Below are 56137 nucleotides of genomic sequence, written 5' to 3'. Positions count from 1 at the left end.
CCCACCTGTTCGACCCCAAACCCAAGGCTGTGGCGGGAATCCATCCCAGCGCCGTGGTGGCTGGGGACGCGCAGGTGGACGCCAGCGCCAGCATCGGGCCGTTCGCGGTGATCGAAAGCGGTGCGCGTATCGAGGCTGATGTCAGCATCGGCGCGCATTGCTTCATCGGTGCGCGTTGCGTTGTAGGTGAAGGCGGCTGGCTGGCGCCGCGGGTAACGTTGTATCACGACGTCAGCATCGGCAAGCGCGTGGTCATTCAGTCGGGTGCTGTGATCGGCGGCGAAGGCTTCGGCTTTGCCAATGAGAAGGGTATCTGGCGCAAGATCGCCCAGATCGGCGGCGTCACCATTGGTGATGACGTGGAAATCGGCGTCAATACTGCCGTCGACCGTGGTGCGCTGTCCGACACGCGGATCGGCGACGGGGTAAAGCTCGACAACCAGATCCAGATCGCCCACAACGTGCAGATCGGTGACCACACGGCGATGGCCGCTTGCGTGGGCATTTCCGGCAGTACGCGCATCGGCAAGCATTGCATGCTGGCCGGCGGCGTGGGCCTGGTAGGGCACATTGATATTTGCGATAACGTATTTGTTTCCGGGATGACAATGGTAACCCGTTCGATCACTGAACCTGGTTCCTATTCATCCGGCACAGCCATGCAGCCTTTGGCTGACTGGCGCAAGAGCGCTGCGCGTATCCGCCAGCTGGATGACATGGCCAAGCGCCTTCAGCAGCTGGAAAAACGCGTCGATACCGTGACCTCAGGTGGCCTGCCGACATCAGAAGGCTGATACCATTCCCTGAGCAAGAGTGAACAGTCGCTAGCTGGCTCCTCTTTGGATTGCTAAAGGAGCGTGTGGTCAGCACCTGCGCTCCCTATTCTTATTACAGGCTTCCCCCCGAAATGATGGACATCAACGAGATTCGCGAATACCTGCCTCACCGTTACCCGTTCCTGCTGGTGGACCGGGTGACGGATCTGGACTTCGAGGCCCAGAGCATTCGTGCCTACAAGAATGTCAGCATCAACGAGCCGTTCTTCAACGGCCATTTCCCGGCGCACCCGATCATGCCGGGCGTTTTGATCATTGAAGCCATGGCCCAGGCGGCCGGCATCCTCGGTTTCAAGATGCTCGATGCCAAGCCCGCTGATGGCACCCTGTACTACTTCGTCGGTTCCGACAAGTTGCGTTTCCGCCAGCCGGTACTGCCGGGTGACCAGTTGGTGCTGGAAGCCAAGTTCCTCAGCCGCAAGAGCATGATCTGGAAGTTTGAATGCCGCGCCCTGGTCGACGGCAAACCGGTTTGCTCGGCACAGATCACATGCGCGGAACGCTCCCTATGAATTCGATTGATCCTCGGGCCATTATCGACCCGTCGGCCAAGCTGGCCGATGGTGTCGAGGTCGGCCCTTGGTCGATCGTTGGCCCCGATGTGGAAATCGGGGAGGGTACCGTTATCGGCCCGCATGTTGTGCTCAAAGGGCCGACCCGCATCGGCAAGCACAACCGTATCTTTCAGTTCTCCTCCATTGGCGAAGATACCCCGGACCTCAAGTACAAGGGTGAGCCGACGCGCCTGGTGATCGGCGATCACAACGTGTTCCGCGAAGGGGTGACCATTCACCGCGGCACCGTTCAGGACCGTGCGGAAACCACCGTGGGCGACCACAACCTGATCATGGCCTATGCCCACATCGGCCACGACAGCGTCATCGGCAACCACTGCATCCTGGTCAACAACACGGCCCTGGCCGGCCATGTGCACGTGGGCGACTGGGCAATCCTGTCCGGCTACACCCTGGTGCATCAGTACTGCCATATCGGTGCCCACGCGTTTTCCGGCATGGGCACGGCGATCGGCAAGGACGTCCCGGCCTTCGTCACCGTGTTCGGCAGCCCGGCCGAAGCCCGCAGCATGAACTTCGAGGGCATGCGCCGCCGCGGTTTCAGCGACGAGGTGATCCACGTCCTGCGCCGTTGCTACAAGATTGTCTATCGTCAGGGCCTGACCGTCGAAGACGCGCTCAAGGAACTGGCCGAAATGGCCGCGAAGCACCCTGAAGTCGAACTGTTCCGTCAGTCGATCGTGAATTCCGCCCGCGGCATCACCCGCTGACATGGCCCCGCTTTGCGTAGCCTTGGTCGCAGGTGAGGCCAGCGGCGATATTCTTGGTTCAGGCTTGATGCGTGCCCTCAGGGCACGCCACCCTGACGTACGTTTCATTGGCGTTGGCGGCCCTTTGATGGAAGCCGAAGGCCTGCAATCGTACTTCCCCATGGAACGCCTGGCGGTCATGGGCCTGGTCGAAGTGCTGGGTCGCCTGCGTGAGCTGCTCAAACGCCGCAAGCTGCTGATCCAGACACTGATCGACGAAAAGCCGGATGTCTTCATTGGCATCGACGCCCCAGACTTCACCCTCAACATCGAACTTAAACTGCGTCAGGTCGGGATCAAGACCGTGCACTACGTCAGCCCGTCGGTCTGGGCCTGGCGGCAGAAGCGCGTGCTGAAGATTCGCGAAGGCTGCGACCTGATGCTGACCCTGCTGCCATTCGAGGCGCGGTTCTATGAAGAGCAGGGCGTGCCGGTGCGCTTTGTCGGTCACCCGCTGGCCGACACCATACCCCTTGAGGCCGACCGCCCGGCAGCACGTGCTGCGCTGGGCCTGGGCGAGGGGCCGGTGGTAGCACTGATGCCGGGCAGCCGGGGCGGCGAAGTAGGGCGCCTGGGGGCTTTGTTCCTGGAGGCCGCCGAGCGCCTGCAGCAGCAGGTGCCGGGCGTGCACTTCGTGCTGCCCTGCGCCAACGCCGCGCGGCGGGCCCAGGTCGAGCAGATGCTCGAAGGGCGCCAGCTGCCACTGACCCTGCTCGATGGCCAGTCGCACCAGGCCCTGGCGGCCTGTGATGCGGTACTGATCGCCTCGGGCACAGCCACCCTCGAAGCGCTGCTGTACAAGCGGCCAATGGTGGTGGCCTACCGCCTTGCACCCTTGACCTACTGGATTCTCAAGCGCCTGGTGAAGAGCCCTTACGTGTCCCTGCCAAACCTGCTCGCCCAGCGTGAACTGGTGCCCGAACTGTTGCAGGACGCCGCCACCAGCGAAGCCTTGGCCAACACCCTTGCGCCGCTGGTGCGCGATGGCAGCCAGCAGACCGAACGTTTCGACGAAATTCACCGCACCCTGCGCCGTGACGCCTCCAATCAGGCGGCCGAGGCGGTACTGGCCTTGCTCAAGGACCGCTGACATGCAATTTGGACTGGACTTCAACCTGGTCGAAGACCTGGTCGCCGGCGTCGACGAAGTGGGCCGTGGCCCGCTGTGCGGCGCGGTGGTGACGGCGGCGGTGATCCTTGATCCGGCGCGCCCGATCCTGGGCCTGAACGATTCGAAGAAACTCACCGAAGCCAAGCGCGAGGCGCTGTTCGACGAGATCTGTGAAAAGGCCCTGAGCTTCTGCATCGCCCGCGCCGAGGTCGAGGAAATCGACCGCCTGAACATCCTGCAAGCCACGATGCTGGCCATGCAGCGTGCGGTGGAAGGCCTGCACATTACGCCGAAGCTGGCCCTGATCGATGGCAACCGCTGCCCGAAGCTGGCCGTGCCGGCGTCGCCGGTGATCAAAGGCGATAGCCAGGTGCCAGCTATTGCGGCTGCCTCGATCTTGGCCAAGGTAACCCGTGACCGTGAGATGAGCGCGTTCGAGCTGATCTACCCGGGGTATGGCATGGGTGGGCACAAAGGTTACCCGACCCCGGTGCACCTTGAGGCGCTCGCGCGCCTGGGCCCTACGCCCATTCATCGGCGTTCCTTTGCCCCGGTGCGGGCGGCCTGGGAAGCACGCGAAGGCGTCACCGATTCCCTCATCTGACCTGCCAGGCCCCTTCGCGGGCACGCCCGCTCCCACAGGTGCAGCGCCGTTCCCGAGGATGATGATGTCTCTGTGGGAGCGGGCGTGCCCGCGAAGGGCTGCGAAGCAGCCCCAAATCCCATCCCCATTTAAGCTACAATCCCGCCCTTGTCGTTAAGCACTGCTACAGGATCTTCCATGTCGGTTCCCTTCGTTCACCTGCGCGTCCACTCCGAATTCTCGCTGGTCGACGGCCTGGTGCGGATCAAGCCGCTGGCCAAGGCGCTGGCCGGGATGAACATGCCGGCGGTGGCGATCACCGACCAGAGCAACATGTGCTCGCTGGTGAAGTTCTACAAGTCTGCCATGGGCGCGGGCATCAAGCCGATCTGTGGTGCCGACCTGTGGCTGGCCGGGGCAGACCCGGAAGCCCCGCTTTCGCGCATCTGCTTCCTGGCGACTGACCCCCAGGGTTACCGCAACCTCACCGAGCTGATCTCGCGCGGCTGGACCGATGGCCAGCGCAACGGCCTGGTTATCCTCCAGCGCGAATGGATCGCCCCCGCCAGCGAGGGCCTGATTGCCCTGTCAGCCGGCAAGGAGGGCGATATCGGTATGGCCTTGTTGTCCGGCCGGGACGAAGAAGCCCAGGCCCTGCTGCAAGACTGGATGGGCATGTTCCCCGAGCGCTTCTACGTTGAAGTGCAGCGCACCAATCGCCCCCGTGACGAAGAGTACGTGCATGCCGCAGTAGCGCTGGCCGACAAACTTGGCGCCCCATTGGTGGCCACCAACGACGTGCGTTTCGTCAAGCAGTCCGACTTCGACGCCCACGAAACCCGCGTTTGTATTGGCGAGGGCTGGACCCTTGACGACCCGCGCCGCCCGCGTGGCTACAGTGACCAGCAGTACCTGAAGTCGTCCGAGGAAATGGCCGAGCTGTTCAGCGACCTGCCCGACGCCATCGCCAACACCGTCGAGATTGCCAAGCGCTGCAACATTCAGGTGCAGCTGGGCAAGTACTTCCTGCCCGACTTCCCCACGCCCAACGGCATGGGTATCGACGATTACCTGCGTCACGTTTCCCACGAAGGCCTGGAAGAGCGCCTGGCGGTACTGTGGCCCAAAGAGACCACGCCCAATTACGAAGAGAAGCGCCAGGTTTACCTGGACCGCCTGAAGTTCGAGCTGGATATCATCATCCAGATGGGCTTCCCCGGTTACTTCCTGATCGTTATGGACTTCATCAAGTGGGCCAAGAACAACGACGTGCCGGTTGGCCCGGGCCGGGGTTCGGGTGCCGGCTCGCTGGTGGCCTACGTGCTGAAGATCACCGACCTCGACCCGCTGGCCTACGACCTGCTGTTCGAGCGCTTCCTCAACCCTGAACGTGTTTCCATGCCCGACTTCGACGTCGACTTCTGCATGGACGGCCGGGACCGGGTGATCGACTACGTGGCTGAGGCCTATGGCCGCAACGCGGTGAGCCAGATCATCACCTTCGGCACCATGGCCGCCAAGGCGGTGGTGCGTGACGTGGCGCGGGTGCAGGGCAAGTCCTACGGCCTGGCCGACCGCCTGTCGAAGATGATCCCGTTCGAAGTGGGCATGACCCTGGAGAAAGCGTACGAGCAGGAAGAAATCCTGCGCGACTTCCTCAAGGGCGACGAAGACGCCCGCGAAATCTGGGACATGGCGCTGAAGCTGGAAGGCGTCACCCGGGGTACCGGCAAGCACGCCGGTGGTGTGGTTATCGCGCCGACCAAACTGACCGACTTTTCGCCGATCGCCTGTGACGAAGAGGGTGGCGGCCTGGTAACCCAGTTCGACAAGGACGACGTCGAGGCCGCCGGCCTGGTCAAGTTCGACTTCCTCGGCCTGCGAACCCTGACCATCATCAAGTGGGCGATGGAGATCATCAACCGCGAGCAGGCCAAGAAGAACCTGCCCGATCTCAATATCGACTTCATCCCGCTGGATGACCGCAAGACTTTCGAGCTGTTGCAGAAGGCCGAAACCACCGCGGTATTCCAGCTTGAATCGCGTGGCATGAAGGAGCTGATCAAGAAGCTCAAGCCCGACTGCCTGGAAGACCTCATCGCACTGGTGGCACTGTTCCGCCCGGGCCCGCTGCAATCGGGCATGGTGGACGACTTCATCAACCGCAAACACGGCCGCGCCGAGCTGGCTTACCCGCACGCGGACTACCAGTACGAAGGCCTCAAGCCGGTACTGGCACCGACCTACGGCATTATCCTGTACCAGGAACAGGTGATGCAGATTGCCCAGGTCATGGCAGGCTATACCCTCGGCGGCGCAGACATGCTGCGCCGTGCGATGGGTAAGAAAAAGCCCGAGGAAATGGCCAAGCAGCGCGGTGGTTTCATCGAAGGCTGCGTGGCCAACAATATCGAAGCCGATCTGGCGGGTAACATCTTCGACCTGGTAGAGAAGTTTGCCGGCTACGGCTTCAACAAATCCCACTCGGCCGCCTATGGCCTGGTGTCCTACCAGACGGCCTGGCTGAAAACCCACTTCCCGGCGCCATTCATGGCCGCGGTGTTGTCGGCGGACATGCACAACACCGACAAGGTGGTGGTGCTGGTCGAGGAGGTGCGCAGCATGAAGCTGCGCCTCGACGCGCCGGATGTGAACTTCTCCGACTTCAAGTTCACCGTCAACAACGATGGCCGTATCGTCTATGGCCTGGGCGCCATCAAGGGTGTCGGTGAAGGCCCGGTGGAAGCGATCGTCGAGGCGCGAGCCCAAGGTGGCCCGTTCAAGGACCTGTTCGACTTCTGCGACCGTATCGATCTCAAGCGGGTCAACAAGCGCACCCTGGATGCGCTGGTGCGCAGTGGCGCACTGGACCGCCTGGGCCCGCACTTCCATGACGAAATCAAGGCCTATCAGGCCAACATCGACATCAACCGTGCAACCTTGCTCTCGGCGCTGGGTGAGGCCATCAAGGCTGCCGAGCAGGCGGCCCACACCGCCGACAGTGGTCATGTCGATCTGTTCGGCAGCATGTTCGACGAGGTGGAAGTCGACGTCTATGCCAACCACCGCAAGGCGCGCGAGCTGACCCTCAAGGAGCGCCTGAAGGGCGAGAAGGACACCCTTGGCTTGTACCTCACTGGCCACCCGATCGATGAGTACGAGAGCGAGATCCGCCGTTTCGCTCGCCAACGCATCATCGACCTCAAGCCGTCGCGCGAAACCCAGACTATCGCCGGCATGATCATTGCCCTGCGGGTAATGAAGAACAAGAAGGGCGACAAGATGGGCTTCGTCACCCTGGATGACCGCTCCGGGCGCATCGAAGCTTCGCTGTTCGCTGACTCATTCATGGCGGCACAGTCTTTGCTGCAGGCCGATGCCATGGTGGTGGTCGAAGGCGAGGTCAGCAACGACGACTTCTCCGGTGGCCTGCGCCTGCGGGTGAAGCAGGTGATGACCATGGAAGACGCGCGCACCAAGCTGGCCGAGAGCCTGCGCCTGAAGGTGGCACATGAGGCGCTCAAGGGCGACCGGCTGAAGTGGCTGGGCGAACTGATCACCCGCCATCGTGGTGCTTGCCCGATCACTCTGGAGTACACCGGCAGCGACGCCAAGGCGATGCTGCAGTTCGGTGAGCAGTGGTCGATCGACCCGGCCGATGGGCTGATTCAGGCGCTGCGTGACCAGTTCGGGCGTGAGAACGTCTTCCTGCAATATCGTTGAATCGACAAAAAATTTAATCTCGACCTGAATGCGCCTGATCCCTTAAGGTAGGGCGCCAAACGGATCAACCGGCCGGCCGCCTGGCCGTAGACCCAAGACGGATGACTATGAACCCGAATTTTCTCGATTTCGAACAGCCGATTGCCGACCTGCAAGCCAAGATCGAAGGCCTGCGCCTGGTAGGCAACGACAACTCGCTGAACATCAGCGATGAAATTGCCCGTCTGCAAGACAAGAGCAACACACTGACCGAAAGCATCTTCGGCAACCTGACCAGCTGGCAGATCGCCCGCCTGGCCCGTCACCCGCGTCGTCCTTACACCCTGGACTACCTGGAGCACATCTTCACCGAGTTCGAAGAGCTGCACGGTGACCGCCACTTCTCCGACGACGCCGCCATCGTGGGCGGTACCGCGCGCCTGGATGGCAAGCCGGTCATGGTCATCGGCCACCAGAAGGGCCGTGAAGTGCGCGAAAAGGTACGCCGCAACTTCGGCATGCCGCGCCCGGAAGGCTACCGCAAGGCTTGCCGCCTGATGGAAATGGCCGAACGCTTCAAGATGCCGATCCTGACCTTCATCGATACACCGGGTGCCTACCCGGGCATCGACGCCGAAGAGCGCAACCAGAGCGAGGCAATCGCCTGGAACCTGCGCGTGATGGCGCGCCTGAAAACCCCGATCATCGCTACCGTTATCGGTGAGGGTGGTTCTGGCGGTGCACTGGCCATCGGCGTGTGCGACCAGCTGAACATGCTGCAGTACTCCACCTACTCGGTGATCTCGCCGGAAGGCTGCGCCTCGATTCTGTGGAAGACTGCCGACAAGGCGGCTGACGCTGCCGAGGCCATGGGCATCACTGCCGAGCGCCTGAAGAGCCTGAACATCGTCGACAAGGTCATTCAGGAGCCGTTGGGCGGCGCCCATCGCGACCCGGCGAAAGTGTCGGAAAGCATCCGTGGACCTGATCCAGCAGCTGGACATGCTCGGCAAGTTCGACAGCGACGCGCTGCTGGCCCGCCGTTACGAGCGCCTGATGAGCTACGGCCTCTGATCGTGCAGTGAATGGCACCGGCTTCGCCGGTGTTCGCGGGCATGCCCGCTCCCACAGGCACTGCGCTGTCCTCGAGGCTTGCGCTGTGCATGTGGGAGCGGGCATGCCCGCGAATGCATTCTTGAATTGAGTGCTGGTTCGATGATCAACCTCACACCTTGGCTCAACGCCCCTACCTGGTACATCGCCTTCTCCGGCGGCCTCGACTCCACCGTCCTGCTGCACCTGCTGGCCGACCACGCCCGCAACCACGCTTCCCCCCCGCTGCGCGCCATCCATATCCACCACGGCCTGCAAGCCGCCGCCGACGCCTGGCCTGCCCATTGCCAAGCCATCTGCGACAACCTTGGCATCGAACTTCAGGTCATCCACGTCCAGGTTACTCCCGGCGCCAGCCTCGAACAGGCCGCCCGCGACGCCCGCTATGCTGCTTTCAAGAAAACCCTGGGCCCAGGCGACATCCTGTTCACCGGGCAGCACCGCGACGACCAGGCCGAAACCCTGCTCTTTCGCCTGTTGCGCGGCGCCGGCCTGCGTGGCCTGGCGGGTATGCCGGGGCAGCGGGCGCTAGGGCAGGGCAGGCTGGTCAGGCCGTTGCTGGCTTGTTCGCGCCAGCAACTGCAGGACTATGCCCGGGCGAATGGGCTTGCCTGGATTGAGGACCCGTCGAACGCCGACACACAATTTGCCCGCAACTACCTGCGCGGCGAAGTGTTCCCGCACTTGCAGCAACGTTGGCCACAGGCCAGCCAGAACCTCGCACGCGCTGCAGAGCACCTGGGTGAAGCCCTGGGGCTGCTGGATGAACTGGCCCAGGGCGACCTGGCGCTTGCGCAGGAGGGGGCACCCGTCGCCTGGTCGGGCCTGGACTCCCTTGACCTGGCCACGCTCATGGCGCTGTCGCCGGCCCGTCAGCGCAATGCCTTGCAATATTGGCTGAGCCGGCGCACCCGTTTGCCCGACACGCGGCATTGGGCGGGCTGGGCAGACCTGCGCGATGCTGCCGCCGATGCCCAGCCGGTCTGGCAGCTTGCCGATGGGCAGCTGCTGCGCAGCGATGGCCGCATCTGGTGGCTGAGCGGCGACTGGCTGCAGCAGCCTGTCGGAGAACTGGCTTGGCCGAATTCAGCGTTGCCTCTGGTTCTGCCAGGTAATGGCAGGGTGCGTCTTGATGTCGCCGTGCCAATGGCTGGCCTGCGCATTGCCTACCGCCAGGGCGGCGAAATGCTGGAGGTCCCCGGCCGCGGCCGTCGCGACCTCAAACGCTTGCTCAATGAGCAGCGGGTGCCGTATTTCCTGCGTCCGCGCCTTCCGTTGCTGTATCAGGGCGAACAGTTGGTGGCGGTGGCCAACCTGTCTGGGCTGGTGCGGGCGGATTGCCAGCTGCATTGGCAGTTACCGACGAGCGCGCAAGGTTTGAGATGAAGGGTACATTCCGGTAGACTACCCTCCCTTCTTGATACAACTTCTGTGGCTTCCGCGAAAACACAGGGGTTGCCGGTTACCAAGCAGTTTTTTGCTGGGCTGATTCTGAAAATGACGAGCGAGCTCCATGCCGGGGATACCCCTGGTCTGTACAGACGCGACAGTTTTTCGAGATGCACTGTGACTGACGCAGGTGATCGGGGGCTTCGGCCTTCCTTCGCTTTCTCCGGCGGCGCTGGCCGCCTTAACGCAGACTTCTAGGGTTTTTCATGACGCGCTACATATTCGTCACGGGCGGTGTTGTTTCTTCATTGGGGAAAGGCATTGCCTCGGCTTCCCTGGCGGCCATCCTGGAAGCGCGGGGCCTGAAGGTCACCATGCTCAAGCTGGATCCGTACATCAACGTCGATCCGGGCACCATGAGCCCGTTCCAGCACGGTGAAGTGTTCGTCACCCACGATGGCGCCGAGACTGACCTCGACCTGGGCCACTACGAGCGGTTCATCCGCACGACCATGACCCAGAACAACAACTTCACCACCGGTCGCATTTACGAGCACGTGCTGCGTAAAGAGCGTCGTGGTGACTACCTGGGCGCGACCATCCAGGTCATCCCGCACATCACCGACGAGATCAAGCGTCGCATCATCAAGGGCGCCGGCGATGCCGACGTGGCCCTGGTGGAAATCGGTGGTACCGTGGGTGACATCGAGTCGCAGCCGTTCCTCGAGGCCATTCGCCAGCTGCGCGTCGAAGTGGGCTCCAAGCGCGCCATGCTGATGCACCTGACCCTGGTCCCGTACATCGCCACCGCTGGCGAAACCAAGACCAAGCCGACCCAGCACTCGGTCAAGGAACTGCGCTCCATCGGCCTGCAGCCTGACGTGTTGATCTGCCGCTCCGACCATCCGGTCGATGCCTCGTCGCGTCGCAAGATCGCGCTGTTCACCAACGTTGAAGAGCGTGCGGTGATTTCGCTGGAAGACGTCGACACCATCTACAAGATCCCGGGCGTGCTGCACGCACAGGGCCTGGACGACTTCGTCGTCGAGCGTTTCGGCCTGCAGTGCAATGGCGCCGACCTGTCCGAGTGGGACAAAGTGGTCGATGCCAAGCTCAACCCTGAGCACGAAGTGACCATCGCCATGGTCGGCAAGTACATGGAGCTGCTGGATGCGTACAAGTCGCTGATCGAAGCGATGAGCCACGCCGGCATCACCAACCGCACCAAGGTCAACCTGCGCTACATCGACTCGGAAGACATCGAGAACCAGGGCACCAGCCTGCTCGAAGGCGCCGACGCCATTCTGGTGCCGGGCGGTTTCGGCCTGCGTGGCGTGGAAGGCAAGATCACCGCGGTGCAATACGCCCGCGAGAACAAGGTACCGTACCTGGGCATCTGCCTGGGCATGCAGGTGGCCGTGATCGAGTTCGCCCGTAACGTAGTGGGCTGGAAAGACGCCAACTCCACCGAGTTCGACCGCAACAGCGGCCACCCGGTAGTCGGCCTGATCACCGAGTGGGCTGATGCCACCGGTGCCGTCGAGACCCGTACCGAGGCTTCCGACCTGGGCGGCACCATGCGCCTGGGCGCACAGGACTGCCAGTTGGCCACCGGCTCCAAGGTGCACGACTGCTACAACAAGGACGTGATCACCGAGCGTCACCGTCACCGCTACGAAGTGAACAACAACCTGCTGCCGCAACTGGTCGATGCTGGCCTGGTGGTTTCCGGTCGTTCCGAAGACGGCGCGCTGGTGGAAGTGGTCGAGTCCAAGGACCACCCATGGTTCGTCGCCTGCCAGTTCCACCCGGAATTCACCTCCACCCCGCGTGACGGCCACCCGCTGTTCAGTGGTTTCGTCAAGGCAGCCCTGGCTCAGAAGAACAAGGCCTGATCAATGACCCAGAAGATCATTCGCGTCGGTAACATCGAGATCGCCAACGACAAGCCGTTCGTCCTATTCGGCGGCATGAACGTCCTGGAGTCCCGTGACCTGGCAATGAAGGTCTGCGAAGAGTACGTGCGGGTGACCGAGAAGCTCGGTATCCCGTACGTGTTCAAGGCCAGCTTCGACAAGGCCAACCGTTCGTCGGTGACGTCCTACCGTGGCCCGGGCATGGAAGAAGGGCTGAAGATCTTCGAAGAGATCAAACGCACCTTCAACGTGCCGGTGATCACCGACGTGCACGAGCCTCACCAGGCCGAGCCCGTCGCCAAGGTGTGCGACATCATCCAGCTGCCGGCCTTCCTGTCGCGCCAGACCGACCTGGTGGTGGCCATGGCCAAGACCGGCGCGGTGATCAACATCAAGAAGGCCCAGTTCCTCGCACCCCAGGAAATGAAACACATCCTGGCCAAGTGCGCAGAGGCCGGTAACGACCAGTTGATCCTCTGCGAGCGTGGTTCGAGCTTCGGCTACAACAACCTTGTTGTGGACATGCTCGGCTTCGGCATCATGAAGCAGTTCGAGTACCCGGTGTTCTTCGACGTGACCCACGCCCTGCAGATGCCGGGTGGTCGCAGCGATTCCGCCGGAGGCCGCCGCGCCCAGGTCACCGACCTGGCCAAGGCCGGCATGAGCCAGGGCCTGGCCGGCCTGTTCCTCGAAGCCCACCCCGACCCGGACAACGCCAAGTGCGATGGCCCATGCGCCTTGCGCCTGGACAAACTGGAGCCATTCCTGGCCCAGCTCAAGCAACTGGACGACCTGGTGAAAAGTTTTCCGACGGTAGAAACCGCGTAAAGCTCATTTCTCGGGTAAAGTACCGCCCGATCCACCCCTGACCAATCGGTCAGGGGCTCCCTTCACCCGGCCTGCCCACTGCAAAGTCCGCCAGGTGAACGGCAAGAATTTCTTAAGCTAGGTTGTTTTCGTCAATTCTGGAGTGCTTACAACAATGGCAAAAATCGTCGACATCAAAGGTCGTGAAGTTCTCGATTCGCGTGGCAACCCCACCGTGGAAGCCGATGTACTGCTCGACAACGGCATCATCGGCAGCGCTTGCGCGCCGTCCGGTGCTTCCACCGGCTCGCGCGAAGCGCTGGAGCTGCGTGATGGCGACAAGAGCCGTTACCTGGGCAAGGGCGTGCTGAAAGCCGTCGGCAACATCAACGGCCCGATCCGTGAGCTGCTGCTGGGCAAGGACCCTTCCGACCAGAAGGCCCTGGACCGCGCCATGATCGAACTGGACGGTACCGAGAACAAGGCCAAGCTGGGCGCCAACGCCATCCTGGCTGTTTCCCTGGCTGCCGCCAAGGCCGCTGCCCAGGACCAGGACCTGCCGCTGTACGCGCACATCGCCAACCTGAACGGCACCCCGGGTCAATACTCGATGCCGGTTCCGATGATGAACATCATCAACGGTGGCGAGCACGCCGATAACAACGTCGACATCCAGGAGTTCATGGTTCAGCCGGTTGGCGCCAAGACCTTCTCCGACGGCCTGCGCATGGGTACAGAAATCTTCCACCACCTCAAAGCCGTGCTGAAGGCCCGTGGCCTGAACACCGCCGTGGGTGACGAAGGTGGCTTCGCGCCTAACCTGGCTTCCAACGAAGACGCCCTGGCTGCCATCGCCGAAGCGGTCGAAAAAGCCGGCTACAAGCTGGGCACCGACGTGACCCTGGCACTGGACTGCGCGGCTTCCGAATTCTACGAAGACGGCAAGTACAACCTGTCCGGCGAAGGCAAGTCGTTCGACGCCGAAGGCTTCGCCGAGTACCTGAAAGGCCTGACCGAGCGCTTCCCGATCATCTCGATCGAAGACGGCCTGGACGAGTCCGACTGGGCTGGCTGGAAGATCCTCACCGACAAGATCGGCGAGAAGGTACAGCTGGTTGGCGACGACCTGTTCGTGACCAACACCAAGATTCTCAAGGAAGGCATCGAGAAAGGCATCGGTAACTCGATCCTGATCAAGTTCAACCAGATCGGTTCGCTGACCGAAACCCTGGAAGCCATCCAGATGGCCAAGGCTGCCGGCTACACCGCGGTGATCTCGCACCGTTCCGGTGAAACCGAGGACTCGACCATTGCCGACCTGGCCGTGGGTACCGCTGCCGGCCAGATCAAGACCGGTTCGCTGTGCCGTTCCGACCGCGTTTCCAAGTACAACCAACTGCTGCGCATCGAAGAGCAACTGGGTGCCAAAGCGGTTTACCGTGGTCGTACCGAGTTTCGCGGCTAAGCAAGAGATGGTAAAAAGACAGCAGCCGGAGCTGTAGGAACGTTCGTACTGAACTTTACTGCGTTCCAACGGGTTTCTGTCTACGAAGCCTGGCCTCGGCCAGGCTTCGTGCTATTTGAGACCCCGAAATGCATAGTGTGCGGCGGTCTTTTTAACCTGGATACCTAGATGCGCAGTCCTTATTGGTTGTTCCTCGTCCTGCTCCTGCTGCTGGGTGGCCTGCAGTACCGCCTGTGGGTGGGTAATGGCAGCCTGGCGCAAGTGACCGAGCTGAAGCAGCAGATTGCCGAGCAGCATGCGGAGAACGAGCGCCTGCTCGAGCGTAACCGTGTGCTCGATGCCGAGGTGCTGGAGCTGAAAAAAGGCATGGAGACCGTTGAAGAACGGGCTCGCCACGAATTGGGAATGGTCAAAGAGGGCGAAACCCTCTTCCAGTTGCCACAGAAATGATCGATACCTTGCCGGCCTTCTGGGCCGTGATTCCTGCTGCGGGCGTTGGTGCCCGCATGGCTGCCGACCGCCCCAAGCAATACCTGGAGCTGGCCGGGCAGACCCTTCTCGAGCACAGCCTCGACTGTTTTCTTGGCCATCCGGCGCTTAACGGCGTGGTGGTCAGCATTGCTGAAGATGACCCGTACTGGCCGGCCCTGCGTTGCGCCAGCGACTCGCGCATCCAGCGCGCAGCGGGCGGGCGTGAACGCGCCGACTCGGTGCTTAATGCGTTGCTGTTGCTGCATGCCCAGGGCGCCTCGGACAGCGACTGGGTGCTGGTGCACGATGCTGCGCGGCCGAACCTCGCACGCAGCGACCTGGACAAGTTGTTGTCGGAGCTGGCAAACGACCCGGTGGGTGGTCTGCTCGCCGTGCCGGCGCGCGACACCCTCAAGCGTGCCAACAGCGATGGCCGGGTGAGCGCTACCGTGGACCGCAGCACTATCTGGCAGGCGTACACGCCGCAGATGTTCCGCCTTGGGGCGTTGCACCGGGCGCTGGCCGAGTGCCTGGTGTCGGATGTGGTGGTGACCGATGAGGCCTCTGCCATCGAATGGTCCGGCCAGGCGCCGCGGCTGGTTGAAGGGCGCAGTGACAACATCAAGGTCACCCGCCCCGAAGACCTGGAATGGTTGCGCCAGCGCTGGGCAGGGCGCCGTTGAAGGTTTAATCCTGCACCGGCCTCTTCGCGGGCTTGCCCGCTCCCACAGGTAAAGCGCAAATCTGAACCGATTTGCGGGCCCTGTGGGAGCGGGCAAGCCCGCGAAGAGGCCAGTTCATGCAGCGCTTTCCTTCAGCCCAAACGATATTCCGGCAACCCCGCCAACCCTGCCTTCAGGTAATCCACCAGCCGGCGCACCTTCGGCGACAGGTGCCGCTGCTGCGGATACAGCGCCCACACGGCCGTATTCGGCGGCTGGTGCGCCTCCAGCAGTGACACCAGCGCACCACTGTTCAGGTGCTCCAGCACGTAATAATCCGGCAACTGGCACAACCCTATCCCTTGCAGTGCCGCGTCCAGCACGGCCTGGCCACTGTTGCAGCGCCAGTTGCCCTGTATCCGCTGGCTGATCTCGCGGCCGTCCTGTTGCAGCGCCCACAAGTCGGAACTGCCCACCAGGCAATTGTGCCGCGCCAGTTCCGACAGGCTGTGCGGCCGGCCATAACGTTCCAGGTAGGCAGGCGACGCGCACAGGTACATGCGTCGCGGCGCCAGGCGAGTGGCCACCAGCCGGGAGTCGGCCAGTCGGCCCAGGCGGATGGCCAGGTCCATGCCTTCATGCAGCAGGTCGAGGGTGTGGTTGCTCAGCTCCACATCCACCCGTAACTGCGGGTAGAGCGCCATGAACCGTGTCACCAGCGGCACGATGAAGCGCTCGCCGTAGGCGACCGCGCAGGTCATGCGCAGCAACCCCTTGGGTTCGCTGGCCAGGTCGCCCATGGCGCGCAGGGCTTCCTCGCGGCCATCCTGCAGGCGCTGGCAGTGTTGCAAAAACGTCTGCCCAGCCTCGCTCAGGGTGACCCGGCGGGTGCTGCGGTACAGCAGGCGCGTCTGCAGGCGTTCCTCCAGCCGGGCGATCTGGCGGCTGATATGTGACGAGGAAACCCCCAGGCGTTCGGCTGCTGCCGTGAACTGGCCCGATTCGGCCACGGCGACGAATTCGTCGATGCCCTCCCAGCGGCTGCTCATGGATTATCCCTGTATGGCAATAATGTTTTGTCTTTGGCCGGATTATTCATCAAATGGAGGTGAATTACACTGTGGGACTGAATCGACCCTCTGTCTGGAGACCTTTGATGATCAAGTCCCGTGCTGCCGTAGCCTTCGAGGCCAAGAAACCCCTGGAAATCGTCGAAGTCGACGTGGCCATGCCCAAGGCCGGTGAAGTGCTGCTGCGTGTGGTCGCCAGTGGTGTCTGCCACACCGATGCCTACACCCTGTCCGGTGCCGACCCGGAAGGCATCTTCCCGTCGATCCTCGGCCACGAAGGCGGCGCGATCGTCGAAGCGGTAGGCGAGGGCGTGACCTCGGTGGCCGTCGGCGACCACGTGATCCCGCTGTACACCCCGGAGTGCGGCAAGTGCAAGTTCTGCCTCTCGGGCAAGACCAACCTGTGCCAGGCCATCCGCGCTACCCAGGGCAAGGGCCTGATGCCGGACGGCACCACGCGCTTCTCGTACAAGGGCCAGCAGCTGTTCCACTACATGGGCACCTCGACCTTCTCCGAGTACACCGTGCTGCCGGAAATCTCCGTGGCCAAAATCCAGAAAGAAGCACCACTGGAAAAGGTCTGCCTGCTGGGCTGTGGCGTCACCACCGGTATCGGTGCGGTGCTCAACACCGCCAAGGTCAAACCCGGTGACACCGTGGCCATCTTCGGCCTGGGCGGCATCGGCCTGTCGGCTGTGATCGGTGCGGTCAAGGCCAAGGCCTCGCGCATCATCGCCGTCGACATCAACCCGGCCAAGTTCGAGATCGCCCGCCAGCTGGGTGCCACCGACTGCATCAACCCGAAAGAATACGACCGCCCGATCCAGGAAGTGATCGTCGACCTCACCGACGGTGGCGTGGACTTCTCCTTCGAGTGCATTGGTAACGTGCAACTGATGCGCGCTGCCCTGGAATGCTGCCACAAGGGCTGGGGCGAGTCGGTCATCATCGGCGTAGCCGGTGCCGGCCAGGAAATCGCCACCCGTCCGTTCCAACTGGTCACCGGCCGCGTCTGGCGTGGTTCGGCGTTCGGCGGCGTGCGTGGCCGCAGCGAGCTGCCAAGCTACGTGGAAATGGCCGAGAAGGGCGAGATCCCGCTGGATACCTTCATCACCCATACCATGGGCCTGGAAGACATCAACAAAGCCTTCGACCTGATGCATGAAGGCAAGAGCATCCGCAGCGTGATCCACTTCTGAGGTACGCCATGAGCCTGGATAACATCTCCTGCCAGAAGAGCTTCGGCGGCTGGCACAAGCGTTACCGGCATCACTCCAAGGTGCTGGGCTGCGACATGGTGTTTGCCGTGTACCTGCCACCGCAGGCCGAGCAGGGCGAGAAGCTGCCGGTGCTTTACTGGCTTAGCGGCCTCACCTGCACCGACGAGAACTTCATGCAGAAGGCCGGCGCCCAGCGCATGGCCGCAGAGCTTGGGCTGATCATCGTGGCCCCGGACACCAGCCCGCGTGGCGAGCAGGTGCCGGGCGACCCGGACGGCGCCTGGGACTTCGGCCTGGGGGCCGGCTTTTACCTCAACGCCACCCAGCAACCCTGGGCCCAGCATTACCGCATGCACGACTATGTGGTGGAGGAGTTGCCGGCACTGATCGAGGCGCACTTCCCGGCGTCGGGCGAGCGCAGTATCAGCGGCCACTCCATGGGCGGGCATGGCGCGCTGGTGTGCGCCTTGCGCAACCCGGGTCGCTACCGCTCGGTGTCGGCGTTCTCGCCGATCAGCAACCCGATGGATTGCCCGTGGGGCGAGAAGGCCTTCAGCCGCTACCTGGGTGAAGACCGAGCGCGCTGGCGCGAGTGGGATGCCAGCGTACTGCTGGCGGAAACGCCTGCTGGCGAATGCCCGCCATTGCTTGTTGACCAGGGTGACCGTGACGACTTCCTCGAGAAGCAGCTCAAGCCTGAAGCGCTGGAGCAGGCGGCACGCAAAGGGGGCCATGAAATGACCCTGCGTCTGCAGCCGGGCTATGACCATAGCTACTACTTCATTGCCAGCTTCATCGAGGAGCACCTGCGCCATCATGCGGTGGCACTGGGTCGGGGTTAACGCATGACTGTAGGGGCGGCCTTGTGTCGCGATCGGGCCGCAGAGCGGCCCGTGATGTTGGCGTTGACGCGGGTATCGCCGGGGCTGCTTTGCAGCCCGATCGCGACGCAAGGCCGCTCCTACATGGCGGCCCCAATAACGGCTAAAGCAGGTAGAATCACGCCCTGACTCATTCAGGGCGTTTTTCTATGCGTATTGGCCATGGCTACGATGTGCACCGTTTCTGCGACGGTGATTTCATTACCCTGGGCGGGGTGCGTATCCCCCACAAATACGGCCTGCTGGCCCACTCCGACGGCGACGTGCTGCTGCACGCCCTGAGCGATGCCTTGCTGGGCGCTGCGGCGCTGGGCGACATCGGCAAGCACTTCCCCGACACCGACCCACAGTTCAAGGGTGCCGACAGCCGCGTGCTGCTGCGCCATGTGGTCGGCATCGTCAAGGCCAAGGGCTGGAAGGTCGGCAATGTCGACGCCACCATCGTCGCCCAGGCGCCGAAGATGGCCCCGCACATCGAGGCCATGCGCCAGCTGATCGCCGAAGACCTGCAGGTCGAGCTCGACCAGGTCAACGTCAAGGCCACCACCACTGAAAAGCTGGGCTTCACCGGCCGTGAGGAGGGGATTGCCGTGCATTCGGTCGCCCTGCTGCTGCCAGCATGACCGAACTGGATCTGCTGGGCCCGTGCGCATCGGGCGAACCCTTGGGCACCGCCGTCCTAAAGGCGGTGGCTGAAGACTTCCAGGTCGACGAAGTGCTGGACATTCCGCTGTCCGGCCAGGGCGAGCACCTGTGGCTGTGGGTCGAAAAGCGTGACCTGAACACCGAAGAGGCCGCCCGCCGCCTGGCGCGCGCCGCAGGCGTGCCGGTGCGTTCGATCAGCTACGCCGGGCTCAAGGACCGTCAGGCCCTGACCCGTCAGTGGTTCAGCCTGCACCTGCCGGGCAAGGCCGACCCCGACCTGTCGCGCGCTGAAGATGCCAGCCTGCGCGTGCTCAAGCAGGTGCGTCACCAGCGCAAGCTGCAGCGTGGCGCGCATTCGGCCAACGGCTTCACCCTGCGCCTGACGGCCCTGGCGGCCGACCACCAGGCTGTGGATGCACGCCTGGCACAGCTCAAGCAGCACGGTGTGCCCAACTATTTCGGCACCCAGCGCTTCGGTCACGGCGGGGGCAACGTCCATGACGCCCTCGACTGGGCTGCGCGCAAGGCATTGCCCGAGCAGCGCAACGTGCGTTCGCGCCTGCTTTCCGCCGGGCGCAGCTACCTGTTCAACCAGGTGCTGGCGGCACGTGTCGCCGAAGGTAGCTGGGCGCAGGCCCAGGTCGGCGACCTGCTGGCGTTCACCGACAGCCGTAGCTTCTTCCCGGCCGGCGAGGCGGAATGCGCCGACCCACGGCTGGCGATTCTCGACCTGCACCCGACCGGCCCGATGTGGGGCGAGGGCGACTCGCCTGCTGGCGGCGCCACTGCGCAGCTGGAAAATGCCGTCGGCGCACGGCAGCCGGCACTTTGCCAGTGGTTGGCCCAGGCGGGCATGGATCACGAACGGCGTATTTTGCGGCTCCCTATTGGCGGCCTGACATGGCATTATCCCGAGCCTGATATCCTGCAACTGGAATTCGTCCTGCCGGCCGGATGCTTCGCCACCGTAGTGGTGCGCGAAATCGTGGATCTGGTGTCGGCAGGGCAGACGGACAGCTCATGCGTATTCTGATTTCGAACGACGACGGTGTTACCGCACCCGGCATCGCCGCGCTGCACGCTGCGCTGGCGGATTACGCCGAGTGCGCGGTGATCGCCCCGGATCAAGACAAAAGTGGCGCCAGCAGTTCGCTGACGCTGGACCGGCCACTGCACCCGCAGACCCTGGCCAACGGCTTCATCAGCCTCAACGGCACACCGACCGACTGTGTGCACCTGGGGCTAAATGGGCTGTTGCCGCAGGTGCCGGACATGGTCGTGTCGGGGATCAACCTCGGTGCCAACCTGGGTGATGACGTGTTGTACTCCGGTACGGTCGCCGCTGCGTTGGAAGGCCGTTTCCTGGGCACCACATCGCTGGCGTTTTCGCTGTTGTCGCGTCAGCCGGACAACCTGCCGACGGCGGCCTACATCGCCCGTCGCCTGGTCGAGGCGCAGTCGCGCCTGGTGCTGCCGCCACGCACCGTCCTCAACGTCAATATTCCCAACCTGCCGCTGGAGCACATCCGTGGCATCCAGCTCACCCGCCTCGGTCACCGGGCACGGGCGGCGGCACCGACCAAGGTGGTCAACCCGCGCGGCAAGGAAGGCTACTGGATCGCCGTGGCCGGTGATGCCGAGGATGGCGGCCCGGGCACCGACTTCCATGCGGTGATGCAAGGCTTCGTCTCGATCACGCCGCTGCAGCTCGACCGCACCTTCAACGAAGCCTTCGAGCAGCTCGACGGTTGGCTGGAGGGCGTGCTCTGATGCGCGAGGACGATATGCTGCGGCGTGGCATCGGCATGACCTCCCAGCGCACCCGGGAGCGGCTGATCCAGCGCCTGTGCGAAGAGGGTGTGTCGAACACCAAGGTACTCGACGTGATCCGTCGTACCCCGCGTCACCTGTTCGTCGACGAGGCTCTGGCGCATCGTGCCTACGAAGACACCGCGCTGCCGATAGGCCACAACCAGACCATCTCCCAGCCGTTCATGGTTGCCCACATGAGCGAGTTGCTGCTCGAGGCCGGGCCACTGGACAAGGTGCTGGAGATCGGCACCGGCTCGGGTTACCAGACGGCGATCCTTGCCCAGTTGGTTGAGCGGGTATTCTCGGTGGAGCGTATCAAGGTGCTGCAGGACCGGGCCAAAGAGCGCCTGGTAGAGCTGAACCTGCGCAACGTGGTATTCCGCTGGGGCGATGGTTGCGAAGGCTGGCCGGCGCTGGCGCCGTACAATGGCATCATCGTCACGGCGGTGGCGCCGGAAGTGCCCCAGGCACTGCTTGACCAGCTGGCACCTGGTGGCCGCATGGTGATCCCGGTGGGGCCGGCCGGCGAAACCCAGCAACTGATGCTGATCGTGCGCGAGGAGCATGGGTTCTCCCGCCGTGTGCTGGGGGCAGTGCGCTTCGTACCGCTGCTCAATGGCCCGCTGGCCTGAGCGCTGCGTCGGGCTGGGCGCTGCCGGTATGAGCCGCGTGGTATTTTTGCGCCGCCGGCGAATTCTTGCAGCTTCGCCCTGTCTATCTGGCGGAGCGAAGCGCTAGCGCACCATGCGCAGCGCGGCTTTGCTACAGCCTTTTGCATCAGCCTGCCAATACCGGCCGGCTTGGTTATAATTGCAACAATATTGCATTTCTTGTCTTCATATCGTTTTCGGCACCATGAGGGGAGCGCGGGTGGGTCACACAGTCATTCGGCAGCGCAAGGATGGGTCGGGTTTCAAGCTTCTGGTGATTGCACTGGCCATGGGCACGCTACTTGTGGGTTGCTCGAGCACCACTAACACCAGTGCGCGGGTGGTCGACCGCAACAACACCGTGCCCAAGCGCCCGGCAGTGACGTCCGGGCAGTACGTCGTCAAGCCGGGTGACACGCTCTTCTCCATCGCCTTCCGCTATGGCTGGGACTACAAGGAACTGGCCGCACGCAACGGCATCCCGGCGCCTTATACCATCCGCCCAGGCCAAGCGATTCGTTTCAGCAGTGGCTCAAGCAGCAGTACCACGGTGGTGTCCAACCCGTCCTCGTCGAGCCGCACCACGGTCACGCGGCGGCCTGTGGGGAGCACTGTCACGGCGCCTGCCAGCACCGGCAAACCGGCCACGCCGGCCCCTTCCACCAGCGCGCCGGTGGTTGCCACCGTGCCTGCTGCGGAGCGCGCGGTAGGGGGCTGGACCTGGCCTGCCAACGGCGTGCTGATTGGAAAATTTGCTTCAAACGGTAGTTTGAATAAAGGCATTGATATCGCCGGTGATTTGGGACAGCCTGTTTTTGCTGCGTCTGATGGTGCGGTGGTTTACGCCGGGAGTGGTTTGAGGGGCTACGGCGAGCTGATCATCATCAAACACAGCGATACCTACGTCAGTGCCTACGGTCATAACCGCAGGCTGTTGGTTCGGGAGGGGCAGCAGGTCAAGGCAGGGCAGTCGATTGCTGAAATGGGGTCCACGGGCACAGATCGGGTGAAGCTGCATTTTGAGATTCGCCGCCAGGGCAAACCCGTCGATCCACTCCAGTTCCTGCCACGCCGTTGATTGTTGTACCCGGCCTGTTCCTGTGATGTAGAGGGGACAGGCTCCAGCGCTGCCAGGGATCAAGGTGCCGCTCGAGTCTGAGTTCGAACTCAGCAAAGGACTATAACAATGGCTCTCAGTAAAGAAGTGCCGGAGTTTGACATCGACGATGACGTCCTCCTGATGGAGACGGGCATCGTTTTGGAAACGGATGTGGTGTCAGACGAACCTGCTGTATCTTCGGTTCGGACGAGGGCCAAGTCGGGCTCTTCGCTCAAGCAACACAAGTACATCGATTACACCCGGGCGCTTGATGCTACCCAGTTGTATCTCAACGAGATCGGCTTCTCGCCGCTGCTTTCGCCGGAAGAGGAAGTGCACTTTGCGCGCCTGTCGCAGAAGGGCGACCCCGCTGGCCGCAAGCGCATGATCGAAAGCAACCTGCGCCTGGTTGTAAAAATTGCCCGTCGTTACGTGAACCGCGGCCTGTCGCTGCTCGACCTGATCGAGGAGGGCAACCTGGGGCTGATCCGTGCGGTCGAGAAGTTCGACCCGGAGCGTGGTTTCCGTTTCTCGACCTATGCGACCTGGTGGATTCGCCAGACCATCGAACGGGCGATCATGAACCAGACCCGCACCATCCGCCTGCCAATCCACGTGGTCAAGGAACTGAACGTCTACCTGCGCGCCGCACGCGAGCTGACCCAGAAACTCGACCACGAACCCTCACCGGAAGAAATCGCCACGTTGCTGGAGAAGCCGGTCGCCGAGGTCAAGCGCATGCTCGGCCTGAACGAGCGCGTGTCTTCGGTGGATGTGTCGCTTGGCCCGGACTCGGACAAGACCCTGCTCGACACCTTGACCGACGACCGCCCCACCGACCCGTGCGAACTGCTGCAGGATGACGACCTGTCGCAGAGCATCGACCAGTGGCTGGGCGAATTGACCGACAAGCAGCGTGAAGTGGTGGTGCGTCGCTTTGGCCTGCGCGGGCATGAGAGCAGCACCCTGGAGGATGTTGGCCTGGAGATCGGCCTGACCCGGGAACGGGTGCGGCAGATCCAGGTAGAGGGGCTCAAGCGTCTGCGTGAGATCCTTGAGAAGAACGGCTTGTCCAGTGAGTCTTTGTTCCAGTAGCGAAGGCCTGTCACACAAAAACGCCCCGATGACCTCGGGGCGTTTTTGTGTGTGGCGAAAACGGGTGTTCCATTTCAGTTTGCCGGGGGCCCTGTGCGCCCCTTTCGCGACACAAGGCCGCTCCTACAGGGGGCCGCGATCATGCAGATAATCGCGATCCCCTGTAGGAGCGGCCTTGTGTCGCGATTGGGCTGCAAAGCAGCCCCACATGTATGGCGCCACCTCAGTAACATTGCGTGTAAGCCTTTTCTTACTTGTTTTGTAAGCTATCTATGCAAGTCGCAGTAAATCATTGTCGTTTCCAGCCTGTGTATTTTTACAACCCATTGAAAAACATGGCTTATTCGGCTGTGAGGAAATGTGTCCCCAGTAATACCTTGTCAGGTTTCGCGCTTGCCCGCCCGGCTCAACCCGCTAGTATTCGAACTGTGCACAGGGACATGCACAGGCTTTCAGGATGAAGGCCAAGGACATCGCAAGAAGCGATTTCATCAGGAAGATGTTTGGGACAAGCAGGGACTACGGAAAAAAATGTGGGCGGGTCAAACCGCCCCTTTTTTTTGCCCGCAGAAAAACAAAAAAGGCCCCGAGGGGCCTTTTTCGTGTCCGGGCGCTATCAGCGCACCAGGTCTGCGATCTTGCCAGTCTTGCCGTCCCACTCTTCAGCGTCAGGCAGGGCATCCTTACGCTCGGTGATGTTTGGCCAGACTTCCGCCAGTTCGGCGTTCAGCTCGATGAAGTTCTCCATCCCGGCAGGGATTTCGTCTTCCGAGAAGATGGCTTGCGCTGGGCATTCCGGTTCGCAGAGTGCACAGTCAATGCACTCGTCCGGGTGGATGACCAGGAAGTTCGGGCCTTCGTAGAAGCAGTCCACCGGACAGACTTCCACGCAGTCGGTGTATTTGCATTTGATGCAGTTGTCGGTGACGACGAAGGTCATTTCTAGTTCTCTCCTCAGGCGACGGCGGCGGCCCTTCCTCTCAGGGCCGCGCGGTTTACAGGTATGTGGCTGCAGGCCAGGCTAATAACCTGCAGCACCAGCAAACCGCGGCGGATTCTACCAGCTTGTAGTGGGCGCCGTTATAACAGGTTCTTTAGTTGATATAGCATTTCGATAGCTTGGCGCGGGGTCATGTCGTCCAGTTGCAGCTTGCCCAGCTTCTCGATGGCCGGGTGTGGCAGGCTGGCGAACAGATCGCTCTGGTGCGGCACCTGTGGCACATCCCGGGCCTTTTCGGCCGGGGCTTGTTCATGCGGCAGGCTGGTGGTTTCCAGGCGCGCCAGGTGTTCGCGAGCACGCTGGATCACAACCCCCGGCACGCCCGCCAGTTGTGCCACGGCCAGGCCGTAGCTCTGGCTGGCAGGGCCAGGCAGTACATGGTGCAGGAACACGATGCGCTCGTTGTGCTCGGTGGCATTCAGGTGCACGTTGGCCACCAGCGGTTCACTCTCCGGCAGCACGGTGAGCTCGAAGTAGTGGGTGGCGAACAGGGTATAGGCGCGCAACTGGGCCAGGCGCTCGGCGGCAGCCCACGCCAGCGATAGGCCGTCGAAGGTACTGGTGCCGCGGCCCACTTCGTCCATCAGCACCAGGCTGCGGTCGGTTGCATTGTGCAGGATGTTGGCGGTTTCGCTCATCTCGACCATGAAGGTCGAGCGCCCGCCGGCCAGGTCGTCGCTGGAGCCGATACGGGTGAAGATGCGGTCGACCAGCGAAAGCTCGCAGCCGGCCGCCGGCACGAAGCTGCCGATGTGCGCCAGCAGCACGATCAGGGCGGTCTGGCGCATGTAGGTGGATTTACCGCCCATGTTCGGGCCGGTAATGATCAGCATGCGCGTGCTGTTGTCCAGGCCCAGGTCGTTGGCCACGAACGGCGTGGTCAGTACCTGCTCCACGACCGGGTGGCGGCCTTGCTCGATGCGCAGGCACGGCTCGTCGACGAAGCGCGGGCAGTTCAGGTCGAGGTTCAGCGCACGTTCGGCCAGGTTGCTGAGCACATCCAGTTCGGCCAGGGCGGCGGCGCTGTCCTGCAGTGGCGCCAGGTGGCTGATCAGGGTTTCCAGCAGGGCGTCGTAGAGCATCTTCTCGCGGGCCAGGGCGCGGCTCTTGGCTGATAGCGCCTTGTCCTCGAACACTTTCAGCTCGGGGGTGATGAAGCGCTCCGCACCCTTGAGGGTCTGGCGGCGGATGTAGTCGCCCGGCGCCTGCTCGGCCTGCTTGGTCGGCAGCTCGATGAAGTAGCCGTGCACGCGGTTGTAGCCGACCTTGAGGTTGGCAAGGCCGGTGCGGGCCTTTTCCCGGGCTTCCAGGTCGATCAGGAACTGGCCGGCGTTCTCGCTGATCGCCAGCAGCTCGTCCAGCTCGTTGTCATAGCCGGTCTTGAGCACGCCGCCGTCGCGGATCACCGCTGGCGGGTTGTCGATGATCGCCCGCTCCAGCAGGCTGGCCAGCTCCGGATAGGTGCCAGTAATGGCCGCCAGGCGCGCAAGGTGCGGCGCCTCCAGTTCGGTCATGGCGTTCTGCAGTTCGGGCAAGGCACCCAATGCATCGCGCAGCCGTGCCAGGTCGCGTGGGCGGGCATTGCGAAGGCCGATTCGGGCGAGGATCCGCTCGATGTCGCCAATTTCTTTCAGTTGCGGCTGGAGCTTCTCGAAGCTGTACCTGTCGAGCAGGCAGCGGATCGAATCCTGGCGTGCTTGCAGTACCTTGAGGTCGCGCAGCGGGCGGTTCAGCCAGCGGCTCAGCAAACGGCTGGCCATGGCAGTCTGGCAGCGGTCGACCACCGATTGCAGGGTGTTGTCACGCCCACCCGCCAGGTTGACGTCCAGCTCCAGGTTGCGACGGCTGGCGCCATCGAGGATGACCGTGTCGTCCAGGCGCTCGTGGCGCAGGCTGCGCAGGTGCGGCAGGGCGGTGCGCTGGGTTTCCTTGGCGTAGGTCAGCAGGCAGCCGGCGGCGCCGATGGCCAGGGTCAGCTTGTCGCAGCCAAAGCCTTTGAGGTCCTTGGTCGCGAACTGCTGGCACAGGGCCTTGCGTGCCGAATCGCGGTCGAAGTCCCACGGCGCCCGGCGGCGGGCGCCCGGGCGCTTTTCGGCGGGCAGGTCGCGCGGCCAGTCATCGGGGATCAGCAGCTCGACCGGGTTGAGGCGCTCAAGCTCGGCCAGCAGGTTCTCCCAGCCTTTGATTTCCTGCACGCTGAAGTTGCCGCTGGTGATGTCCAGTACGGCCAGGCCGAACAGGCGTTCGTCACCGAGCAGCGCGGCAATCAGGTTGTCGCGACGCTCGTCGAGCAGTGCCTCGTCGCTGACCGTGCCCGGGGTGATGATACGCACCACTTGGCGCTCCACCGGGCCCTTGCTGGTGGCCGGGTCGCCAATCTGTTCGCAGATCACCACCGACTCGCCCAGCTTGACCAGCTTGGCCAGGTAGCCTTCCAGCGAATGGAACGGAATCCCGCACATGGGGATGGACTGGCCGGCCGACTGGCCGCGCGCGGTCAGGGTGATGTCCAGCAGTTTCGCGGCCTTCTTCGCATCTTCGTAGAAGATTTCGTAGAAGTCGCCCATGCGGTAGAACATCAGCTGGTCCGGGTGCTGGTGCTTCAGCTTCCAGTACTGCTGCATCATCGGGGTGTGTGCGGAGAGATCGGAGATTGCTTTATTCATCAAAGGCTTAGAAAGTAGGTCTCAACATTGTGGGGCAAATTGGGGCGTTCCGTGTTGCGTGCGCGGCGCCGAGACCCACCTGATTTTTCAAGCCGCATAGGGTACCACGGCAACCGCACAGGCAGTACCTGCAAGTCCTGGCAGCAATCAGGGTTGAAGTGAGGGCATATTGACAGTACGGCGTCCCCATGGAGAATCGGGGGCTTTTTAACATCAGGGAAGACCCGCCGGAATCAACTCCGGTGGCGTGTGACCCCATAAACAGTTATTGCAATCGGGTTGATTAAAGCAGTGAGCGGAATTCGTTTTGATGTCGATGCAGTGTTTTGTATCTCCCTCGATACCCGGGGTGACCGGCGTAAGCTATTCACAGAAACCATCGGTCAGCAGCTGGACAATGAGGTGGTTTTTCATGTCGTCCAGAAAAACAGCGACCCCGCGCGCGGGTGCTACGAGTCGCATCAGCAACTGGCTCGCCATGCGCTGGAAAACGACCTGGATAGAATCTTGATTTTCGAAGACGATGCCAAGACCTATGAGTTTACGGCTACGCGGGTTCGCTGGGTAAACCGCTTCATGCAGAAGCGGCCCTTCGAGGCTCTGCACCTGGGCTACTCCATGGGGCGCACGTGGCTGACCTGGTTTCCGTTCATCGCCAGGGGGCGGGTGGTCGCGTTGCACGCCTATGTATTGTCGCGCCAAGGCTGCCGGATTCTGGCCGAGACGCCCTACGATGGCACGCCGGTGGATGTAGTGGTCAAACACAGGATCCGCCAGCATTGTGTATTCCCCATGATGTTCCGCCAGCATGCCGCCGCTGTGACCGGCAGTGATCTGGAACAGGTGGTGCGCAATGAAGATGAATGGTGGGAGCGCAACTGGGTCAAGCACCGTCGTTCACCGGCGAAGAACATCTGGCGCACCGTGCTTCGGTTGAACTTTTGATATGACCGAGTGGCTCAGGCTTGTGCTGTGTCGGCTGTACAGGCACAAGCCTGTAGAAGTCGAGCGCGTGTTTGTCGGCGAAATCGTCATTTCACGGCAGGCCTGCTGCCGTTGTGGTCGCAGGCTTCGCGAGCTGGCCGAATATCAGTGACACACACAAGCTGGTAGGGTAGGTGCAGCCTTTCAGGAGCCCGACATGGACCCGATCACCACGCTTGCCACCCGCTTGGGTGAACACCTGCGCCGTTTCAATGCACAGGTGACCACCGCCGAATCCTGTACCGGCGGTGGCATTGCCGAAGCCATCACCCGTATACCTGGCAGTTCGGCCTGGTTCGAGGTTGGCTACGTGACTTATTCCAACGCCCAGAAAACCCGCCTGTTGGGCGTGCCCGAGACCTTGTTCGGCGAGGTGGGCGCAGTCAGCCAGGAAGTGGTCGAAGCCATGGTCCGCGGTGCCCAGGCCGCCAGCGGCGCGCGCTTCGCCGTGGCGGTAAGCGGTGTGGCTGGGCCGGACGGTGGTTCGCCAGCCAAACCGGTAGGTACCGTGTGGCTGGCCTGGGGTGACGGCAACCGGGTGTTCAGTGAGCGCCGCCAGTTCGACGGTGACCGCGAAGCCGTGCGCCGACAGACGGTGAGCGCCGCGTTAGACGGCTTGTTACAGCTTGGTGCCGAGTAAATCGACGACAGGGGTTTGCGCGGGCGCCTGCCTGTGGAATAATACTGGCTACTTATACAGGTATTCCGGCCATCAGGGCCAAGTCGAACACGTGAGGATTTCAATGGACGACAACAAGAAACGCGCCTTGGCTGCGGCCCTGGGTCAGATCGAACGCCAATTCGGCAAAGGCGCGGTCATGCGCATGGGTGACCAGGAACGTCAAGGCATGCCTGCCATTTCCACCGGCTCCCTGGGCCTGGATATCGCCCTGGGCATCGGCGGCCTGCCCAAAGGCCGTATCGTCGAGATCTATGGCCCGGAATCGTCGGGTAAGACCACACTGACGCTGTCGGTCATCGCCGAAGCCCAGAAAAGCGGTGCCACCTGCGCCTTCGTCGACGCCGAACACGCCCTCGACCCTGAGTACGCCGGCAAGCTGGGCGTAAACGTCGACGACCTGCTGGTCTCGCAGCCGGACACCGGCGAGCAGGCCCTGGAAATCACCGACATGCTGGTGCGCTCCAACGCTGTTGACGTGATCATTGTCGACTCCGTGGCCGCGCTGGTGCCAAAGGCCGAGATCGAAGGCGAAATGGGTGACATGCACGTGGGCCTGCAGGCTCGCCTGATGTCCCAGGCGCTGCGCAAGATCACGGGTAACATCAAGAACGCCAACTGCCTGGTCATCTTCATCAACCAGATCCGTATGAAGATCGGCGTGATGTTCGGCAGCCCGGAAACCACCACCGGTGGTAACGCCCTGAAGTTCTACGCCTCGGTGCGTCTGGACATCCGCCGTACCGGTGCGGTCAAGGAAGGCGACGAGGTGGTCGGTAGCGAAACCCGCGTCAAGATCGTCAAGAACAAGGTCTCGCCGCCATTCCGTCAGGCCGAGTTCCAGATTCTTTACGGCAAAGGTATTTACCGTAATGGCGAGATCATTGACCTGGGTGTGTCCCAAGGCCTGATCGAGAAGTCGGGTGCCTGGTACGCATACCAGGGCAACAAGATCGGTCAGGGCAAAGCCAACGCTGCCAAGTACCTGGCCGAAAACCCGGCTATTGGTACCGAGATCGAGAAGCAGATCCGTGAAAAGCTGCTGAAAGGCGGTGCTGCCGCTGAAGCCAACAAGGCTGCCGCCGTTGATGCCAGCGCCGACGATGTGGCTGACGCCGAAGCCGGTTATTGATTGCACGGTAGATAGCCGAAATGTCCGCCGTACTCGACACCCCCGTCGCCATTCGGCGGACAGCCATGGACCTGCTCGCGCGACGTGAGCACGGTCGCGTCGAGCTGACGCGCAAGTTGCGTCAGCGCGGCGCTTCGGATGAGCTGATCGAGCCTGAGCTCGACCGGCTCGCTGAAGAAGGGCTGCTTTGCGAAGCCCGCTACCTCGAAAGTTTTATAAGGTACCGTTCCAGCGCTGGCTATGGCCCTTTGCGTATTCGCGAAGAGCTGGGCCAGCGTGGCCTGGCGCGTGCTGATGTCGAGCAGGCATTGCGCGAGAGCGAGGTGGATTGGCGCGAGCGCATGCGGGACGTCTGGCAGCGCAAGTTTGCCGGGCAGCGCCCGCAGGATCCGCGCAGCCGTGCCCAGCAAACCCGGTTTCTGGCTTACCGGGGTTTCCCCATGGACATGATCGGCCGCCTGCTCAGCGGGCGTGATCTCGACGATTACTGACCACCAGATCCGCAGTTCTACACGACCGCCTATGGTCAAACTCCGACCTGAAATCTAAAGGCTGACGCAATCCTTGTGGGAGCGGGCGAGCCCGCGAACACCGGCAACGCCGGTGCCATCCACCGCGCTGGATTCTTCGCGGGCGTGCCCGCTCCCACAGGTACAGTGCAGGTCTGCAGCACTTGCTGTACTTGTGGTAACCAATCTCAAGCGGCTCAACTGACCTTCAGCGCCTCTCTGGCCCGCTGCGTGGTATGCATGGGTTGCGGTTTGGCCCAATTCTCCGACAGGTTGATGAAGTCCACCAGCTCGCGCAGCCGACCCTGGTCGCGGCCATTGAAGGCAAATGACAGCCGGGTCAGGTGGTTGAAGTTGCCCACTTCGTGCTCGGCACTGCTATCCGCTTGCTGGTGATACCTGCCACTCAGGCGCAAGTCGGCAAACCCTTCCTGAATATCAAACAGCGCTGCTTCGCTGAGCGGATGATGCATGCGGATCACGAACTGGTTCTTCAGCCAGCGACTGGAGTGGTAGTTGCTGTAGAACTGGTTGATTTCCTCAACGGCCTCATCGGCACTGTGCACCAGGCGCACCAGCTTCAGGTCGCTGGGCAGGATGTAGCGGTTTTCTTCCAGCTGACGGCTGATGAAATCAAGGCAGTCGCGCCAGAAGCTGCCGCCGGGCGAGTCCAGCAGCACCACCGGCACCAAAGGGCTCTTGCCGGTCTGGATCAGGGTCAGCACTTCGAGCGCTTCATCCAGGGTGCCGAAGCCGCCCGGGCACAGCACCAGGCCGTCAGCCTCTTTGACGAAGAACAGCTTGCGGATAAAGAAGAAGTGGAAAGGCAGCAACTTGTCGGTGCCGCCGACGGTAGGGTTGGCGTGTTGCTCGAAGGGCAGGGTGATGTTGAACCCCAGGCTGTGATCGCTGCCAGCGCCTTCGTGGGCGGCGGCCATGATGCCACCGCCTGCACCGGTGATGACCATCAGGTCGGAGCGCGCCAGGGTAGCGCCCAGCTCGCGGGCCAGGGCGTACATCGGGTGTTCCAGGGGGGTGCGTGCAGAGCCGAACACGGTCACTTTGCGCCGGCCCTTGTAGCGCTGCAGGGTGCGGAACGATTGGTCCAGTTCACGCAGGGCCTGCAGGGTGATCTTGGCGCTCCAGCGGTCGCTGTCGTCATGGGCCATGCGCAGGATGGTCAGCATCATGTCTCGGTACAGCGGCAGGTTGGGGCTGTTGGGCGCCACCAGTTGCAGTTGTGCGTCGATGTTGCTCAGGTCGATATTGTTGTCACGGAAGTGGTTGAACAGCAGTTCATTCGCTTGGTAAGGCATGCAACGTCTCCTTCTGCACCAATACCTCTGACCTCAATCTAGACCCTTGCGCCCGATCGTGCCGGGCTGTTTGGCACAGCCGCCCGTCGGTATGTGGCCACCGGCAGCAGGGGTTTGGTTAACTGGTAAAGCGAAACGTGTCGATGCGGGAGGTGGCGGTATGCGCTTGACCATCGAAGTGGACCGGCAGCTCTACCAGCAGCTGAAGAATGCGGCTCAGGTGCATCACTTGAGCCTTGAGGCCGAGTGCTGCCGCAGGTTGGCGGGGCTGGAATGCCAGTCGCGCTACTTGCAGGCGTTATTGGCCGAGATGCGCGCCGATGCCGCCGAAGGGCGCTGGTGCGCCCGCGAGGACGAGAAGGTGTAGCTCTACAAAGCGGCTGTTACTTCTTCTTGCTATTGCCGGCCATGCAGCTGGCACTGTCGAAGGCCTGGTCCATGATCGGCTGGTTGGTCTTGTACACCGTGAAGCGATAGACCATGACCGCGCCCTTCGACATCAGGTTGCGAAAGCCGCTGTTGCGGCAGACGCTGTCGCCCAGTTGGCTGCGTACTTGCTGGGGATTGGCCTGCATGCGCTCGGCGTGGCTCTGGCGTACGCTCAGGTGGTTGACCAGTGCCTTGCCTTCCACGGTGTAGCCTTGGTCGAGGATGTCCTCGTTGATGGCGCGTGGGGTACCGACGCTGCTTTCTTTGGCGACCTTTTGCAACGTGGTGTTCAGGTCGTAATCCTGCTTGGAGGCTGCCTGGGCTGCCAGGGGCAGGGCGAGTAGCAGGCTCAGGGCGGGGACGATAAGGCGCAGCATGAATCTCTCCTGGTTCGATGACTGGCGCTTTGACATGCGCAGGTCGACGGCGTTCCGTGAAAGTCGCGCGAGCGCGAGGTTCGGGCACGGTAGGCGTCGATTATAAGGGCCCCCTTGCCAGCTGCACAGTAAATGCCCCCTGTTCTGGTAAACTGCCCGCCTTGTTTTTTCCGAGTCATCCTTGTGCCCATTTCCTACCTGTCCAGAGGCCTGCCGGCATGAGCCACGCGGTAGCGCGCCTGCGCGCCGAACGCCTGGCCCGCAGCAACAAGCCTTTCATCGCCCGTGGCTCGCGTGCCGAGCGCTGCCCGGATTGCCGGGTCATCGCCACCCATTGCCTGTGTGCCTGGAAGCCTCGGGTGCAGGCCGAGTCTGGCGTGTGCCTGCTGATGCATGACACCGAGCCATTGAAACCCACCAACACCGGCTGGCTCATTGCCGACCTGATCGAAGACACCTCGGCCTTCGGCTGGCTGCGCACCTCGGTCGACGAAGGCTTGCTGGCCTTGCTGGACGACCCGCGCTGGCAGCCCTACATCGTCTTCCCGGGTGAGTTCGTGGCCGAGCAGCGGGTGGTCAGCGAGGTGGCGCGCGAGCCGGGCAAGCGCCCGCTGTTCATCCTGCTGGATGCCACCTGGACCGAAGCCCGCAAGATGTTCCGCAAAAGCCCGTACCTGGACCGCTTCCCGGTGTTGAGCCTGCAGGCCGAGCAGATGTCGCGTTACCGCCTGCGGCGCTCCAAGCGCGATGATCACTTCTGCACGGCAGAGGTCGCAGCCATGTGCCTGGACCTGGCCGGCGACAGCCAGGCCTCACAGGCGCTGGATGCCTACCTGGATGTGTTCAGCCTGCACTACCTGAGCGGCAAGCGGCGTCTTCCGCTGGATGACCAGGACGACACGCACCAGCGTTTGCATACCTTCCTATAGTCCAAGGGGCACAACCCCTGCTTTGGTTCATAATGACGGGGCTGGCAGCCAGGGTGGGCGAGACGGTAGGGCGAATGGCTTGACCACCCTTGACCGTGCTCGGCATCCTTGGCGCCGATTCCCCGCCAGGCGCTTCTCTTACCCCCGAGCGCCTGGCATAGAACAGGATCCTTAGATCGATGGCCACTTACGAAATCCTGATTGCCGATGACCACCCACTGTTCCGTGGCGCCTTGCGCCAGGCCGTTACCCTCGGCCTTGGCCCGGATGTGCGCCTGGTCGAAGTCGCGAGCATTGCCGAACTGGAAACCCGCCTGAGCGAAAAAGCCGACTGGGACCTGGTGCTGCTGGACTTGAACATGCCAGGTGCTTATGGTTTTTCCGGGCTGGTGCTGCTGCGCGGGCAATACCCGCAGATCCCCGTGGTGATGGTGTCGGCGCAGGAAGAGGCTGCGGTGGTGGTCAAGTCCCGCGAGTTTGGCGCCAGTGGCTTCATTCCCAAGTCCAGCCCCCTGGAAGTGATCCAGGATGCCGTGCGCAAGGTGCTCGATGGCGAGGTCTGGTGGCCGCCGCAGGCGTTCGAAAAGGTCGATGTCTCGGCCGAGGCCAAGGCCGCCAGTGAAGGCCTGGCCAGCCTCACGCCGCAACAGTTTCGCGTACTGACCATGGTCTGCGAAGGCCTGCTGAACAAGCAGATTGCGTATGAGCTGAGTGTCTCCGAGGCCACCATCAAGGCCCACGTGACTGCAATATTCCGCAAGCTGGGCGTGCGTACCCGCACCCAGGCCGCGCTGCTGCTGCAACAACTTGAATCGGTTGCCAGCAACTGACTGCGCGTGGCTTCACGCTTTTTTGACCCGTGCCGGTCTAGTCTGCTGGCCTTTCTGTTGTGAAGTGACTCACATGACATCGCCATTCAAGGGCCAGACCGGCCTGAAACGTATCTTCAACGCCGCCGGCTACTCGCTGGACGGCCTGCGTGCCGCCTTCAAGGGTGAGGCCGCATTCCGCCAGCTGGTGCTGCTCAACGTGCTGCTGATCCCGATTGCCTTCTGGTTGCCGGTCAGCCGTGCGGAGCGGGCGATCATGATTGCGGTGTGCCTGTTGGGGCTGATCGTCGAGCTGTTCAACTCGGCGGTGGAGGCGGCCATCGACCGCATCTCGCTGGAGCGCCACCCGCTGTCGAAAAACGCCAAGGACATGGGCAGCGCTGCGCAACTGGTAGCACTGACCATGGTGGCGCTGGTGTGGGGCGTGATCCTGCTTTAAGCGATTGGCGGCAGCACGATTTCATCACTGCGGGTATAGCCCGCAGTGAAGTTGCGGCACAGTTCCAGAAACTCGCGCATGGCCGAGGTCTGGTACTTCTGTTTGTGCCAGATGAAATAGAACTGGCGCATCAGGTCCAGTTCCGGCGTTTCCACCGGGACCAGGCTGCCCCGGCGGAAGGCGTCACGCAGGGCCAGGCGCGAAATGCAGCCAATTCCAAGGCCCGACTCCACCGCACGCTTGATCGCTTCGGTGTGTTCCAGCTCCAGGCGGATGTTCAGGTTGGCGCGGTGATGGCGCATGGCCTGGTCGAAGGTCAGGCGCGTCCCCGAGCCTTGCTCGCGCAAAATCCACGCCTCTTGCGACAGGCTTTCGATATCGGCACGGCCCACCTTGGCCAGTGGATGCTGCGGCGCACAGAACACCACCAGTTCGTCCTCGACCCACGGCTGCACTTCCAGGTCGGGGTGGTTGCAGTCACCTTCGATTAGACCCAGATCAATTTCGTAGTGCGCGACCTGTTGCACGATATGCACTGTGTTCTGTACATGCAGCTTGACCTGGCTTTCCGGGTGGGTCTGCATGAAGCTGCCGATCAGCAGGGTAGCCAGGTAGTTGCCGATGGTCAGTGTGGCACCGACCGCCAGCGAGCCGAAACCGGACTTGCCGTTGAGCAGGTCTTCGATTTCCTTGGCCTGGTCGAGCAGGGCCACCGCCTGTGGCAACAGTTGATGGCCCAGGGCGTTAAGGGCCAGGCGCTTGCCGGCACGGTCGAACAGCTGGCAGCTCGATTGCCGCTCCAGTTCGGTGATGGACGTGCTGGCGGCCGACTGCGACAACGCCAGCAGGCTAGCGGCCCGAGAGACGCTTTGGTGCTGGGCGACGGCGACGAAGACTTGCAGTTGACGGAGTGTGAATCGCATATCTATATAACCGATAACACATATCTTGATAATCCAGTTAACAGATATTGTCGCTGCCCCTAAACTATCGCGCAACTGCGCGTTTTGCGCGCCGCGTTTTTCTTCAGGAGCCCCATCGATGAGCAACATGAACCACGAACGTGTCCTCAGTGTGCACCACTGGAACGACACCCTGTTCAGCTTCAAGTGCACCCGCGACCCGGGGCTGCGCTTCGAGAACGGTCAGTTCGTGATGATCGGCCTGCAACAGGAAAGCGGCCGTCCGCTCATGCGTGCCTATTCCATCGCCTCGCCGAACTGGGAAGAGCACCTGGAGTTCTTCAGCATCAAGGTGCCGGACGGCCCGCTGACCTCGCAGCTGCAGCACCTCAAGGAAGGCGATGAGATCATCATCAGCAAGAAGCCTACTGGCACCCTGGTGCTCGACGACCTGAACCCGGGCAAGCACCTGTACCTGCTGAGCACCGGCACTGGCCTGGCGCCATTCATGAGCGTCATCCAGGACCCGGAAACCTACGAGCGCTTCGAAAAAGTGATCCTGGTGCACGGCGTGCGTTACGTGAACGAAGTGGCCTACCGCGAGTTCATCACCGAGCACCTGCCGCAGAACGAGTTCTTCGGTGAGTCGGTTCGCGACAAGCTGATCTACTACCCGACCGTGACCCGCGAGCCATTCGAAAACCAGGGCCGCCTGACCGACCTGATGCGCAGCGGCAAGCTGTTCAGCGACATCGGCCTGCCACCGATCAACCCGCAGGACGACCGCGCGATGATCTGCGGCAGCCCGAGCATGCTCGACGAGACCAGCGAAGTGCTGGACAGCTTCGGCCTGAAAGTCTCCGCCCGCATGCGCGAGCCGGGTGACTACCTGATCGAGCGTGCCTTCGTCGAGAAGTAAGGCGCAGGCTGCTACAAGAAGGCGACCCTCGGGTCGCCTTTTTTATACCTGTAATTTTTGTATTGCCTGTACTGGCCCTTTCGCGGGCTTGCCCGCTCCCACAGGGAAATCATCGGCCGCAGGACTCGTAACATTCCTGTGGGAGCGGGCAAGCCCGCGAAGAGGCCGGTACAGGCAAAACACAATCTATTCGACGCGCGTCTCGCCGCTGTACACCAAAATCTCCCGGCAGCGCTTGCACAGGTACCGCCGCCCCTGGCGCACCAGCTTGTGCCGCTGTGCGGTAAACGGGAAGTCACCCTGCGGGCACGGGCAGCGGTAGATGTAGCGGGTCACCACGCGCCGTTGCACTTCATAGTTGTGGCAACGGTTGGGTGGCAGTTCATACACCCCGCGCATGATCAATTGCCACTCTTCGCCATGGGCCTGGATGCGGTCGCCAAACAACTGGTGGGCCACCAGGTGCGCCACTTCGTGGGCAACGGTCTGGCGCAGGAAGTCTTCCTGGTTTTCCCGGTAAAGCTGCAGGTTGAAGCGCAGCAGGTTGTCGTGCAGGTGGGCGACGCCGGCCTTTTGCCCGCGCAGCTTGAAGCTGACCTCGGGGCGAGAGAAGGGGCGTTTGAAAAAGGTTTCGGCTTGCTGGTAACAGGTTTCGACGCGTTGTTTGAGCAGCTCGGGCATGGTGGGGCGGTTCTCCTGACCGGGCATTATGCCGCAAGCACCTGCGGCCTGCCGAGCCACTGGTCTGCGCACAGCCAGAGGCCGCCTTGCGGCGGCCCCTGGTTGATGCCCCAGTGTTGGTTGAGTCTGTTCTAGTTGGTATAGACGGGCCCCACGCCCAGTCCCCAGATAATTACCGTGGCGGCCATGATCGCCACCAGTACCACAAGGCCCACCGCCAGCACCGAGCTGGAAAACAGGAAGCCTTCGTCGGACGGTATGTTCATGAACGTCGGCAGGCCGACATACAGCAAGTACACCGTGTAGCAGATGGCGGCAGTGCCGATCAGCATGCCCAGCCACAGGTGCGGGTACAGCGCCGCCAGGCCGCCGATGAACAACGGTGTGGCGGTGTAGGTGGCAAAGGCGATGCACTGCGCCATGGACGGGTTGGCATCGTAGGTGCGGGCCATCCAGTGGATGAACGCGCCCATTACCGCCACCCCGCCGAGCATGGCCAGGTACGACATGATGCTCATCCAGATAGCGCTTTCCATGGTCAGCATCACAGCCGGCCGGTCACCGATCACCCAGCCCACCTGGGTAGTGCCGATAAATGCGGAAACGGCAGGGATCGCCGCCAGGATCAGGGTGTGCGTCAGGTACATGTGGCTGATGGATTCTTCTTCGCCACGAATTTCCCGCCATTCCTGGCCGGGATGGGTAAACAGCCCCACAACGTGATGAATCATGCCGGTCACTCCTCTGAATGTTGCCAAACGCCCCCCAGATGGAGCGCAAGCGGCCCGAGGCCCGAACACCGATGCAAGCGGTAATGTGGCCTTATGTCGCAGTATAGGAAGCGGTTACCGGCACGAACCGTGCTTTTTAGAGCAAATTGCGCTGTCAGTGGTGCTGTTGATTACATCGAAGTCTTTATCGGAATGCCTACAGCGATGCTGCGTTTGTGCGTAAAATAGTCGGCTTTTGTCACACCTCGCGGATCCAAGCGCTATGGGCACCCTCTCGGTCAACCAGAACAAACTGCAAAAACGCCTGCGTCGTCTCGCCGGCGAAGCCATCACCGACTTCAACATGATCGAGGATGGCGACAAGGTCATGGTCTGCCTGTCTGGCGGCAAGGACAGCTACACCATGCTCGACGTTCTGTTGCACCTGCAGAAGGTGGCACCGATCAAGTTCGAGATCGTCGCGGTGAACATGGACCAGAAGCAGCCGGGCTTCCCTGAGCATGTGCTGCCGGCCTACCTCAAAGAGCTGGGCGTCGATTACCACATCGTCGAGAAAGACACCTATTCGGTGGTGAAGGAGCTGGTGCCCGAGGGCAAGACCACCTGTTCGCTGTGCTCGCGCCTGCGCCGTGGCACCCTGTACACCTTCGCCGACGAAATCGGCGCGACCAAGATGGCGCTGGGGCACCACCGCGACGACATCGTCGAAACCTTCTTCCTCAACATGTTCTTCAACGGTGCGCTCAAGGGCATGCCGCCGAAGCTGCGCGCCGACGATGGCCGCAATGTGGTGATCCGTCCGCTGGCCTACTGCAGCGAGAAGGACATCCAGGCCTACTCGGACATGAAGGAATTCCCGATCATCCCGTGCAACCTGTGTGGCTCGCAGGAAAACCTGCAGCGTCAGGTGGTCAAGGACATGCTGGTGGAGTGGGAGCGCAAGCACCCGGGCCGTACCGAGAGCATCTTCCGTGCCCTGCAGAACGTGGCGCCGTCGCAACTGGCCGACCGCAACCTGTTCGACTTCACCAGCCTGAAGATCGACGAAAACGCCACGCCGCGTTTCCTCGACGTGCTGAACATCTGAGCCCATGCGCGATTACCAGTGGCTGCATGAGTACTGCCTGAACCGCTTTGGCTCGGCCCAGGCGCTGGAGGCCTTCTTGCCGCAGCCGCGTACGCCGGCGCAACTGCGCGGCATCAGCGACGACCGTTACCTGTCGACCCTGGCCCTGCGCGTGTTCCGCGCGGGGCTCAAGCACAGCCTGGTGGATGCCAAGTGGCCAGTGTTCGAGCAGGTGTTCTTCGGCTTCGACCCTGAGAAAGTGGTGCTGATGGGCGCCGAGCACCTGGAGCGGCTGATGCATGACGAGCGCATCATCCGTCACCTGGGCAAGCTCAAGAGCGTACCGCGCAATGCGCAGATGATCCTCGACGTGACGAAGGAGAAGGGCAGTTTCGGCGCTTTCATCGCCGACTGGCCGGTGACCGATATCGTCGGCTTGTGGAAGTACCTGGCCAAGCACGGCAACCAGCTGGGCGGGCTGTCGGCGCCGCGTTTCCTGCGCATGGTGGGCAAGGACACCTTCATCCCCACCGATGACATGGCGGCTGCGTTGATTGCCCAGAAGGTGATCGACAAGCAGCCGACCAGTCAACGCGACCTGGCACTGGTGCAGCAGGCGTTCAACCAGTGGCATGAAGAAAGTGGACGGCCGCTGTGCCAGTTGTCGGTGATGCTGGCGCATACCGTCAACCATTGAGATTTGCGTTGGCCTTTTCGCGGGCATGCCCGCTCCCACAGGTACAGCGCAGGCCTCAAATGCGGCGCGATCCCTGTGGGAGCGGGCAAGCCCGCGAAAAATCTAACTCCCTTCGCCCGCCAGGCGCCGCTCATGCTGGAACTTCCAGCGCACGTACAGCAGCCCGGCAATGAACAGCCCCAGGCTCACCAGCACTTCAACCCAGCCAAACACCGCCCGCGCCGGATCGAACGCCGCCAGTACGCCCTTGATGAAATAGATATTCACCACGAAACAGGTCCAGGCATGCGCCCGAGCACTGCCCATCAGCATGCCAGGCAGCAACAGCAGTAACGGCACCAGCTCGATTGCCAGAATCACCCCGACTCGCGCCCCATGCAGGTTGGCGAACCACAGGTTGTTCACCAGCAGCAGGGCGATGAGGCCGAAGAAAAACGCCAGGCTCAACGCCCGCGTCAGGCGCAGGCGCGGTGCCAGCCATTCCAGCGGCGGCAACACCTTGGGCTTTTTAGCCACGCGCGGCCTCCAGGGCCTTGGCCGTGGTCGCCAGGCGTTGGCCCAGGGCGCGGCACAGGGCGATCTCATGCTGATCGAGCTCACGCTTGCCATCGGCACCGGCATGGTGGCTGGCGCCGTAAGGGGTACCGCCGCCGCGGGTTTCCAGCAAGGCCGACTCGCTGTACGGCAGGCCCATCACCAGCATGCCGTGGTGCATCAACGGCAGCATCATCGACAGCAGGGTGGTTTCCTGGCCGCCGTGCAGGCTGGCGGTAGAGGTAAACACGCCTGCCGGCTTGCCGACCAGTTCACCACCCAGCCACAGGCTGCTGGTGCCATCCAGGAAGTACTTGAGCGGCGCTGCCATGTTGCCGAAGCGGGTCGGGCTGCCCAGTACCAGGCCTGAGCAGTGGCGCAGGTCGTCCAGGGTGGCGTACAGCGCACCACTGGCCGGGATGTCCGGGGCCACCGCTTCACATTCGGTAGAAATGGCAGGCACTGTGCGCAGGCGCGCCTCCATGCCGGCCAGTTCGATGCCGCGGGCGATGTGCCGGGCCATTTCGCTGGTCGAACCATGCCGGCTGTAATACAGCACCAGGATGTAGGGCGCGCTCACGGCAGGATCTCCAGCACTTTTTCCGGCGGGCGACCGACCATGGCCTTGTCACCAGCGACCAGGATCGGCCGCTCGATCAGTTTGGGGTGCTGGGCCATGGCCTCGATCAGTTGCGCGTCGGTCAGTGCCGGGTCGGCCAGGTTCAGCGCTTTGTATTCGTCTTCGCCGGTACGCAGCAATTGGCGCGGGGCGATGCCCAGCTTGCCGAGCAGGGCCTTGAGGGTGGCGGCGTCGGGCGGGGTTTCCAGGTAGCGCACGATGGTCGGGGCAAGGCCACGGGCTTCGAGCAGTTCCAGCGCGCCGCGGGATTTCGAGCAGCGCGGGTTATGATAGAGCGTCAGGTCAGTCATGTCGGGTCGCATCCAGCTGGGTGTGGCGGCTATTCTAACCGCAGCGACTGACCCATTTGCTTTAAAACTCGAGAAGGATTGACCCATGGCAAGGCGTCTGGCAGCAGTACTGGCCATCACCGCGAGCCTGTTGCTCGGTGGTTGCGGTGCCGATTATGGCGTGGACCAACACGGTAATACGGTTAAGGCCGAACAGATCGAAGGGCACTGGCTGGTGCTCAACTATTGGGCCGAATGGTGCGGGCCGTGCCGTACCGAAATCCCTGAACTGAACACGGCCGCAAAGCAGTGGGCGGCCGATGGCATCAAGGTGGTGGGGGTGAACTTCGATGGCTTGCAGGGGCAGGACCTGAAACAGGCCTCTGAAACCCTGGGCATCGGTTTCACCGTGCTGGCCCAAGACCCGGCCGAGCGCTATGACCTGCCGCGCAGCGAGGCGCTGCCGGTGACCTACATCATCGATGACAAGGGCAAGGTGCGCGAACAACTGCTGGGTGAGCAGACCCTGGAAGGGTTGCAGGCCAAGATCAAGGCCCTGAAAGGCGCCTGAGGTCAGCCTGTACCGGCCCTATCGCCGGCAAGCCAGCTCCCACAGGACTGCACAGGGTTCATATGCTGTGCAGTACCTGTGGGAGCTGGCTTGCCGGCGATAGGGCCGGTACAGGTAATAGTGATTCAGCCTTCCTCAGGCCAGAAGCGCAGTGGCTTGCCTTCGGCCGGCCAGAAACGCATCTGTTCCACCGGTGACACGTCCCAGCGTTGAACCGTTTCCAGCGCCTGCAAAAAGCGCTTTTCCTGCTCCATCAACGCCGGCGCGCACAGCTTGCGGGTCTTGCCGACCTTGCCGAAGCTCAGGTGCTCGCCCTCCAGCGTATACGGCGCAAACCAGTGGTTGCAGCCGGCATTGCCATAGGCGCGGCCGTCGCTGGCCAGGGTCAGGGTCAGGTGGCTGTAGTCGATCAGCGGGCGTTCGCCAATCCACTCCAGCACGTAGCTGCGCTCCTGCTGCAGCTTCGAGGGTTCTGCGGCGCAGCCGAGCAGGCCGGTGGCAATCAGCACGCCGGTCAGCAGATTTTTCACTCGGCGCTCTCCTGGCAACGCGGGCACAGGTGTTTTTCGCCACGGCTGGCCCAGCCCAGTTCGGCAATGCGTGCGCTGGCGGCGGGCTGGCGGGCTTTTTTGCCCAGCTTGGCGTCCACGGCAAACTCGAACTCCAGCACGGCGTCGCAGCTGTCGCATTCGACCTGCCAGGTGAGGATTTCCAGTTCGTTGAACACCGGCCCGGTGGCCACTGCGACCCACTGGCCGCGCGGGTTGATCAGGTGGCGCACGCTGTCCACGGTCAGTCGCATGGACAAATCCTTGCTGCCCTTGAGGGTTACCAGCAGGGCGTCGCCTTTATGCATCGAACCGCCGTTACCGGTGACCTGATAGCGGCCCGGCACCAGTGCACGGCACTCGATCAGGGTGTGTTGCGGGTTGAAAAGGGTGTAGCGGAAATCGTGCTCGACCATGGGTCCTCCAGAAATGCCGCGTATCCTAGCACTAACCCATTACCAGATTCTGTGGATTGCCTGCCGCCCAGCGGTTGATGTTGTCCAGTGTGGTCGCGGCAATGGCGTCCAGCGCCTCGCGGGTGAGGAAGGCCTGGTGGGCAGTGATGATCACGTTGGGGAAGGTCAGCAGGCGGGCCAGTACATCGTCCTGCAGTGGCAGGTCGGAGCGGTCCTCGAAGAACAGCTGGGCTTCTTCTTCGTAGACGTCCAGGCCCAGGTAGCCAAGCTGGCCGCTTTTCAGCGCGTCGATCAGTGCCGGGGTGTCGACCAGTGCGCCACGGCCCGTGTTGATCAGCATGGCGCCGGGCTGCAACTGGGCCAGGCTTTGTGCATTGATCAGGTGCCGGGTGTGCTCGGTCAGCGGGCAATGCAGGCTGATGATACGGGCTTCGCGCAGCAGCTCGGGCAAGCTCAGGTAGCGCGCGCCGAGGGCCAGCAGCTCGGGGTTGGGGTAGGGGTCGTAGGCCAGCAGCTGGCAGCCGAAACCGGCCATGATGCGGGCGAAGGCGGCGCCGATCTGGCCGGTGCCGACCACGCCGACGGTTTTGCCGTGCAGGTCGAAACCGGTCAGCCCGTGCAGGGTGAAGTCGCCTTCGCGGGTGCGGTTGTAAGCCCGGTGCAGGCGCCGGTTGAGGGCCAGGATCAGCGCCACGGCGTGTTCGGCCACAGCGTGTGGCGAGTAAGCCGGCACCCGCACCACGGCAAGGCCCAGGCGCTGGGCAGCGGCCAGGTCGACGTGGTTGTAGCCGGCCGAGCGCAGGGCGATCAGGCGTGTGCCGCCTTCGGCCAGGCGCTGGAGCACCTGGGCGTCGAGTTCATCGTTGATGAAGGCACAAACGGTTTCGTAGCCACTGGCCAGGGCGGCGGTGTCGAGGGTCAGGCGGGCGGGCTGAAAGTGCAGCTCCAGCGCGCTGCCGCTGGCGGCCTGGGTGAAGCTTTCCTGGTCGTAATGCTGGCTGCTGAACAACAGGGTGCGCATGGTGAGGCTCCTTCTACAAGTGCTGCGTAGGCCACAGCAGCGGCCACGCACTCAATCTGGCCTGCGCCGCCAGCCGGCTGATCGCGCCGTCCAGGTCATCCAGCGCTTGCTGCGCCTGAGGGTGTTCCTGCTTGAGCAAGGTTTCGCTGCGCTGGCAGGCGGCGCGCAGCTGTGGCACGCCACAATAGCGCGAGGCGCCGTTCAGGCGGTGTACCTGTTCTATCAGGGCGTTACGGTCGTCTGCCTCGCGCGCGGCGCGTATGGCATCGCGGTCGGCGTCCAGCGAGGACAGCAGCATGCTCAGCATGTCGGCCGCCAGGTCCGCCTTGCCCGCTGCCAGGCGCAGGCCTTCTTCGGGGTCGAGTACCTTCAGCTCATCACTGCTGGGCAATTGCTCGGCCGGCGCCGGCTGCGGCACGCCCAGGCTCAAGCCAGTCCACTTCATCACCACCTGGGCCAGTTGCCGCTCGCTGATCGGCTTGGTCAGGTAGTCGTCCATGCCGGCGTGCAGCAATGCGCGCTTTTCGTTGGCCATGGCATGGGCGGTGAGGGCAACGATCGGTAACGGGTTGCCACTTTGGGTATTTTCCCAAAGGCGGATCTGCTCGGTGCAGGCGCGGCCATCCATGCCGGGCATCTGCACGTCCATCAGCACCAGATCGAACGGTTCGTCCTGTACTGCCTGCACAGCTGCATAGCCGTTGTCGACGGCCAGCACCTCGGCGCCCAGGTCTTCGAGCAGGGTCTGCACCAGCAGCAGGTTGGCGGCATTGTCGTCGACGCAGAGGATCTTCGGCTGGCGCTGGCCGTTGACGCTGTACGCCTCGCCCAGCGGCCGGCGCGGTTGCAACAGATCCATCAGCAGGCGGCGCAGTTTGCGGGTGCAGGTCGGCTTGGACAGCAACTGGCCATGGCCGTTGGGCAGGTACGGGTGGTACAGCGCCTGCTCGGTGGTCGGGCACAGCACCACACACTGGCAGTGGTAACGTTCGAGTTGCTGGTGGTAGTGGCCCAGTTGCTCGGGCGACAGGTTACCCAGGTTGGCCCCGAGCACGGCGAACTCGAACGGCAGGCCGGCCTGGCTGGCAGCCTGTACCGCTTGCAGCAACTGGTCGTAGGAGGCGAACAGGCTGACGCTGAGGCCGCAGTCTTCCAGCTGGTGTTCGAGGGCCTGGCGCGCCAACTCGTGGCCATCGACGATGGCTGCGCGGCGGCCCAGCAGCGGCTGCAGCGCCTGCTCCTCGAGATCGTCGTGGGCTTTGGGCAGGTTGAGGCTGATCCAGAACTGCGACCCTTCGCCCGGGGTGCTGTCGACACCGATTTCACCGCCCATCTGCTCGATCAGGCGCTTGGAAATCACCAGCCCAAGCCCTGTGCCGCCGGGTTGGCGGGCCAGCGAGTTGTCGGCCTGGCTGAAAGCCTGGAACAGCGTGCGCACCTCTTGAGGCGACAGGCCGATACCGGTGTCCTGCACGCTGATGCGCAGCTGCGCGCTGTCTTCGTGCTCGTCTTCGAGCATGGCGCGCACGACGATGGTGCCTTCGCGGGTGAACTTGATGGCGTTGCTGACCAGGTTGGTGAGGATCTGCTTGAGCCGCAGCGGGTCGCCGATCAGTGAAGAAGGGGTGTCGCGGTAGATCAGGCTGAGCAATTCCAGCTGCTTGGCGTGGGCGGCCGGGGCGAGGATGGTCAGGGTGTCCTGGATCAGGTCGCGCAGGTTGAACGGAATGCTGTCGAGCACCAGCTTGCCGGCCTCGATCTTGGAGAAGTCGAGGATCTCGTTGATGATCCCCAGCAGGTTGTCGGCGGACTTCTCGATGGTGCTCAGGTAGTCAAGCTGGCGTGGCGTCAGCTCGCTTTTCTGCAGCAGATGAGTAAAGCCGAGGATGCCGTTGAGCGGGGTGCGGATCTCGTGGCTCATGTTGGCCAGGAACTCCGACTTGATGCGGCTGGCCTCAAGGGCCTCCTTGCGCGCCATGTCCAGCTCGATGTTCTGGATTTCAATGGTTTCCAGGTTCTGGCGCACGTCTTCGGTGGCTTGGTCGATGCTGTGCTGCAGTTCTTCGTGGGCGTTTTGCAGGGTTTCGGCCATGCGGTTGATGCCGCGGGCCAGTTCGTCCAGCTCATGGCTGCCCATGGTCGGCAGGCGTTCTTCGAGGTGGCCGTCCTTGAGCTGGTTGACCGCGTGCTTGATGCGCTCGATGGGGTCGTTGATGGTGCGGCTCATGCGCAGCGCCAGCAGCCCGCTGAGTACCAGGCAGGCGAGGATCAACAACAGGCTGGTGAACAGGTTGCGGTAGCCGCGCAGCAGGGTGCCATCGTGCGACAGTTCGATCTCGACCCAGCCTAGCAGCCGCTCGGCTTCGGCCGGTACGGCATCGGTGGCGAGGTCGCGGTGGTGGCCGAACACGGGCATCAGGTAGCGGGTGGCGTCATTGCCGCTGCGCTGCAACAATTGCGTGCCGGTACCGCCGCTGGGCGGCTGGTTGAGCATGCTCGGGCCGGCATGGGCCAGGCGCGTGCGGTCCGGGGCCAGGAAGGCAACGGCGCGTACATCGGCCTGCTCCAGGGTTTGCGCGGCAATGCGCTCCAGCTGTGCGGGCGCAAGCCGGGCCATGGCGGGCGCAGCCAATGGCGCCAGTTGCTCGGCGATCATCTTGCCGCGTTGCAGCAGCTGGGTGCGCAGGTCGTTCTGTTGCAGCCAGGTAAAGTAACTGCCCAGCACCAGGGCCATCAGGCCGGCCGGCAGCAGGGCCAGCAGCAGGACCCGGCTGCGGATTCCCAAGCGATCGAGCACACTCGCCTCCTGTGATGTGCCTGAAAGCCGCCAAGCGATGACGGCCAAGCCGGGAAGTTACTCCGCCTGCAGCGCTATTGCACCTCTTTAGTCGCTGTTTTGTGCCATTGCCGGGGCATTGGTCGCAGGGCGGTTGCCTGGCAGGCGGTGGATGCTCAATAATTGCGCAATTGAGAATGCATGGCAGTTGCCAATGAATCCTGTAGCTATTTACAACTCCAATATCCTTGCTATCGAGGACGACCCGGTCCTGGGTGCCTACCTGCACGAAGAGCTGCAACGCGGCGGCTTCCAGGTAACCTGGTGCCGTAATGGGCTGGAAGGCCTGGAAACGGCTGGTCGCCAGGTTTTCGATGTGGTGCTCATGGACATCCTGCTGCCCGGGCTGAACGGCCTGGATGCCCTGGCGCAGTTGCGCAAGCGCAGCGCCACACCGGTGATCCTGATGTCGGCGCTGGGTGCCGAGGCCGACCGCATCAGCGGCTTCCAGCGCGGGGCCGACGATTACCTGCCCAAACCGTTCAGCATGGCCGAGCTGCAGGTGCGCATCGAGGCAATCCTGCGCCGGGTGGCGCTCGAACGCCGTCATCAACCCCCGCTGGAGCATGCCGCCTGCGGCGAGCTGCAGTTCGACGAGGGCCTGTGCGACGTACGCCTGAATGGCCGCTTGGCAGGCCTGACTCCCAGCGAATACCGGCTGTTCGACATCCTTAACCGCAACTTCGATGACGTCCTGAGCAAGCCGTTCCTTTACCAACAGGTGTTGCAGCGCGGCTATTCGCGGCATGACCGCAGCCTGGACATGCACGTCAGCCAGATTCGCCGCAAGCTCAAGGGCATCGACTATCACGAACGGCAAATCCGTACCGTGTGGGGCAAAGGTTACGTGCTCAGCGCTGGCGAGGCGGAGTGAACCATGCTTGACCGCCATTCGCTGTTCTGGAAGCTGGCCATCTTGCTGGTGGGCTTCTGCCTGCTGATGATCGGCCTCAGTTACACCTGGGGCCGGCACATGGAAATCCAGAACGCCTTCCTTTCGGAGCCGGCGCGGCAGGCGTTGCGAGGCTATGCCGGCGAGGCTGAACAGGCCTGGCGCAGCGGTGGGCGGGCAGGGCTGGACCAGTGGGTGACGGCGATGCACCAGCGCGAACGGGGCTGGGTTGGCGTGCTCGATATCAACCTGCGGCCGCTCGACAGCGCCACCCTCGACCCGCAGATCATGCAGCGGCTGACGCGCCTGCGCGGTGTCGACTGGCCGATGAGCCGGCGCAGCGTCGACCAGCCGTGGGTACGCATACCGTTCCCGGGGGCGCCGGAGCAGGGCATGCTGGTGATCGAGCTGCCACAGCGGTTCAACCCGGACCAGTACCGGTTGCTGTGGCGTATCGTCACCAACGGCATTATCCCTGGCTTGTTCACCTTGCTGTTGTGCGTGGGCCTGTACCGCATGTTGATCGTGCCGTTGAATCAGCTGCGCGAGCAGGCCAATGCCTGGCGCGCCGATCAGCTGTCGGCGCGCCTCGACTCGCGCACCATTGCCCGGCATGACGAGCTGGGCGAGTTGGCCCGCGCCTTTGACCAGATGGCCGAGCGGCTGCAGGGCACGGTGGCCATGCAGCAGCAGTTGCTGCGCGACCTGTCCCACGAAATGCGCACGCCCTTGAGCCGGCTGCGGGTGGCCTGCGACGGCGAAACCGACCTGCAACGCCTGCGCGAACGCCTGACCCGTGAAGTGGACTGCATGCAGCAGTTGGTGGAGGGCACCCTGCAGCTGGCCTGGCAGGACGCCGAACGTGCGCCGATGAACCTGGAGCCAATCGAAGTCCACGCGCTGTGGGAACTGCTGGCCGAGAATGCCAGCTACGAGAGCGGCTGGTCGCCCGCGCACCTGCGCTGCGAAGTGCCGGCCGACTGCTGGGTGCAGGGCAACCTCAACCACCTGGCCCAGGCGCTGGAAAACATCCTGCGCAATGCCATTCGTCATTCGCCGGCCGAGGGTGTGGTGCGGTTGGGTGGGCAGCGCGAAGGCAGTTACTGGTGGTTGTGGCTGGAGGATGAAGGCGGCGGCGTGGCTGAAGAAGACCTGGAGCGGATCTTCGCGCCGTTCTCGCGGCTGGACGGTTCTCGGCCTGGGGATGGCGGTTTTGGCCTGGGCTTGAGCATCGCCCGCAGTGCCATCCAGCGCCAGGGCGGGACCTTGTGGGCGCAGAATGGCAAGCATGGGCTGCGCCTCTGGATGCGGTTGCCATTACATGTGCCGGCCCCTTCGCGGGCCCGCCCGCTCCCACAGGTACAGCATTTATCTTAAGTGCAGCGCAATCCCTGTGGGGGCGGGCGTGCCCGCGAAGAAGCCGGTACAGATCATCGATATAGCTTGTAGCTATATGCACCACAGATTGCGTGATATGGCCGCGAGGGGTTTGCCGGTATGATAGGCCCCCCTGCCGTCCGGATTGTGAAAGACACCATGACCTTGCAGTACCCAACCATCGCCGATTGCGTCGGCAATACGCCCCTGGTTCGCCTGCAGCGCATTGCTGGTGAAACCAGCAACACCCTCCTGCTCAAGCTCGAAGGTAACAATCCTGCCGGCTCGGTGAAGGACCGCCCGGCGCTGTCGATGATCACCCGCGCCGAACTGCGTGGCCAGATCAAGCCCGGCGACACACTGATCGAAGCTACCTCCGGCAACACCGGCATCGCCCTGGCAATGGCGGCGGCGATCAAGGGCTACAAGATGGTCCTGATCATGCCCGACAACTCCACCGCCGAGCGCAAGGCCGCCATGACCGCCTATGGTGCCGAGCTGATCCTGGTGACCAAGGAGGAGGGTATGGAAGGCGCCCGCGACCTGGCCGAGAAGCTGCAGGCCGAAGGCCGCGGCGTGGTGCTCGACCAGTTCGCCAATGGCGACAATCCGATTGCCCACTACAACAGCACCGGCCCTGAGATCTGGCAGCAGACCCAGGGCAACATTACCCATTTCGTCAGCTCCATGGGTACCACCGGCACCATCATGGGCTGTTCCCAGTACCTCAAGGAGCAGAACCCGGCGGTACAAATCATCGGCCTGCAACCGATGGAAGGCTCGGCCATTCCGGGCATTCGCCGCTGGCCCGAGGAATACCTGCCGAAAATTTTCGACGCCACCCGCGTCGACCGCGTGGTCGACATGTCGCAGCAGGAAGCCGAAGACACCACCCGCCGCCTTGCCCGTGAAGAGGGCATTTTCTGCGGCGTGTCTTCCGGTGGTGCGGTTGCAGCCATGCTGCGCCTTTCCCGCGAGGTGGAAAATGCCGTGATGGTCGCGATCATCTGTGACCGCGGCGACCGTTACCTCTCCACCGGCCTGTTTGATCCGAGCTAAATGTCCAAGAAAAAAAGCAACAGCGGCCTACGCTTCCAGCCGGCCGGCGGCAACCGCACTCCCCAGGTCCCCGTGGGCAAGAAGCAGCGCCTTGAAATCGAGCGCCTGGCCGGTGACGGCCGTGGCATCGCCTTCCTCGACGGGCGCACCTGGTTTGTCAGTGGCGCTCTGGCCGGCGAGGCCGTGGAGGCGCGGGTACTCAATGCCCGTGGCAAAGTGGTCGAAGCCCGCCTGGAGCGGCTGCTGCAGGCCAGCCCCGAGCGCCGTGAGGCACCGTGCCGCCACTACGCGCGCTGCGGTGGCTGCAACCTGCAGCACCTGCCGCATGAAGCGCAGCTGGCGCTCAAGCAGCGCACCCTGGCCGAGCAACTGCAGCGGGTGGCCGGCGTGCAGCCCGAGGAGTGGGCCGCCCCCCTGAGCGGGCCGGAATTCGGCTACCGGCGCAGGGCCCGTGTGGCCGTGCGCTGGGACGTAAAAGCGCGTCAGCTGGAGGTGGGCTTCCGTGCCGAAGCCAGCCAGGACATCATCGCCATCGACGATTGCGCGGTGCTGGTACAGCCCTTGCAGTCGATTCTGCGCCACTTGCCGACGGTGCTGCGCTCGTTGAGCAAACCGCAGGCGGTGGGCCACGTGGAACTGTTCAGCGGCACCGCCGAGGCGCTGTTGGTGCGCCACGTCGCGCCGCTGCCGGCAGAAGACCTGGCAAAACTGCAAGCGTTCTGCGAGCAGGCCAATGCCCAGCTGTGGCTGCAGGGTGAAGGTGAGCCGGCGCCCGTGGACCCGGCCGCGCAACTGGGCTTTGCCCTGGCGCCGTGGCAGCTGGAACTGGCCTGGCGCCCAGGTGACTTCGTGCAGGTGAATGCGCAGGTCAACACGGCGATGATCGAGCAGGCCCTGGCCTGGCTCGCACCGCAGGCCGACGAGCGGGTGCTGGACCTGTTCTGCGGCCTGGGCAACTTCGCCCTGCCGCTGGCCCGCAAGGCCCGCGAGGTAGTGGCAGTGGAAGGTGTACAGGCCATGGTCGATCGGGCCGCGGCCAATGCCCGAAACAACAATGTGCATAACGCACGGTTTTTTCAGGCCGATTTATCGCAGCCTTTGGCAGGCACCGGATGGGCCGCCGAGGGCTTTTCTGCGGTACTCTTGGATCCACCGCGCGACGGTGCGTTCGAGGTGGTGCAAGGCATCGCACGCCTCCAGGCCAAACGGCTGGTCTACGTATCGTGCAACCCGGCCACGCTGGCGCGAGACGCGCAGGTGCTGGTCGGCCAGGGGTACCGGTTAAAAAGGGCCGGGATTCTCGACATGTTTCCTCAAACGGCACATGTCGAGGCCATGGCGTTATTCGAAGCGGGCTAGCAGACTGGCCCCTTGGTGCGGCTTCCATGGAATGGCGGCCGCACGGTGATCGCCAGCGCACCCGCGTGGTGCGCTGTATGGAAAGGTAAAACAAAGATGGTACAGGTGAGAGTGCACCAGCCGGTCAACACCGACGGCAGTATCAATCTCGAAGGATGGTTGGACCATGTGGTAAGCGTCGATTCGGCACTGGATCGCGCAGCGCTCAAAGAGGCCTGCGAGTTTGCCCATGAGATCGAGAAAAAAGGCAACCCGGCCAAACATTCCTGGGCGGACGGCACGTCCAGCTTCCAGGCGGGCCTGGAGATTGCCGAAATCCTCGCAGACCTCAAGCTTGATCAGGATTCGCTGGTGGCAGCGGTCATCTACCGTTCGGTTCGCGAGGGCAAGGTGACCCTGGCCGAGGTCAGCCAGCGGTTCGGTCCGGTGGTGTCCAAGCTGATCGACGGCGTGTTGCGCATGGCCGCCATCAGTGCCAGCCTCAGCCCGCGGCAGTCGCTGGTGCTGGGCTCGCAGGCGCAGGTCGAGAACCTGCGCAAGATGCTTGTGGCCATGGTCGACGATGTGCGCGTGGCACTGATAAAGCTGGCCGAGCGTACCTGCGCAATCCGTGCGGTCAAGGCCGCCGACGACGAGAAACGCCTGCGTGTCGCGCGTGAGGTGTTCGACATCTATGCGCCGCTGGCCCACCGCCTGGGCATCGGCCACATCAAGTGGGAATTGGAAGACCTGTCCTTCCGCTACCTCGAACCCGACCAGTACAAGCAGATCGCCAAGCTGCTGCACGAGCGCCGGCTGGACCGCGAACGCTTTATCAGCGACGTGATGAACCAGCTGCAGAACGAGCTGCTGGCCACTGGCGTCAATGCCGACATCAGCGGCCGGGCGAAGCATATCTATTCGATCTGGCGCAAGATGCAGCGCAAAGGCCTGGAATTCAGCCAGATCTACGACGTGCGTGCAGTGCGCGTGCTGGTGCCGGAAATTCGCGATTGCTACACCGCGCTGGGTATCGTGCACACGCTGTGGCGGCACATCCCCAAAGAGTTCGACGACTACATCGCCAACCCCAAGGAAAACGGCTACCGCTCGTTGCACACCGCAGTGATCGGCCCCGAGGGCAAGGTGCTGGAGGTGCAGATCCGCACCCACGGCATGCACGAAGAAGCCGAGTTGGGGGTTTGCGCCCACTGGCGCTACAAGGGCACCGACGTCAAGCCCAGCTCCAACCATTACGAAGAGAAGATCTCCTGGCTGCGTCAGGTGCTGGAATGGCATGAAGAGCTGGGCGATATCGGTGGCCTGGTGGAGCAGTTGCGGGTCGACATCGAGCCGGACCGGGTCTACGTGTTCACCCCGGACGGCCACGCCATCGACTTGCCCAAGGGGGCGACCCCGCTGGACTTCGCCTACCGTGTGCACACCGAGATTGGCCACAACTGCCGGGGTGCCAAGATCAACGGCCGTATCGTGCCGCTGAACTACAGCCTGCAGACCGGTGAGCAGGTGGAGATCATCACCAGCAAGCACGGCAACCCAAGCCGTGACTGGTTGAACTCCAACCTGGGCTACGTCACCACCTCGCGGGCGCGGGCCAAGATCGTGCACTGGTTCAAGCTGCAGGCACGTGACCAGAACGTCGCCGCCGGCAAGACCTTGCTCGAGCGCGAGCTCAGCCGCCTGGGCTTGCCGCAGGTGGACTTCGAACGCCTGGCCGAGAAGACCAACGTCAAGACCGCCGAGGACATGTTCGCCTCGCTCGGCGCGGGCGACCTGCGCCTGGCCCACCTGGTCAACGCCGCCCAGCAGTTGCTGGAGCCCGAGCGCATCGAACAGATCGAACTGGTGCCGCGCAAGCCTACCGGGCCGCGTACCGGCAAGCGTGGTGACATCCAGATCCAGGGTGTCGGCAACCTGCTGACGCAGATGGCCGGCTGCTGCCAGCCGCTGCCGGGCGATGCCATTGTCGGTTACATCACCCAGGGCCGTGGCGTGAGCATCCACCGCCAGGACTGTGCCTCGGTGCTGCAACTGGCGGGCAAGGAGCCGGAGCGCATGATCCAGGTGAGCTGGGGGCCGATCCCGGTGCAGACCTATCCGGTCGACATCGTCATCCGTGCCTACGACCGCCCGGGGCTGCTGCGCGATGTGTCGCAGGTGCTGCTGAACGAGAAGATCAACGTGCTGGCGGTGAACACCCGCTCGAACAAGGAAGACAACACGGCGCTGATGTCGCTGACCATCGAGATCCCGGGCCTGGACGCGCTGGGGCGCCTGCTGGGGCGGATCTCGCAGTTGCCGAACATCATCGAGACGCGGCGTAACCGTACTCCTTGAGACCGCGGCGGCTTCTTCGCGGGTAAACCCGCTCCCACAGGTACGGCGCACATCTCAGGATTTGCACGATACCTGTGGGAGCGGGTTTACCCGCGAAGCAGGCGCCACTAAAGGATCTGCCTAGATGACCTACACCCTCGAAGACCTGCTGCACCTCATGGCCCGTCTGCGCGACCCGCAGTACGGCTGCCCGTGGGACCTGAAGCAGAACTACGCGAGTATCGTTGCGCACACCATCGAAGAAGCCTACGAGGTCGCCGATACCATCGAACGCGGCGATTTCGAGCACCTGCAGGGTGAGCTGGGCGACTTGCTGTTCCAGGTGGTCTACTACAGCCAGCTGGCCCGGGAAGAGGGGCGTTTCGAGTTCGATGGCGTGGTCGACAGCATCACCCGCAAGCTGGTCCGTCGCCACCCACATGTATTCCCCACCGGCGAACTCTATGCGCCGCTGGACACACCCAGCCTGAACGAGGCCCAGGTCAAGTCGCGCTGGGAAGAGATCAAGGCGCAGGAGCGTGCCGAGAAAAGCACGCCCGAGCAACTGTCGCTGCTCGACGATGTACCGTCGGCCTTGCCGGCCCTGTCACGGGCAGCCAAACTGCAGAAACGTGCGGCCACGGTCGGTTTCGACTGGCCGGAAGCATTGCCGGTGCTGGACAAGGTGCGCGAAGAGCTGGATGAAGTCCTGCAGGCCATGGCCGACGGTGACGCCGATGCGCTTGAAGATGAGGTCGGCGACCTGCTGTTCGCCGCCGTCAACCTTGCACGCCACCTCAAGCAAGACCCTGAAAATGCCCTGCGCCGCGCCAACCGCAAGTTCGAGCGACGTTTCCGTTTTATCGAACAGGCATTGCGCGACAGTGGCCGCCCCATTGAAGATTGTAACCTTGACGAGCTGGATGCCCTTTGGGGTGAAGCCAAACGTCAGGAAAAGAACCTGCCCAGCTGCGGCTGAGCTGTTGCATAAGTGAGTGAACATTCATGAGCCTTTCCCTTCGCGACCAATTGCTCAAAGCCGGTCTGGTCAACCAGAAACAGGTCTCGCAGACCAACAAAGCTGAAAAGAAACAGAAGCGCATGGAGCACAAAGGCCAGGTCGAAGTCGACGACAGCCAACAGCGCATCGCCAAGGAAGCCATGGCCGAAAAGGTCAAGCGCGACCAGGAGCTGAACCGCCAGCAGCAGGAAAAGGCTGAGCAGAAAGCCCGTGCCGCACAGGTCAAGCAGTTGATCGAAGCCACGCGCCTGCCCAAGCTGAACACCGAGGATTACTACAACTTCGTCGACGACAAGAAGGTCAAGCGCATTGCCGTCAATGCCTTGATGCGGACCCGGTTGAGTAACGGCGCACTGGCCGTCGTGGCCCATGCCGGCGGCTATGAGGTCATTCCTCGTGAGGCGGCGGTGAAGATCCAGGAGCGCGACCCCAACCGTATCCTGCTGCTCAACACCCATGTCGAGGAAGCGGACGAGGACGACCCGTACGCGGCCTACAAGATCCCGGACGACCTGATGTGGTAAACACGAAAAACCCCGCCTTGGCGGGGTTTTTTTTATTTGAAGAGTGCTCACTGCGTGGTGCGCTGGCCTTCGAGGACTTCCAGCTCTACGCGGTACTGGTGCGCTTCGTGTTCATTGTGGAACATGCCCACCAGTTGGCCTTGTTGGTGCACATCCCAGATCCGCACGCCAGCGGCCAGGCCTTCGTGGGACATTTTCGATTCGTCGCGTTCGGTTACTTGGACTGTCATCGGTAAACTCCACTTCTTCAGTTGGCTGCGACAGTGTGTCGCACACCCTCTTTATAGAGTTTGTTAGCAGGCTAAGTAAATAAAACAGGCATGAAACAAGTTTCATGTACGGCTTCCGGGCCTGCTGGCCTGGCTTTTTGTAGGAGCGGCCTTGTGTCGCGATGGGGCGCGCAGCGGCCCCAAAATCTATGCCCTGATTCAATATTGCCGGGGCCGCTCTGCGGCCCTATCGCGACACAAGGTGTTCTGGTCAAGTTTTGCCGGACACCGATTACGGTGATCAAGCTGCCTGCTGCTCCATTGCTATTGGCGACAGGTAGTTGTTATAGCTGTGGAGCCTGATTCGGTTGTATCTCATGAAGAAGCTGGTCATATCCTGCCTGGCTT

The 56137-nt window shown here is 62.8% G+C and carries 55 protein-coding genes and 1 pseudogene (1 of these 56 cut by a window edge); 40 read left to right on the top strand and 16 right to left on the bottom strand.

Annotation, left to right across the window (positions count from 1 at the left end):
* The 13 genes and pseudogenes from lpxD to ispD form a co-directional block, all read left to right on the top strand.
* Positions 1-794, top strand: partial view of a UDP-3-O-(3-hydroxymyristoyl)glucosamine N-acyltransferase gene (lpxD, locus tag AK81_RS01495; protein WP_043196244.1) — the 3' portion only. 262 nt of this gene lie to the left of the window's left edge; 794 of the gene's 1056 nt are visible here — the last part of the coding sequence; its start codon lies off the left edge, out of view; the stop codon is at positions 792-794.
* A gap of 113 nt (positions 795-907) precedes the next feature.
* Complete coding sequence (fabZ, locus tag AK81_RS01490; RefSeq protein ID WP_008094893.1) at positions 908-1348, top strand: 3-hydroxyacyl-ACP dehydratase FabZ; 441 nt, start codon at positions 908-910, stop codon at positions 1346-1348.
* Positions 1345-2121 (top strand): acyl-ACP--UDP-N-acetylglucosamine O-acyltransferase, encoded by a 777-nt coding sequence (gene lpxA, locus AK81_RS01485; RefSeq protein WP_016501159.1) that lies wholly within the window; start codon positions 1345-1347, stop codon positions 2119-2121. The genes fabZ and lpxA overlap by 4 nt, the downstream gene beginning before the upstream one ends.
* A 1-nt stretch (position 2122) precedes the next feature.
* Positions 2123-3250 (top strand): lipid-A-disaccharide synthase, encoded by a 1128-nt coding sequence (gene lpxB, locus AK81_RS01480; protein ID WP_043196243.1) that lies wholly within the window; start codon positions 2123-2125, stop codon positions 3248-3250.
* A 1-nt stretch (position 3251) separates the two neighbouring features.
* Complete coding sequence (gene rnhB / locus AK81_RS01475) at positions 3252-3875, top strand: ribonuclease HII (protein ID WP_043196242.1); 624 nt, start codon at positions 3252-3254, stop codon at positions 3873-3875.
* A 177-nt stretch (positions 3876-4052) separates the two neighbouring features.
* Complete coding sequence (dnaE, locus tag AK81_RS01470; RefSeq protein WP_043196241.1) at positions 4053-7577, top strand: DNA polymerase III subunit alpha; 3525 nt, start codon at positions 4053-4055, stop codon at positions 7575-7577.
* A gap of 107 nt (positions 7578-7684) precedes the next feature.
* Positions 7685-8630, top strand: a pseudogene (locus tag AK81_RS01465) (acetyl-CoA carboxylase carboxyltransferase subunit alpha).
* 141 nt (positions 8631-8771) lie between these two features.
* On the top strand, positions 8772-10055 hold the full coding sequence (gene tilS / locus AK81_RS01460) for a tRNA lysidine(34) synthetase TilS (protein ID WP_043196240.1): 1284 nt from the start codon (positions 8772-8774) through the stop codon (positions 10053-10055).
* Between the two features lie 269 nt (positions 10056-10324).
* Positions 10325-11953 carry a CTP synthase gene (locus AK81_RS01455; protein ID WP_043196239.1) on the top strand — a complete coding sequence of 543 codons (1629 nt, stop codon included), beginning with the start codon at positions 10325-10327 and terminating at the stop codon, positions 11951-11953.
* Between the two features lie 3 nt (positions 11954-11956).
* Complete coding sequence (gene kdsA / locus AK81_RS01450) at positions 11957-12802, top strand: 3-deoxy-8-phosphooctulonate synthase (RefSeq protein ID WP_043196237.1); 846 nt, start codon at positions 11957-11959, stop codon at positions 12800-12802.
* 154 nt (positions 12803-12956) lie between these two features.
* Entirely contained in the window at positions 12957-14246 is a 1290-nt protein-coding gene (gene eno / locus AK81_RS01445) for a phosphopyruvate hydratase (protein WP_043196235.1), read from the top strand.
* A gap of 168 nt (positions 14247-14414) precedes the next feature.
* Entirely contained in the window at positions 14415-14696 is a 282-nt protein-coding gene (ftsB, locus tag AK81_RS01440; protein ID WP_004375443.1) for a cell division protein FtsB, read from the top strand.
* The gene (ispD, locus tag AK81_RS01435; RefSeq protein ID WP_043196232.1) at positions 14693-15400 is read left to right on the top strand and encodes a 2-C-methyl-D-erythritol 4-phosphate cytidylyltransferase; all 708 of its coding nucleotides are present in this window, start codon (positions 14693-14695) and stop codon (positions 15398-15400) included. Before ftsB ends, ispD begins: the two co-directional genes overlap by 4 nt.
* 131 nt (positions 15401-15531) lie before the next feature.
* On the opposite strand, the gene AK81_RS01430 is transcribed toward ispD, so the two are convergent.
* Complete coding sequence (locus AK81_RS01430; RefSeq protein WP_043196231.1) at positions 15532-16428, bottom strand: LysR substrate-binding domain-containing protein; 897 nt, start codon at positions 16426-16428, stop codon at positions 15532-15534.
* 107 nt (positions 16429-16535) lie between these two features.
* Here AK81_RS01430 and AK81_RS01425 point away from each other — a divergent pair, with 107 nt between their 5' ends.
* The 8 genes from AK81_RS01425 (at position 16536) to rpoS (ending at position 23851) form a co-directional block, all read left to right on the top strand.
* Positions 16536-17648 (top strand): S-(hydroxymethyl)glutathione dehydrogenase/class III alcohol dehydrogenase, encoded by a 1113-nt coding sequence (locus AK81_RS01425; RefSeq protein WP_043196230.1) that lies wholly within the window; start codon positions 16536-16538, stop codon positions 17646-17648.
* Between the two features lie 8 nt (positions 17649-17656).
* On the top strand, positions 17657-18511 hold the full coding sequence (fghA, locus tag AK81_RS01420) for an S-formylglutathione hydrolase (RefSeq protein ID WP_043196229.1): 855 nt from the start codon (positions 17657-17659) through the stop codon (positions 18509-18511).
* 188 nt (positions 18512-18699) lie between these two features.
* Positions 18700-19173 carry a 2-C-methyl-D-erythritol 2,4-cyclodiphosphate synthase gene (ispF, locus tag AK81_RS01415; protein ID WP_043196228.1) on the top strand — a complete coding sequence of 158 codons (474 nt, stop codon included), beginning with the start codon at positions 18700-18702 and terminating at the stop codon, positions 19171-19173.
* A complete protein-coding gene (gene truD / locus AK81_RS01410; protein ID WP_043196226.1) occupies positions 19170-20228 on the top strand; it encodes a tRNA pseudouridine(13) synthase TruD in 1059 nt (352 codons plus the stop codon). Before ispF ends, truD begins: the two co-directional genes overlap by 4 nt.
* A complete protein-coding gene (gene surE / locus AK81_RS01405; protein WP_043196225.1) occupies positions 20216-20965 on the top strand; it encodes a 5'/3'-nucleotidase SurE in 750 nt (249 codons plus the stop codon). Before truD ends, surE begins: the two co-directional genes overlap by 13 nt.
* Positions 20966-21000: 35 nt before the next feature.
* Positions 21001-21639: a protein-L-isoaspartate(D-aspartate) O-methyltransferase gene (locus tag AK81_RS01400; protein WP_015269209.1), complete on the top strand. Its 639-nt coding sequence runs from the start codon at positions 21001-21003 to the stop codon at positions 21637-21639.
* 238 nt (positions 21640-21877) lie between these two features.
* A complete protein-coding gene (locus tag AK81_RS01395; RefSeq protein ID WP_043196222.1) occupies positions 21878-22735 on the top strand; it encodes a peptidoglycan DD-metalloendopeptidase family protein in 858 nt (285 codons plus the stop codon).
* 108 nt (positions 22736-22843) lie between these two features.
* Positions 22844-23851 carry an RNA polymerase sigma factor RpoS gene (rpoS, locus tag AK81_RS01390; RefSeq protein ID WP_009686059.1) on the top strand — a complete coding sequence of 336 codons (1008 nt, stop codon included), beginning with the start codon at positions 22844-22846 and terminating at the stop codon, positions 23849-23851.
* Between the two features lie 616 nt (positions 23852-24467).
* Here the strand turns inward: rpoS and fdxA are convergent.
* A complete protein-coding gene (gene fdxA / locus AK81_RS01385) occupies positions 24468-24791 on the bottom strand; it encodes a ferredoxin FdxA (RefSeq protein WP_043196220.1) in 324 nt (107 codons plus the stop codon).
* Between the two features lie 140 nt (positions 24792-24931).
* Complete coding sequence (gene mutS, locus AK81_RS01380; protein ID WP_162491968.1) at positions 24932-27505, bottom strand: DNA mismatch repair protein MutS; 2574 nt, start codon at positions 27503-27505, stop codon at positions 24932-24934.
* Positions 27506-27808: 303 nt separating this feature from the next.
* Here mutS and AK81_RS01375 point away from each other — a divergent pair, with 303 nt between their 5' ends.
* The 4 genes from AK81_RS01375 (at position 27809) to recX (ending at position 30803) form a co-directional block, all read left to right on the top strand.
* Positions 27809-28462 carry a glycosyltransferase family 25 protein gene (locus AK81_RS01375; protein WP_043196217.1) on the top strand — a complete coding sequence of 218 codons (654 nt, stop codon included), beginning with the start codon at positions 27809-27811 and terminating at the stop codon, positions 28460-28462.
* A gap of 196 nt (positions 28463-28658) precedes the next feature.
* Positions 28659-29141, top strand: a complete 483-nt coding sequence (locus tag AK81_RS01370) for a CinA family protein (RefSeq protein WP_043196215.1) — start codon at positions 28659-28661, stop codon at positions 29139-29141.
* Between the two features lie 103 nt (positions 29142-29244).
* On the top strand, positions 29245-30312 hold the full coding sequence (recA, locus tag AK81_RS01365; protein WP_043196213.1) for a recombinase RecA: 1068 nt from the start codon (positions 29245-29247) through the stop codon (positions 30310-30312).
* Positions 30313-30332: 20 nt separating this feature from the next.
* Positions 30333-30803, top strand: coding sequence for a recombination regulator RecX (gene recX, locus AK81_RS01360; protein ID WP_043196211.1), 471 nt, complete (start codon positions 30333-30335; stop codon positions 30801-30803).
* Positions 30804-31018: 215 nt separating this feature from the next.
* Here the strand turns inward: recX and AK81_RS01355 are convergent, their stop codons facing one another.
* Positions 31019-32137, bottom strand: coding sequence for an LOG family protein (locus tag AK81_RS01355; RefSeq protein ID WP_043196209.1), 1119 nt, complete (start codon positions 32135-32137; stop codon positions 31019-31021).
* A gap of 160 nt (positions 32138-32297) precedes the next feature.
* On the opposite strand from AK81_RS01355, the gene AK81_RS01350 reads away from it, so the two are divergent.
* Positions 32298-32504 carry a hypothetical protein gene (locus AK81_RS01350; RefSeq protein WP_043196205.1) on the top strand — a complete coding sequence of 69 codons (207 nt, stop codon included), beginning with the start codon at positions 32298-32300 and terminating at the stop codon, positions 32502-32504.
* 16 nt (positions 32505-32520) lie between these two features.
* On the opposite strand, the gene AK81_RS01345 is transcribed toward AK81_RS01350, so the two are convergent.
* On the bottom strand, positions 32521-32943 hold the full coding sequence (locus tag AK81_RS01345) for a quorum-sensing-regulated virulence factor family protein (protein ID WP_043196202.1): 423 nt from the start codon (positions 32941-32943) through the stop codon (positions 32521-32523).
* Positions 32944-33161: 218 nt separating this feature from the next.
* Between AK81_RS01345 and AK81_RS01340 the strand changes: the two genes are divergently transcribed.
* The 3 genes from AK81_RS01340 to AK81_RS01330 all read left to right on the top strand — a co-directional run bounded on the left by AK81_RS01340 (position 33162) and on the right by AK81_RS01330 (position 35141).
* Positions 33162-33872: a tRNA-uridine aminocarboxypropyltransferase gene (locus AK81_RS01340; RefSeq protein WP_043196201.1), complete on the top strand. Its 711-nt coding sequence runs from the start codon at positions 33162-33164 to the stop codon at positions 33870-33872.
* Positions 33873-34051: 179 nt separating this feature from the next.
* Positions 34052-34702 (top strand): response regulator transcription factor ErdR, encoded by a 651-nt coding sequence (gene erdR / locus AK81_RS01335; protein WP_012270921.1) that lies wholly within the window; start codon positions 34052-34054, stop codon positions 34700-34702.
* Positions 34703-34775: 73 nt separating this feature from the next.
* On the top strand, positions 34776-35141 hold the full coding sequence (locus tag AK81_RS01330) for a diacylglycerol kinase (protein WP_010952700.1): 366 nt from the start codon (positions 34776-34778) through the stop codon (positions 35139-35141).
* On the opposite strand, the gene finR is transcribed toward AK81_RS01330, so the two are convergent.
* Complete coding sequence (finR, locus tag AK81_RS01325; protein ID WP_043196200.1) at positions 35138-36064, bottom strand: LysR family transcriptional regulator FinR; 927 nt, start codon at positions 36062-36064, stop codon at positions 35138-35140. The genes AK81_RS01330 and finR overlap by 4 nt on opposite strands.
* A gap of 118 nt (positions 36065-36182) precedes the next feature.
* Between finR and fpr the strand changes: the two genes are divergently transcribed.
* A complete protein-coding gene (fpr, locus tag AK81_RS01320; protein WP_016501130.1) occupies positions 36183-36962 on the top strand; it encodes a ferredoxin-NADP reductase in 780 nt (259 codons plus the stop codon).
* Between the two features lie 186 nt (positions 36963-37148).
* Here the strand turns inward: fpr and AK81_RS01315 are convergent, their stop codons facing one another.
* The gene (locus AK81_RS01315; RefSeq protein ID WP_043196198.1) at positions 37149-37643 is read right to left on the bottom strand and encodes a SprT family zinc-dependent metalloprotease; all 495 of its coding nucleotides are present in this window, start codon (positions 37641-37643) and stop codon (positions 37149-37151) included.
* A gap of 131 nt (positions 37644-37774) precedes the next feature.
* Positions 37775-38374 (bottom strand): Yip1 family protein, encoded by a 600-nt coding sequence (locus tag AK81_RS01310; protein ID WP_043196197.1) that lies wholly within the window; start codon positions 38372-38374, stop codon positions 37775-37777.
* 262 nt (positions 38375-38636) lie between these two features.
* Here AK81_RS01310 and ttcA point away from each other — a divergent pair, with 262 nt between their 5' ends.
* Both ttcA and AK81_RS01300 read left to right on the top strand, forming a co-directional pair.
* Positions 38637-39461: a tRNA 2-thiocytidine(32) synthetase TtcA gene (ttcA, locus tag AK81_RS01305; RefSeq protein WP_043196196.1), complete on the top strand. Its 825-nt coding sequence runs from the start codon at positions 38637-38639 to the stop codon at positions 39459-39461.
* Between the two features lie 4 nt (positions 39462-39465).
* The gene (locus AK81_RS01300) at positions 39466-40137 is read left to right on the top strand and encodes a DNA-3-methyladenine glycosylase I (protein ID WP_043196195.1); all 672 of its coding nucleotides are present in this window, start codon (positions 39466-39468) and stop codon (positions 40135-40137) included.
* Positions 40138-40239: 102 nt separating this feature from the next.
* On the opposite strand, the gene AK81_RS01295 is transcribed toward AK81_RS01300, so the two are convergent.
* From AK81_RS01295 to arsC, 3 genes are read right to left on the bottom strand one after another with little or no spacing between them, the layout of a single operon-like run.
* Positions 40240-40653, bottom strand: coding sequence for a DUF2069 domain-containing protein (locus AK81_RS01295; protein ID WP_043196193.1), 414 nt, complete (start codon positions 40651-40653; stop codon positions 40240-40242).
* Positions 40646-41251 (bottom strand): NAD(P)H:quinone oxidoreductase, encoded by a 606-nt coding sequence (gene wrbA / locus AK81_RS01290; protein WP_043196192.1) that lies wholly within the window; start codon positions 41249-41251, stop codon positions 40646-40648. The genes AK81_RS01295 and wrbA overlap by 8 nt, the downstream gene beginning before the upstream one ends.
* Complete coding sequence (gene arsC / locus AK81_RS01285) at positions 41248-41601, bottom strand: arsenate reductase (glutaredoxin) (protein ID WP_043196190.1); 354 nt, start codon at positions 41599-41601, stop codon at positions 41248-41250. The genes wrbA and arsC overlap by 4 nt, the downstream gene beginning before the upstream one ends.
* An 85-nt stretch (positions 41602-41686) precedes the next feature.
* Here arsC and AK81_RS01280 point away from each other — a divergent pair, with 85 nt between their 5' ends.
* The gene (locus AK81_RS01280; protein WP_016501122.1) at positions 41687-42151 is read left to right on the top strand and encodes a TlpA disulfide reductase family protein; all 465 of its coding nucleotides are present in this window, start codon (positions 41687-41689) and stop codon (positions 42149-42151) included.
* Between the two features lie 125 nt (positions 42152-42276).
* On the opposite strand, the gene AK81_RS01275 is transcribed toward AK81_RS01280, so the two are convergent.
* The 4 genes from AK81_RS01275 to AK81_RS01260 are packed head-to-tail and all read right to left on the bottom strand — an operon-like array spanning position 42277 to position 46933.
* On the bottom strand, positions 42277-42681 hold the full coding sequence (locus tag AK81_RS01275) for an META domain-containing protein (RefSeq protein ID WP_043196188.1): 405 nt from the start codon (positions 42679-42681) through the stop codon (positions 42277-42279).
* Complete coding sequence (locus AK81_RS01270; protein ID WP_043196185.1) at positions 42678-43115, bottom strand: hypothetical protein; 438 nt, start codon at positions 43113-43115, stop codon at positions 42678-42680. Before AK81_RS01270 ends, AK81_RS01275 begins: the two co-directional genes overlap by 4 nt.
* Before the next feature lie 31 nt (positions 43116-43146).
* Complete coding sequence (locus AK81_RS01265) at positions 43147-44136, bottom strand: 2-hydroxyacid dehydrogenase (RefSeq protein WP_043196183.1); 990 nt, start codon at positions 44134-44136, stop codon at positions 43147-43149.
* Between the two features lie 13 nt (positions 44137-44149).
* Complete coding sequence (locus tag AK81_RS01260; protein WP_043196182.1) at positions 44150-46933, bottom strand: response regulator; 2784 nt, start codon at positions 46931-46933, stop codon at positions 44150-44152.
* Between the two features lie 193 nt (positions 46934-47126).
* Here AK81_RS01260 and AK81_RS01255 point away from each other — a divergent pair, with 193 nt between their 5' ends.
* The 7 genes from AK81_RS01255 (at position 47127) to AK81_RS01225 (ending at position 55520) form a co-directional block, all read left to right on the top strand.
* A complete protein-coding gene (locus AK81_RS01255; RefSeq protein ID WP_043196181.1) occupies positions 47127-47846 on the top strand; it encodes a response regulator transcription factor in 720 nt (239 codons plus the stop codon).
* 3 nt (positions 47847-47849) lie between these two features.
* Positions 47850-49241, top strand: a complete 1392-nt coding sequence (locus AK81_RS01250; protein WP_043196180.1) for a sensor histidine kinase — start codon at positions 47850-47852, stop codon at positions 49239-49241.
* A gap of 159 nt (positions 49242-49400) precedes the next feature.
* Positions 49401-50300: a cysteine synthase CysM gene (gene cysM, locus AK81_RS01245; RefSeq protein WP_043196179.1), complete on the top strand. Its 900-nt coding sequence runs from the start codon at positions 49401-49403 to the stop codon at positions 50298-50300.
* Complete coding sequence (rlmD, locus tag AK81_RS01240; RefSeq protein ID WP_043196178.1) at positions 50301-51659, top strand: 23S rRNA (uracil(1939)-C(5))-methyltransferase RlmD; 1359 nt, start codon at positions 50301-50303, stop codon at positions 51657-51659.
* 96 nt (positions 51660-51755) lie between these two features.
* A complete protein-coding gene (gene relA, locus AK81_RS01235; RefSeq protein ID WP_019473071.1) occupies positions 51756-53996 on the top strand; it encodes a GTP diphosphokinase in 2241 nt (746 codons plus the stop codon).
* Positions 53997-54120: 124 nt separating this feature from the next.
* A complete protein-coding gene (gene mazG, locus AK81_RS01230; protein WP_043196176.1) occupies positions 54121-54954 on the top strand; it encodes a nucleoside triphosphate pyrophosphohydrolase in 834 nt (277 codons plus the stop codon).
* A 26-nt stretch (positions 54955-54980) separates the two neighbouring features.
* Entirely contained in the window at positions 54981-55520 is a 540-nt protein-coding gene (locus AK81_RS01225; RefSeq protein WP_043196175.1) for a DUF2058 domain-containing protein, read from the top strand.
* Between the two features lie 47 nt (positions 55521-55567).
* On the opposite strand, the gene AK81_RS01220 is transcribed toward AK81_RS01225, so the two are convergent.
* Complete coding sequence (locus AK81_RS01220; protein ID WP_043196174.1) at positions 55568-55750, bottom strand: hypothetical protein; 183 nt, start codon at positions 55748-55750, stop codon at positions 55568-55570.
* Between the last annotated feature and the right edge of the window lie 387 nt (positions 55751-56137).

This window comes from Pseudomonas putida W15Oct28, from assembly GCF_000708715.2.
Classification (GTDB): domain Bacteria; phylum Pseudomonadota; class Gammaproteobacteria; order Pseudomonadales; family Pseudomonadaceae; genus Aquipseudomonas; species Aquipseudomonas putida_R.
The sequence above is the reverse complement of the archived record's forward strand: the minus strand, read 5'-3'. Positions and strand labels throughout refer to the sequence as shown.

Bases quoted from the DNA above. Each gene is read 5' to 3' on its own strand.
- AK81_RS01310 (WP_043196197.1), bottom strand. From the start codon at position 38,374: ATGATTCATCACGTTGTGGGGCTGTTTACCCATCCCGGCCAGGAATGG.
- recA (WP_043196213.1), top strand. From the start codon at position 29,245: ATGGACGACAACAAGAAACGCGCCTTGGCTGCGGCCCTGGGTCAGATC.
- AK81_RS01270 (WP_043196185.1), bottom strand. From the start codon at position 43,115: ATGGTCGAGCACGATTTCCGCTACACCCTTTTCAACCCGCAACACACC.
- kdsA (WP_043196237.1), top strand. From the start codon at position 11,957: ATGACCCAGAAGATCATTCGCGTCGGTAACATCGAGATCGCCAACGAC.
- cysM (WP_043196179.1), top strand. From the start codon at position 49,401: ATGACCTTGCAGTACCCAACCATCGCCGATTGCGTCGGCAATACGCCC.
- AK81_RS01455 (WP_043196239.1), top strand. From the start codon at position 10,325: ATGACGCGCTACATATTCGTCACGGGCGGTGTTGTTTCTTCATTGGGG.
- ftsB (WP_004375443.1), top strand. From the start codon at position 14,415: ATGCGCAGTCCTTATTGGTTGTTCCTCGTCCTGCTCCTGCTGCTGGGT.
- AK81_RS01370 (WP_043196215.1), top strand. From the start codon at position 28,659: ATGGACCCGATCACCACGCTTGCCACCCGCTTGGGTGAACACCTGCGC.
- ispD (WP_043196232.1), top strand. From the start codon at position 14,693: ATGATCGATACCTTGCCGGCCTTCTGGGCCGTGATTCCTGCTGCGGGC.
- dnaE (WP_043196241.1), top strand. From the start codon at position 4,053: ATGTCGGTTCCCTTCGTTCACCTGCGCGTCCACTCCGAATTCTCGCTG.
- AK81_RS01255 (WP_043196181.1), top strand. From the start codon at position 47,127: ATGAATCCTGTAGCTATTTACAACTCCAATATCCTTGCTATCGAGGAC.
- finR (WP_043196200.1), bottom strand. From the start codon at position 36,064: ATGCGATTCACACTCCGTCAACTGCAAGTCTTCGTCGCCGTCGCCCAG.
- recX (WP_043196211.1), top strand. From the start codon at position 30,333: ATGTCCGCCGTACTCGACACCCCCGTCGCCATTCGGCGGACAGCCATG.
- rpoS (WP_009686059.1), top strand. From the start codon at position 22,844: ATGGCTCTCAGTAAAGAAGTGCCGGAGTTTGACATCGACGATGACGTC.
- AK81_RS01300 (WP_043196195.1), top strand. From the start codon at position 39,466: ATGCGCGATTACCAGTGGCTGCATGAGTACTGCCTGAACCGCTTTGGC.
- tilS (WP_043196240.1), top strand. From the start codon at position 8,772: ATGATCAACCTCACACCTTGGCTCAACGCCCCTACCTGGTACATCGCC.
- erdR (WP_012270921.1), top strand. From the start codon at position 34,052: ATGGCCACTTACGAAATCCTGATTGCCGATGACCACCCACTGTTCCGT.
- fghA (WP_043196229.1), top strand. From the start codon at position 17,657: ATGAGCCTGGATAACATCTCCTGCCAGAAGAGCTTCGGCGGCTGGCAC.
- ispF (WP_043196228.1), top strand. From the start codon at position 18,700: ATGCGTATTGGCCATGGCTACGATGTGCACCGTTTCTGCGACGGTGAT.
- AK81_RS01430 (WP_043196231.1), bottom strand. From the start codon at position 16,428: ATGAGCAGCCGCTGGGAGGGCATCGACGAATTCGTCGCCGTGGCCGAA.
- relA (WP_019473071.1), top strand. From the start codon at position 51,756: ATGGTACAGGTGAGAGTGCACCAGCCGGTCAACACCGACGGCAGTATC.
- lpxB (WP_043196243.1), top strand. From the start codon at position 2,123: ATGGCCCCGCTTTGCGTAGCCTTGGTCGCAGGTGAGGCCAGCGGCGAT.
- ttcA (WP_043196196.1), top strand. From the start codon at position 38,637: ATGGGCACCCTCTCGGTCAACCAGAACAAACTGCAAAAACGCCTGCGT.
- lpxA (WP_016501159.1), top strand. From the start codon at position 1,345: ATGAATTCGATTGATCCTCGGGCCATTATCGACCCGTCGGCCAAGCTG.
- AK81_RS01345 (WP_043196202.1), bottom strand. From the start codon at position 32,943: ATGCTGCGCCTTATCGTCCCCGCCCTGAGCCTGCTACTCGCCCTGCCC.
- AK81_RS01355 (WP_043196209.1), bottom strand. From the start codon at position 32,137: ATGCCTTACCAAGCGAATGAACTGCTGTTCAACCACTTCCGTGACAAC.
- mazG (WP_043196176.1), top strand. From the start codon at position 54,121: ATGACCTACACCCTCGAAGACCTGCTGCACCTCATGGCCCGTCTGCGC.
- AK81_RS01225 (WP_043196175.1), top strand. From the start codon at position 54,981: ATGAGCCTTTCCCTTCGCGACCAATTGCTCAAAGCCGGTCTGGTCAAC.
- AK81_RS01400 (WP_015269209.1), top strand. From the start codon at position 21,001: ATGACCTCCCAGCGCACCCGGGAGCGGCTGATCCAGCGCCTGTGCGAA.
- AK81_RS01425 (WP_043196230.1), top strand. From the start codon at position 16,536: ATGATCAAGTCCCGTGCTGCCGTAGCCTTCGAGGCCAAGAAACCCCTG.
- fabZ (WP_008094893.1), top strand. From the start codon at position 908: ATGATGGACATCAACGAGATTCGCGAATACCTGCCTCACCGTTACCCG.
- arsC (WP_043196190.1), bottom strand. From the start codon at position 41,601: ATGACTGACCTGACGCTCTATCATAACCCGCGCTGCTCGAAATCCCGC.
- AK81_RS01280 (WP_016501122.1), top strand. From the start codon at position 41,687: ATGGCAAGGCGTCTGGCAGCAGTACTGGCCATCACCGCGAGCCTGTTG.
- surE (WP_043196225.1), top strand. From the start codon at position 20,216: ATGCGTATTCTGATTTCGAACGACGACGGTGTTACCGCACCCGGCATC.
- fpr (WP_016501130.1), top strand. From the start codon at position 36,183: ATGAGCAACATGAACCACGAACGTGTCCTCAGTGTGCACCACTGGAAC.
- AK81_RS01265 (WP_043196183.1), bottom strand. From the start codon at position 44,136: ATGCGCACCCTGTTGTTCAGCAGCCAGCATTACGACCAGGAAAGCTTC.
- AK81_RS01330 (WP_010952700.1), top strand. From the start codon at position 34,776: ATGACATCGCCATTCAAGGGCCAGACCGGCCTGAAACGTATCTTCAAC.
- AK81_RS01250 (WP_043196180.1), top strand. From the start codon at position 47,850: ATGCTTGACCGCCATTCGCTGTTCTGGAAGCTGGCCATCTTGCTGGTG.
- AK81_RS01220 (WP_043196174.1), bottom strand. From the start codon at position 55,750: ATGACAGTCCAAGTAACCGAACGCGACGAATCGAAAATGTCCCACGAA.
- truD (WP_043196226.1), top strand. From the start codon at position 19,170: ATGACCGAACTGGATCTGCTGGGCCCGTGCGCATCGGGCGAACCCTTG.
- rnhB (WP_043196242.1), top strand. From the start codon at position 3,252: ATGCAATTTGGACTGGACTTCAACCTGGTCGAAGACCTGGTCGCCGGC.
- fdxA (WP_043196220.1), bottom strand. From the start codon at position 24,791: ATGACCTTCGTCGTCACCGACAACTGCATCAAATGCAAATACACCGAC.
- AK81_RS01315 (WP_043196198.1), bottom strand. From the start codon at position 37,643: ATGCCCGAGCTGCTCAAACAACGCGTCGAAACCTGTTACCAGCAAGCC.
- rlmD (WP_043196178.1), top strand. From the start codon at position 50,301: ATGTCCAAGAAAAAAAGCAACAGCGGCCTACGCTTCCAGCCGGCCGGC.
- AK81_RS01340 (WP_043196201.1), top strand. From the start codon at position 33,162: ATGAGCCACGCGGTAGCGCGCCTGCGCGCCGAACGCCTGGCCCGCAGC.
- eno (WP_043196235.1), top strand. From the start codon at position 12,957: ATGGCAAAAATCGTCGACATCAAAGGTCGTGAAGTTCTCGATTCGCGT.
- AK81_RS01350 (WP_043196205.1), top strand. From the start codon at position 32,298: ATGCGCTTGACCATCGAAGTGGACCGGCAGCTCTACCAGCAGCTGAAG.